The sequence below is a fragment of the Staphylococcus sp. GDB9P120P genome (assembly GCF_017893435.1).
Lineage (GTDB): Bacteria > Bacillota > Bacilli > Staphylococcales > Staphylococcaceae > Staphylococcus > Staphylococcus cohnii.
Genome location: NZ_JAESNB010000010.1, coordinates 115,343 through 173,013, shown reverse-complemented (window position 1 = coordinate 173,013; position 57,671 = coordinate 115,343). Strand labels below are relative to the sequence as shown.

Genomic DNA, 57,671 nt, shown 5'->3' with positions numbered 1-57,671 from the left:
ATAAGCATAGTTTTTTTATTACCCGATTTTTCTGATTTAATAACCTTTTTAATAAATTTTTTATTTCTTAGTAAATAAACAAATTGTCCATTATCTATTGCAGTACGTGGTATTTCTATCAGAGTAGTTGGTTTTTCGGTTTTCACATGTTCACCAAAAATGTGATTAGAGTTTGGTGAAATTTCAAGCAAATATTTAGATGGTTTAGATAAATTTTTTTGATTGATTGGAAGTTTAGATATATGCGTAATCTTACCAAAACTATTATTTGTAATATCACTACTTATCTTTACTTTGTCCTTGATATGTAAGTCGTTTTTTTCTTTCTCAGATATCTCTGCTCTTATGACAGGCTTAGGATCATAGATTTGGATTAAGGGTAGGTTTTGTGAAAGCATATGCGAGGGGTTTATGATGACGGTACCGGAAATGGGTGAGAAAATTGTAGTACGTAGTTTAGATTGTAAGTGGGAAATTTCAGTTTTTAAGTTAATAAGTTCAGCTGAAGTAGATTTATTAGTTTTAATAAGTTGAGCTAATAACTTTTGTTTTTGAGCGATGCGTTGTTCAATGTGAGGATTATAATACTCAAAAAGTGGTTGGTTTTGTGTTACTTTTGTTTCGGTTTGTACGAACCAGTCGTGGATGGCACCCTGAGAAGTATCATAATTGATCGATACTAACTGAGAAGGCTCTTGTCTTCCTATAAAGAATGGTGATTTTTTATAAGAAATTTTAACTGTTTCGATGTGCTCTTCAAAGTTATTACTATGTGTTTTTAAATAAAACCATAAGGATAGGGCTATTGTACTAAAAAGGGTTAGTAACGTGGTTAATATGATAAAGATACGTTTCAAAATTTGTCACCTCTAGATGTATTATTGTACTGATTATACTTCTTTTATAACTACTGCGCCACAGAAAAAAAGAAGCTAAGACATATTAATTGTCTTAGCTTCTTATCATTAAAACAAACCCCAGGACTGTTATTATTAGTGAGGTAGGAGGACATAATTTTTTTGAATAAATTAAAATTGTATTTTACATTCTAGTCTATCATTACTTAAAACAATCTTAAAAGTACGATGCCAATCATCATAGCGACGATACCAACGATTTTTCGCTTCGTAATTTTATTAACATAAGTACCTAATAATCCAAAGTGATCAATAATTATGCCCATTAACATTTGACCTAACATCACAATAATTGTAGTTAAAGCAGCACCTAGGTGTGGCATCAATATAATATTTGTAGTGACAAAAATCACTCCAAGTATGCCACCAATGAAATAAATTGGTTTTAATTTGCCTTTTTGCTGGTCATAAGCCTTCATCTTAAGTGTTCTATTGAAGATTAAAGTTAGAATGAATAATGCTATGGTACCAATCGTAAATGAAATTAAAGACGCTAAAATTGATGAATGTAACTGTTGTCCTAATGCGCTATTAATCGCAGTTTGTATTGGTGGACAAAAGCCGAATACAAAACCGATGATCAACCAAATATATACCTGAGCATTCATGTTTTTATCTTTGGGGTTGCTACGTACATAATTCATAAGTATAATGCCAAGCATTAAAAAGAGAATACCCAATACTTTAAACATAGTAAAAGGCTCTACATCCGCGCCAAACCAACCAAAAGTATCAATTGTAACGCCCATAATAATTTGGCCAGCAACTGTCATTACGACGGTTAAAGATGCACCTAATCTCGGCAGTAATAATAAATTCCCCGTAAGAAAAATAACACCTAATATACCGCCGACAAACCATAGGTAACTCAATGATTGATTACTATAGAAATCAGTAGTAAAAACATGTGGATTGGTAATTAAATTGATTAAGATTAAAAAGGTAGTTCCAGTAGCAAAAGAAATTGTAGATGCATAGAATGAAGACTTCGTATAAAGACTTAATCTTGAATTTATCGAAGTTTGAAAAGGAACAACCATCCCAGCAACAATTCCTACTAAATATAAAAAAATCATTAAATCACGCTTTCTTCTGAGATAATTATATTATATAGGAAAGGAGTGGATTTTCCTATGCTCGTTTCTATCTTATAAAAGAGGAAAGTATAAAATAATGTACACAACTAATGAAATATAATAAAATACTTATGTTGATGTTATAATTAAAGGAAAATTATTAGATTTAAATTGAAAATCAAGACCTATAAAAATTAGTAAGATGAATTTTTGGTGGTTTAAAAATATATAGAAGTGGTGACAATTTACATTGAAACAACTTTCAATCGTACGCTTATTAGATGAAGAAACTTTTTTTATAGGTGCAGGAAGTAATGAAGGAATTCAAAAAGAACAATTTATTGAAGTATTAAATCCTAGGAAATTATATAAAAATCTTGCTCAAGTGACAGAAGTTTTTGGACAATATGCAATGTGTAAAAAATTAGGAAAAAGCAAGATTTTTTTCGGTGATACAGTTAGATTAAGACCGATTAGAAACAAAAAATATCATAAATAATATCGTATATGTGATAAAAAGCGAATGCAATTTGATTCGTTGTTTTGTCACTTTTTTTATTTAAAACAAGGTAGCAGCCTAATGCTTAAGTGCATCAGGCTGCTACGATTGTTTATATAATTTGTTTACTTCAGCTTTCAGTGACTATACAAATACACTAGAAAAATGATACATGTGTTTAAAATTTTATTGATTTAACTTTCAAAAATTAATTTTGTAGATTTATCTATGATTTGTGCTGCACGCACTGTAGTAGGAATCCCCGCCTTAGGACGTAAGATATCTAGAGCAACTAATTTGTTCATTCCGTCTTTTACTGTACTTTCATTGATGAAGTGCTCTATTTTGGGTAATTGTAATTTAATGTCTTTGTTAACAGCATCATTGAATATAAGTTCTAAAGTTTGACTCATAATATTTAACCTCCTTAATTAACTGTTTCAGTTTTAATGATTTCCACTGTTTCAAATTTTTCTCCAGTGATTTGTTCGATGATAGATTTGAAACTTTTAATTTGATCAGTTGTTGCTTGGGTATTCAGATTTGCAAAGTGACGTTTAAATTGTGTAGCTTTTCCATCTTTGTCATATGTTATTCGTGACATAGTGACGGCTAAGTGACTGATTTGGTTCATTTGCCTAACCTCCTTTCACTATATATATCGTTATTAAATTTCAAATGGGTCAAAAAAATTTGAAAAAATTAGACAAAATACTTTCATGTAACAAAAACATGATATATCATTAAATATGCAACATTAATTAATTCAGAGGTGAATTTATGAATCAAGTAGACCCTATTAGGAATACTAATGAGATAAAAGCGATGTATGAGGTTTTAAAAGCCAAATCCATGCGTGATTATCTGTTGTTTAAGTTTGCTATACATACTGGTGTGAAACTTTCCTCATTATTAAATTTAAATGTAAGTGATGTGAAAATAGAGGGCGATGATATAAAACACTATTGGATAGAGACGCATGCACCTAAAATTCAGATTAGATTACCAGAAACTTTGAGAAATGAATTAATGACATATATATCAGAACAACAATTGAAGAATGATGAGTTGTTATTTCAGTCTAATAGGACATTAAAAGGTCTATCGCGACAGCAAGCTTATCGCATTATTCATCTTGCTGCAGAAGATTTAGGAATGTTACATATTGGTTTGACGACGTTGCGTAAAACATTTGCCTATCATGCTTATCAATCAGGTATTTCAATATCGATTATTCAAAAGTACTTAGGACATCAAACAACCTTTGAAACAATGAAGTTTATAGGTATTTCTACAAAATCTAGCAAAACAACGATAGCTTTAAATTTGTAAATTATAGTTAAAGGGGGTATAGGATGAGTTTAGTTTATATACTGAGTGCGATTATTTTAATTATGATGGTACTTTTGCTCACAATGACGAAACGAAAATTTCATAAATTTGCTGGGCCAATCGCTTTAATCGCTCCAATCATTTCTTCTGTTTACTTTCTATGGCAATTGCCACAAGTAATGAAGGGGCAATTTGTATCAATTAAAATCCCTTGGCTCACATTATTGGATATAAATATAGATTTTAGACTAGATGGATTAAGTTTATTTTTTAGTTTGTTAATATCGCTCATTGGACTAGCAGTGTTTTATTATGCTACACAATACTTATCAAAAGAACATGATCATTTACCGCGTTTTTATATATACTTATTGTTATTTATGTTCAGTATGCTTGGTATTGTTACAGCAAATAATACAATTTTGATGTATGTATTCTGGGAATTGACGAGTGTATCATCTTTCTTACTTATTGCTTACTGGTACAGTAAAGGTGCAAGTCAATTTGGTGCTATCCAATCGTTTATGATCACAGTTTTTGGTGGTCTTGCACTATTAACAGGTTTTATCATGATTTATATTGTTACGGGTACAAATTCTATTACATCGATCATTGCGCAAAGTGACAAAATAGCTGATAGTCAGTTGTTTATACCAATTATTATCTTGTTGCTTTTAGGTGCATTTACTAAATCAGCGCAATTTCCTTTCCATATTTGGTTACCAAAAGCCATGGAAGCACCGACACCCGTGAGTGCTTATTTACACTCTGCCACAATGGTAAAAGCAGGTATATTTTTACTATTTAGATTTACGCCTGTTTTAGGGCTAAGTGATTTTTATATTTATTGTGTCACTTTTGTTGGATTGATAACAATGATTTTTGGGGCGGTTAATGCCACTCGACAATATGATTTAAAAGGTATTTTAGCTTATTCTACAATCAGTCAACTAGGTATGATTGTTTCTATGGTCGGTCTCGGTGGAGGCTTTGCACAACATACCACTGGTGAACTATCTAAAGTTTACAGCCTTATTCTCTTCGCAGGTCTTTTCCATTTGATGAATCATGCGTTATTTAAAGGTGCTTTGTTTATGGGCGTTGGTATCATTGATCATGAAACAGGTACGAGGGATATACGTAAATTGTCTGGATTAAGAAAAGTACTGCCAATTACACATGTAGTTATGTTACTTTCAGCTTTATCTATGGCTGGTATCCCATTTCTTAATGGTTTCTTAAGTAAAGAAATGTTTTTTGATGGTTTGGTAAGTTCATACCAATTACCTCAATTTAATATCATTTTAACAATCATTATTGCAGTGATAGGTGTTGTTGCTAGTATTTTCACGCTTATTTATGCAGTTTACATGATTAAGGAAGTTTTCTGGGGAGACTTTAAACATAATGATTCACCAGTACAAAGTCCTCATGAACCATTTTTATTTACACTACCTTCTGCAATTATGATGATTTTGTTGCCTATTGTGTTTTTTGTGCCAAATATATTTGGACATCATATTATTTTACCGGCATTACGAAGTATCACAATTGGAGAAAAAGTAGATAATATTGCACCGCATATATCACAATGGCATGGATTTAATTTACCGCTGTTGTTAAGTTTCATTGTGATTGTTGTAGGTTTTATAGCAGCGCTTAAAATTGATTGGAAAAAACAATCCGAAAAAATTAGAGTCAAATCTATAACAGATGTTTATTTAGACTCATATAAACAGTTTGAAAATTATTCAGGTTATAGTATTCGTACATTGATGAATAACCGTTTGAATCATTATATTATATTAACGTTAGCGGTTTTCATCATAGTAGTTGTTTATGGGATCATCCAAGCTGGATTTCCCGACGTTAAACAGATACATGTCAGTGAATTTGGCCCATTAGAAATCATCACGTTAATTGTTGTATTTATTCTAGGTATTGCTTTAACGTTTATTCGTCAACGTTTAACGATGGTAATATTAAACGGTATTATTGGTTATTGTGTAACGATATTCTTCATTTTAATGAAAGCACCAGACTTAGCGCTGACGCAATTAGTGGTAGAAACAATAACTACAATATTGTTTATTGTAAGTTTTTCACGCTTACCAAACGTACCACGTTCAAAAGTTCATAAGAAACGAGAAGCTGTTAAGATTATTGTTTCATTAATGATGGCGATTACTGTAGTTACACTTGTTTTCATTGCTCAGCAGGGTCAAACTATGCCAACGATTTCAACTTTTTATCACGATGCATATAAACTTGCAGGCGGTAAAAATATTGTAAATGCTATTCTTGGTGATTTTCGTGCTATGGATACCTTATTTGAAGGTATGGTATTAATCATCGCTGGTTTGGGTATCTATACATTACTTAACTTTAAAGAACGGAGGGGTCAAGATGAAAGAGAATGATGTAGTCTTACGAACAATTACTAAAATTGTTGTATTTATATTGTTAACATTCGGGTTCTACTTATTTTTAGCAGGACATAATAATCCTGGCGGTGGATTTATCGGTGGACTTGTATTCAGTTCTGCATTTTTACTTATGTTCTTGGCCTTCGACGTTAAACAAGTATTAGTCGCTTTACCACTTGATTTTAGAATATTAATGATCACCGGGTCTTTAGTATCATTTGCTACTGCTGTCATACCAATGTTCTTTGGTAAACCGTTCCTTTACCAAACAGATGCATACGTTCAATTACCGATATTAGGTGAAGTACATTTAACAACTGTTACGCTTTTTGAAGCTGGCATTGTTTTAGCGGTCGTAGGCGTTGTAGTAACAGTTATGCTATCCATAAGTGGTGGTCGCTCATGAATTTGATATTGTTAATGGTGATTGGCTTCTTAATATTTATAGGAACGTATATGATATTATCAGTCAATTTAATCCGTATCGTCATAGGTATTTCAATTTATACACACGCAGGAAATTTAATTATCATGAGCATGGGTCGCTATGGTAAGAATATGGTAGAACCACTTATTGGTGAAGGTAGTAAAAATTTCGTAGATCCATTGTTGCAAGCTATTGTATTGACTGCTATTGTGATAGGTTTTGCCATGACCGCGTTTTTACTTGTGCTCGTATATAGAACATATCGAGTTACTAAAGAAGATGAAATTGATGTGTTAAGAGGTGATGACGATAATGATGAGTAATTTGTTGATTCTGCCATTACTTCTGCCAGCAATTTGTGCGCTTGTACTGGTATTTATCCGTACACATAGCAGATTATCAAGAATTTTTTCAATTGGCACAATGTCTATTACGACAATCATATCTTTATTGTTATTGATTTATGTTATGCAACATAAGCCAATCGCTTTAGATTTTGGTGGCTGGAAAGCACCTTATGGAATTCAATTTGTTGGTGATTCATTGAGTTTACTCATGGTCACGACATCGAGTTTTGTCGTTACGTTAATTATGGCATATGGTTTTGGTAGCAGAGAAAAAAGAGCAATTCGTTATTACTTACCGAGTTTTATTCTGTTTTTAACAGTAGGCGTTATTGGTTCGTTTTTAACTGCAGATTTATTTAATATATATGTCATGTTTGAGGTAATGTTGCTTGCGTCATTTGTGTTAATTACGTTAGGACAATCAGTTGAACAGTTACGTGCAGCTATTATTTACGTTGTACTTAATATTTTAGGTTCTTGGTTGTTATTATTAGGCATCGGTTTATTATACAAACTTACTGGCACCTTAAACTTTGCTTTAGTAGCGCAAAGACTAACTGAGATGCAAGGAGAAAGTTCAGTAGTAATTATTTCAATGGTGTTTTTAATTGCATTTGGTGCCAAAGCTGCGCTTGTATTATTTATGTGGCTTCCGAAAGCATATGCTGTTTTAAACACTGAGTTAGCAGCATTATTTGCAGCATTAATGACAAAAGTAGGCGCTTATGCCTTGATTCGTTTCTTCACACTGTTATTTGATAATTATAGTGGTATTACACATCCACTATTGGTTGTCTTATCTTGTATAACAATGTTAATTGGTGCATTTGGCGTCTTAGCTTATCGAGATATTAAAAAAATAGCAGCATATCAAGTTATTCTTTCTATTGGTTTTATAATTTTAGGTCTAGGATCAAATACAATTTCAGGTGTCAATGGTGCTATTTTTTATCTGACAAATGATATTGTTGTAAAAACATTGCTATTCTTTATCATTGGTAGCTTAGTATATATTACTGGTTATCGACAATATAAAAATTTATATGGTTTAGCTAAAAGAGAACCATTCTTTGGTGTAGCATTTGTGGTAATGATTTTAGCAATTGGTGGTGTGCCACCATTTAGTGGTTTCCCTGGAAAAGTGTTTATTTTTAAAGGTGCTGTTGAAAATGGTAATTATATTGGTTTAACTTTGATGATTTTAACTAGTCTAATTGGTATGTTTAGCTTGTTTAGAATTTTCTTCACAATGTATTTAGGTAATTCTGATAAAGGTGAACATATAGACTTCAAACCAATTCCTAGATATCGTAAAGGCTTAATCGGCATTCTTGTAGCAGCAATTATCGGTATGGGACTAGCGGCACCATTGATTTTCAAAGTAACTGATAATGCTACCCATTTAAATATGGATGATGGATTATATGAAAAAATGGTCAATCCTCATTTAGTGAAGGAGGAGAAATAATGAGACAAGTCTTACTTAATATGGTCATTGCATTTTTATGGGTGCTATTTCAAGATGAAGAATCATTTAAAGCTTCTACCTTCTTCTCAGGTTATCTAATTGGTTTAGTAGTTATTTATATACTACATCGTTTTTTTGGCCAACAATTTTATTTAAAAAAAGTTTGGGTAGCATTTAAATTTTTAACGGTATACTTATATCAGTTAATTACATCAAGTATGACCACAATCAACTACATTTTATTTAAAACGAAAGACTTAAATCCTGGTTTAGTTAGATATGAAACGACTTTAGAAACAGATTGGGAAGTTTCATTTTTAACGATTCTAATTATAATTACACCTGGTTCCACAGTTATTAGAATTTCAAAGGAAAGAAAAAAGATTTTTATACATGCAATTGATATCTCTGAAAAAGAAAAACAGAAACTGCTTAAAAGTATTAGACAATATGAAGGTCTCATATTGGAGGTGGCAGAATGATCGAATCACTGATAAATTTCTTTATAACAAGTTCAATTATTTTGTTTGGTATCGCACTTATTTTAACGTTGTTTAGGTTAGTAAAAGGACCAACGACGGCTGATAGGGTGGTTGCATTTGATACTGCTAGTGCCATATTAATGTCAACGGTTGGTGTGTTAAGTATTGTTTTTGGTACTTTTTCTTTCTTAGATTCTATCTTGTTGATTGCGATCATTTCCTTTGTAAGCACCGTTTCTATTTCAAGATTTATAGAGGGGGGGCATGTCTTTAATGCAAATAACAAGCGAAATCGTTAATTTAATTGCAGCGTTTATGATGTTCTTGGGCAGTATTATAGCTTTGATTAGTGCAATTGGTCTTATTAAGTTCCAAGACGTATTTTTAAGAAGTCATGCCTCTACGAAAAGTTCTACATTATCGGTATTGTTAACGCTGGTAGGTGTTGTCATTTATTTCATTTCTTCACAAGGTTATTTAAGTGTTAGGATGATTTTAGCATTGGTATTTATCAATTTGACTTCTCCAGTAGGTGGACACTTAATATCTAGAGCAGCATACCGAACAGGCGCTTATATGTATAGGAAAAGTGATGCACCTAAACAAACAAGTATCTTATTAAGCGCTTCGGAAAATGACACATTTGAACAATTGAAAAAACGTGCTCAAATACGTGAAGAGCGTAGACATAAAATTAATGAAAAAGAACAAGATAAGTATTAATTTAAATACAACCTACTTGTAGGTTATTTACTAGACTAGGCGGGTTAGAAATCAAAATTAAGTTTGATCTCTAATCCGCTATTTATATATAACGTTATAAATGTTTTGTTAGTATTGACGTTTGTGAAATAACAAAATTTTATCATGGTTGAAGTGCAATACATTTTAGTGACTACTAAAAAAATGATAAAATTATATATATTTGTAATTGTGTTAATGTAAAAAAATACATATCTGGTAAACATCATTGTTCATATAAACAAGGATATGTAAGAGTTTGAGACACAATATGTTCATAAATAAACGATTGTATTTTTGTTTCAACCTCAACAATTATGAAAGTTTAAATGTTGAAAAGAGGTGAAACCATGCAAATATTCGAAACGATACTTATATTTTTAGCGGTAGTAATCGCAAGTTCTTTAGTGCATATACTATTACCTAAAATTCCTTTAGCTTTTATTCAAATTATCCTCGGTATGTTACTGTATATTACACCAGTTCCTGTCGAGTTCCATTTTGATTCGGAATTATTTATGGTTGCCTTGATAGCACCGCTATTATTTGTTGAAGGTGTAAAAGTCTCTCGTGTGCATTTAAGGCGTTATATCAAACCGGTTTTAATGATGGCATTAGGTCTTGTAGTAACTACTGTAATCGTAGTTGGCTTATTTGTACATTGGATTTGGCCTGAGCTTCCATTAGCTGCCGCGTTTGCGCTAGCTGCAATCTTATGTCCAACTGATGCTGTTGCTGTTCAAGCAATTACGAATGGTAAAGTACTACCCAAAGGCTCTATGACAATTTTAGAAGGTGAATCATTATTAAATGATGCTGCTGGTATCATATCTTTTAAAATTGCTGTAGCTGCATTGATTACGGGTGGCTTTTCAATGGTGAATGCAGTTGAACAATTTTTAGTATCCTCAATTGGTGGATTTATTGTCGGTTTAATTATTGGCGTAGCACTCGTTAGGTTTAGAGTATCACTTTCCAGAAGAGGTATAGAAAATATAAATATGTTTACATTTATACAGCTTGTGACGCCTTTTATTACATATCTCGTTGCTGAAATGTTTCATTCTTCAGGTATTATTGCAGCTGTAGTAGCAGGTTTGGTACATGGTTTTGAACGCGACCGAATTGCACAAGCACGTACTAGATTACAAATGAGTTATAACCATACCTGGAATATATTGGGCTATGCATTAAATGGTTTTGTTTTTTCTATTTTAGGATTTTTAGTTCCAGAACTTGTTGGTCGAATTATAGAAAATGAACCCCATAATTTTATTTTTCTAATTGTAGTTACAGTTTTAATTGCTTTAGCAATATATTTATTTAGATTTTTATGGGTTTTTGTTTTATATCCTTATTTTTATTTACCAATCAGTCCATTCCAAAAAATACTTACGAATTATGAAGACAATACGAAAGTCACTGAGAAACCACCGAAACGTGGTATGTATGCTTTTATTATGACGTTGTGTGGTGTACATGGGACAATTTCTTTAGCGATAGCCTTAACATTACCTTATATGTTGGCAGATCATCATTCGTTTGTATTTAGAGATGACTTATTATTTATCGCATCCGGTATGGTCATTATAAGTTTAATTATTGCACAATTTGTGCTACCTATTGTGACACCTAATGCGGTTCAACCAAAACAACACGGTATGAGCTTTAAAAAAGCAAGGGTATATATTTTAGAAAATGTTATAGAACACTTAAATAAATTATCTTCTGAAGAATCTAGTTATCTATATGGTAATGTTATTAAAGAATATCATGATAAATTAGCATTTCTTAAAACCGTTGAGAACGAAGATGAAAATACCAAAGAGTTAGAACGGTTACAAAAAATCGCTTTTGATGTTGAAAATAATACGTTGAATAGTTTGGTATCTAATGGTGATATAACAACAAATATCTTAGATAACTATATGCGCTATGCGGAACGTACTCAGGTTTATAAACAATCTTCTCTAATTCAACGTATTAAAGTGGAATTAAAAACATTTATTTTAAAAAGTAGAATTAAAACTAAAGTGAGAACGAATGCAGCATCCTCGTTATCAGTGATTGAAAACTTGAGAGAAATTTCTAATGTTATGAGGACCGTGCATTATCGCGTAGTTAGTCGTTTAGGTAAAGAAACGACTGAAGAAAATAAATTAGAAGTAGGCATGATTTGTGATAGTTATTTAATGAGAATTGAAAACTTAACACCTTCTAACTTCTTTAATCCAAAAAGTGAAACTTCTATCACTAAAATTAAATTGGGTGCACTTAGAGAACAGCGTCGTGTTCTGAATCAACTTACTGAAGACGAAGAAATTAGTGAAGTTACTGCGCTAAAATTACGTGAAGCGATTAATTATGATGAGATGATTATCGTTGATAGTTTAACAGATTAAAGTAAATGGTTGGCAACTTTACTTCATGCTCAGATGAAAGAAGTTGTGAGATGCAACTTCTTTTAAAAAATTAGGACTAATCCATTTTGGTGGATTAGTCTTTTTTTATTATGATTTTAGTTGTACATCAATCCTACTAATTCAGCAGAGCTGAAAAGTATAAAGGGAGAACGCCTGAGCAAAGCTCATGCATAAGTCTTACTAATTCAGCAAAGCTGAAAAGTAAGACTAAAAAAATCTCCATCAATGGGGGGAGGAGCCAACCATTGATGGAGTTAAGGGAGATAGATGATTTAAGGCTTGAATACCACCATACCGTACGTCATTAGGAGGGAAACGTACGGTATGGGGCTACTCACCTACAATGTAGGTTAAATAGCCTTATTTTATTCCATACTTCCGTGAACAGTATTGATATTTTCTTGCATCATATTAAAATATGAATCTCCTTTAGAACCTTTCTTACCTATAGAATCGGTATAAACCTCTCCATAAATATCTAAGTTTGTTTCTTCACTTAGACTTTGCATACTTTTCTTATCCACACTCGTTTCTACAAGTAAATGTTTAAGGTTATTGTCTTGTACAAATTTTACAGCTTGTTTCATTTGTTCAGGTGTACCTTGTTTCTCAGTATTGATTTCCCAAATGTAACCAGGTTTAATATCAAACTGTTTTGAGAAATATTTAAAAGCACCTTCACTTGTTATCATCGCACGTTGTTCTTTCGGTATATCATTAAATTTATCGTGACTTTCTTTTTTCAAATCTTCTAATTTAGCTATGTAATCTTTGGTATTGCTTTGGATATCATCTTTATATTTGTCATTCTTCTTAATCAAGGCTTTGCTTATTTCTTCTACATACTTAATACCATTATCTAAACTTAACCAAGCATGAGGATCTTGTTTTGATTCATCGCCTTCTTTAGCCCCGTTTAAGTATAAAGGTTTAACATTTTTTGAAACTTTAACAACAGAGCCATCTTCATATGATTTATTAGCTTGTGATAATGCGTTTTCAAACCAACCGTTACCTGTTTCTAAGTTTAGACCGTTATAGAATACAACGTCAGCATCAGTTAATGCCTTAATATCTTTTGGTTTTACTTCATATTCATGTGGATCTTGACCGATTGGAACGATGCTATGAATTTCTACGTTATCGCCACCAACGTTTTTGACCATGTCATAAAGGATTGAGTTTGTTGTTACTACCTTTATTTTTTCATTGGATTGCGAAGTAGAATCGTTGTTTCCTTTGCCACATGCACTTAAAAATAATATAAGAATCATTGTAATTGTTAATAATTTTTTCATTAAATTGCTCCTTTTTTTGAGAAAAATTGCATTTTATTACAAGTGAAAATAATGATATAAATGATAAACGCACATAAGACGATAGTTGCACCACTTGGAATATTATAAATGTAACTAAAGTACATTCCGACGATTGAACTTATAACACTAATAAGACTGGAAATGATCATCATCGTATGTAGTTTTTTAGCGATTAAAAATGCAGCTGAAGCAGGCGTAATCAATAATGCAACAACTAATATAATACCTACTGTTTGTATGCTTGCTACTGTAACGAGTGAGAGCAATAACATAACAAAATAGTGTAAGAATGTAGTGTTTAAACCACTCATTCTACTGAAAATTGGATCGAATGTAGAAATCATTAATGGTCTATAGAAAGTTATGATTAAAACCATAACAATCAAACCAACTATGACAGTGGACCAAAAAGTAGCGTGTGTAACTGCTAATAGATTTCCAAAAAGAATATGATATAGGTCGGTGGTACTATTAATTAAACTAATTAAAATGACCCCGGTAGCTAAAAATGCTGTAAAACTAATACCTATAGCTGCATCAGGCTTGGTCTTGCTACTTTTAGTAATGAATCCGATAAAGATACTTGCAATCATACCTGTCACTAACGCTCCAATAAACATAGGAACGCCGAATAAAAACGATAACGCAACACCAGGTAAAACTGCATGACTCATTGCATCTCCCATAAGGGAAAGACCTCTTAGTACAATGAGGCAACCTACTGTACCACAAACGATTCCTACAATAATTGAAATAATCAATGCATTGCTTAAAAATTTGTATTCAAATAGGTGTTGAAAAAATTCCATATCGTGTTACTTCCTTTCTATTTATGCCGATTCTGACTTTTCTTGATCTTCTTGTGTGGGATTTAAGAAAGTTTCGTTTAAATGCTCTGGTTGCATAGCAACATGACTTTCTCCAAAGAAACGAATTGTTTTGTTTAAAAGAATAACACGATTAAAATACTTTTCTGCTTTAGATAAATCATGATGAACAATTAAAAGTAATTTCCCGGCTTTTTTAAGCTCGTTTAATTGAGACATTATGATTTGTTCACTGTGGAAATCGATACCTACAAAGGGTTCGTCTAAAAGATAGAGCGTACTTTCTGTCATGAGTGCTCTCGCTACTAAAACCCTTTGTAATTGACCACCACTGAGTGCAGAAATTTGTCGATTTCTTAAATCTTGCAATTCTAATGTTGTTAGCAGCTGATTAAGTCTAGCTCGCGTTTTAGGGGTAACAAACCTAAACCAACCAATATCTTTGTAAGCACCCGAAAGTACAACATCTTCTACCTTAATTGGGAAGTCTAAGTCAATATGCGCTTTTTGTGGGATATATGTAACATTTTTAAGTGTTTGTTGTATAGCAATGTTATGTAAGTTAGCAATGCCTGTTGACTTGAATTCACCAATAATTGATTTGAGTAAGGAAGATTTACCAGCTCCATTGGGTCCCATAATACCTATAATTTCACCTTTTATGGGAATTTCTAAATTGATATTATCTAAGACATGTTTATTTCCCAAAGTGAGATTTAAGTTATTAATTTCTAAAATTTTTCTACCTCCTTAAATTAAATTTTAGGCTAACCTAATTTAATTTATAATATAACATTAACTTTTAGCGTGTCAAGTAGATTCGTGATACAATAAAGTGAATGACTTGAGAGGTGAAACCATGCTAACTGAAGAAAAAGAAGATTATTTAAAGGCAATTTTAACCCATAATGGCGATCATTCTTTCGTTTCAAACAAGACATTATCCCAGTATTTAAATATCAAACCACCATCTGTAAGTGAAATGGTGAATCGTTTAGAGAAATCAGGATTTGTAGAAACGAAGCCATATAAAGGTGTGCAGCTATCAGAAGAAGGATTGACATATACCTTAGATATCATAAAAAGACATCGATTATTAGAGTTATTTTTAATTAAGATATTAGAATATAATTGGGAAGAGGTACATCAGGAAGCTGAGGTACTAGAACATAAAGTTTCACACTTATTTGTTGAACGGTTAGATAAATTATTAGATTATCCAGTAACCTGTCCACACGGTGGTGTTATCCCTAGAGACAATAAATACAAAGAGATATATACTACAGATTTATTGTCGTTTGAAGCGGGTGATCTAGTGACGATAAAACGTGTGCGAGATAGAACGGAATTATTAGTTTATTTAACGAGTAAATCCATATTGATTGGTGAACAAATAAAAATATTAGATAAAGATGATACGAATAAAGTGATGATGGTGCAGAAAGAAGAAAAAGTGACTGTACTGAGTTATGACAATGCTAAACATATTTATGCGGAAAAATAATAAATTGAATACTAGCATTTTTAAGTTGATATTTAGACTGATCTAGTAAAATTATTTGTTTAAAGTATGTGAAAAAGCGTGGCATTGCAATCATATTTAAAAGTTAACAGTTTAGTTGAAACGAAAAAGCGAAATCTAAATAAAAATTAGATTTCGCTTTTTTTGAAGCGGTCTAAGGAATAAAATACACTCGGAATAATTGATAAACTGTAAATAAATTGATGGCTATCCAAATAAAGCTATAGATAAAAGTTGGAATATGAGTCAATGTTTTTAAAGTACTACCATCCCAAGTGATTTCATCTGTCGAGATAGTTAATTTGAATATTGTCCAAGAAGATTGAAGTACTTCTCCTAGTAAAACACCTAATATAAAATGTTGTGTGATAGTTACAACATAAAGTATCGTCAATTGGTTTTCACTTTTAAATAAGCAATATAATAAAAAAACCAAAAGTATTACGATGAACATTGGTAACAACTTTCTAGAAGTTAAGCATACAAAATATATAAATATTAATAGGTAGGCAGTGATAAATAAACTTGGATATTGATATTGCGTTGATAGAAAACCTATATATAACATAAGTGGGGGCATAACGTAGCCACCAAATGTGGTGATGGACTGCCCGAGGCCATTTTTTGATTGTGTTATGGCGAAGCCTTGTTGAGATGTTGCTAGACGTTCTGATGGTCTTGCGACAATCACTAAGTCTCTTGCTTTGCCTCCGCTTAATTTATTAAATAATATATGGCCGAATTCATGTGTTAATACAGGAATATAATTAAAATAAATATCTAAAAGTTGGTTTATGGATTTATTTCGATAAGTATGTATAATGATATAGATTATGGCAACCAAAATAATCCAATAAAGATGTAATTGAATAGACGAGCTGAAAAATGCATGTAGTTTAGACATGAAATACCTCATTTGTATAATACGATTATTTGATGTTTTACGAGATACGGTATTGGTAAAACAGCATCTCACATATAACAGTATAAAGTAAGAACACCCATAAAGCATTTGGACTTTTGTCGTATATTATCGCTCAACACTGTTTGACCTAGGTTTTATGGATATTGTAATATATGCGAGAGTGACTGTATTCATATTACAAGAAAATATTATAGCGTATCGAGAAAAAGAGTTGAGTTAGGAGATAACCAATCATGACAAGAGCTAATCAATTAGAAAAGGTAAACGTATTATCTGTTTTATTTGATAATGTAACACTGACAGAAATGCGTGACCGCGTAAAACTTTTTTTTGAATCAGAAACTGACAAAAATTTATTTATTGTAACTGCTAATCCTGAAATTGTTGATTTTGCTACCGAAAATGCAATTTATCGTAAGTTGATCAACAGTGCAAACTATGTAATTCCAGATGGTACAGGTGTAGTTATGGCTTCAAAATTGCTAAAAAAACCATTGAAAGAGCGTGTACCAGGTATAGAATTAATGGAAGCGTGTTTAAAGATTGCTAATGCTAATTATCAAAAAGTTTTTTTATTAGGTGCAAAAGACGAGGTTGTAGTGAAAGCTGTAAGTCAATTAAGTGAAAAATACCCCAATATTAATTTTGATTATCATCATGGCTATTTTAACTTAGAAGATGAAACAGTATTGAAACACGTTAGTTCATTTAATCCAGATTATGTTTTCGTTGGTATGGGTTATCCAAAGCAAGAACAATGGATTGAACGTCATGATAATCATTTTAAACAGACGTTACTGATGGGTGTCGGCGGATCTATTGAAGTTTTTAGTGGAACGAAAAAAAGAGCACCAAAAATATTTCGCAAATTAAATATAGAATGGGTTTATCGTTTTATCATTGATTGGAAGCGGTTTGGCAGAATGAAAGCAATACCGAAATTTGTATTTAAAGTGATTAAGCAAAAAACCAAGCAATAATAAAAACCGGTTATAGCATCGTTTGAGCTATAGCCGGTTTTTTTACTAAAATGAGCTTGATATGTTTTACAATTACTAGTTTAACGAGATGATTATCAGTCCATTAAAATTGCTATGCAATTGGACAGTCGTTATCTATTACATTTAATACGTAATAACATTATTTAACTTCAAATCTTGAATTATCTAATTTATTTCTAAATGCTTTTTGTTCCTCTTTGGAATATTTTTTAAAACCATTCAGAAATTTTTCATATTCAGGTAGGACTTCGTCTAATTCTCCAAATTCTTTTAATTTCCCAGCTTCTATCCATGCGATTTTAGTGCAAAATTCACGCACTTGTTTCATATTATGACTAACGAAGAAGATGGTTTTACCTTGCTTTTTATACTCATAAATTTTATCTAAACATTTTTGAGCAAAAGTTTGGTCTCCAACAGATAATGCTTCATCTATGACAAGAATGTCTGGATTTGTCGTGATATTAATTGAGAAACCTAACTTGGCACGCATACCACTAGAATATTTTTTAACAGGTTGATAAATGAATTCTCCTAATTCACTGAATTCAATAATATCAGGTGTTAATTCTTTAATTTGTTTTCTTGTGAATCCCATGCATAACATTTTGAATTCTATGTTTTCAATACCTGTTAACTGTCCATTTAAACCAGCATTAATTGCAATTACGCTAACTTCACCGTGGCGATCAACATCTCCAGCAGTAGGAGATAGGGATCCACCAATAATATTACTAAGCGTAGATTTGCCTGACCCATTGATGCCTACGAGACCTATAACATCACCTTCGTATGCAGTTAGTGATAAATCATTCAGCGCATAAAAGGTTTTATTTTTATTAAAAGGGACTAAAGCATCCTTTAAACGCTCTTTATTATTGCGATAGATACGGTATTCTTTAGTTACATGTTCAATGTTAACCGATACATTCATAATTTTACCTTCCTTATTTGCAGATAGTATATAGTATATTATATTATATATTAGTTGTTAAATTTATTAACCTATTGTAAAGTAAGTGAGTACAAATTTTAAGATAACGTTCTTATACAATTGTTAAAGTTTACTGAATTTAAGTTATAAAATCAACTAAAATGAAGTCATTTTAGCATAGTTGTTTTTCTATTATACAACAATCATATGTGTAAGCACATCCGCTTTCACCACATAAAATATTTAATTTACTTAATTAAATATAGGTTGTTAAGATTAATAACAAAGCGTATATTAGATTTGAATGAAGTCTTTTTTATAGCATAATTATGATTAGCAAATTGATTGAAAGTGTGGTTTATTTAAATGAGTGCAGTGTGGGTAGTCTTAAAAGAGCATTTTAAAAATTTCTATCTAATTCAAAGGTTAGCACAGTTCCAAGTTAAAATTACTAACACCAATAATTACCTTGGTATGGCTTGGGAATTAATTAATCCAGCAATGCAAATTATGGTTTATTGGTTTGTATTCGGTCTTGGAATTAGAACTAATAATCCAATCGAGGGTGTGCCATTTATTTATTGGTTACTCGTTGGTATTAGTATGTGGTTCTTTGTGAACCAAGGTATTTTAGAAGGTACGAAATCCATCGCAAGTAAATATAATCATGTCGCTAAGATGAATTTCCCATTATCAATTATACCATCATATATAGTGATGAGTAGGTTCTATGGGCATATCGCACTATTAGTTGCTGTTATTTTATTATGTATGCTAGGCGGATATTATCCATCAATCTATACATTACAATTATTTTTATATGTGCCGTTTGCACTAATTTTCACTACAACAGTAGCGCTGTTTACTTCTACGTTAGGTGTACTAGTAAAAGATACACAACCAGCAATACAAGCATTAATGAGAATGGTATTCTTTGCTTCATCTATTTTAATTGTACCGCCAGAAGGTATCGTTAAAGATGTTATGCAACTAAATCCAATATATTATCTTGCTGAGGCGTATCGTGCATCTGTTCTATACAATGAATGGTATTTTATTACACATTGGGAATTAACATTCTATAACTTCTTTATCATCGTATTTTTATTTGTTATAGGATCAATTTTGCATATGCGTTATAGAGATCATTTTGCAGACTTTATGTAATGGAATTTAGACAAAAACGTGTTATATTAAATCCTTTGATGGCTTAAATGTCGTTAAAGGATTTTTCTATAATTTTAAATATAAAATAGCTATAATAAAAGAGAATAAATAATAACCGGCGGTGGAAATTTGAGACAGTTAATAAAAAAGCTTTATATGACAATCATTAGCTTTTTAAATTTGATATATGTAAAGAAAAAAATAGATCCACAGCATATTGTGGTCATGATGACATTTGTTGAAGATGTAATTCCAATTATTGAAGCATTAAATCGAAAATCTTATAAAGTGACAGTGATTGCTAAGGAAATAAATAGAAAACATGTTGAACGATTAGACAATGTGACATTTATACCTGCAGGCAATAAACAAGTCTTCAAACATATAAAGGCGATGAGTACGGCAAAAATCATAGTGATAGATACATATTATTTATTATTTGGTGGTTTCAAAAAGAAATCACAACAGACAATGATTCAAACCTGGCACGCTGTTGGCGCTTTGAAAAATTTTGGACTTACTGACCACCAAGTAGATTTAAATAATAAAAAAATGGTGAAGCAATATAAAAAAGTTTATCAGGCTACTGATAAATATTTAGTGGGGGGCGAGCCAATGGCGGATTGCTTTAAAGTCTCATTTGGCGCACGCGATAATCAGTTTTTAAGAACTGGATTGCCACGGCTTGTTCCATATACGAATTTAGACATCAAACAAAAGCAACAAGCATTAAAATCACAATATGGTATCAAGGATAAATTAGCACTTTATGTACCAACGTACCGCGAACATCATCAAGCCAATCAAGTTATTGATAAAGTGCGTTTTGAAACAGCGTTGCCTTCATATACATTGATTAGTAAATTGCATCCGTCTTTACCTCAAGATAAGCAAAATCATATAAATCTACAATCACTAATGATTATGGCGGACGTTATTATCACAGATTACAGTTCATTAGCAATAGAGGCAAGTTTATTAAATAAGCCAACGCTATTTTATGTCTACGATGAAGCTAATTATGAAAAAGTACGGGGGCTAAATTCATATTATTATGAAATTCCAGAACTTTATAAAGCATATAGTGAAGAAGGCATCGTTCATATACTTCAAGCACACGCAAGTGAATTAAAGCCCTTATTTAAAAATTGGCATGACTATAATGATCAAAATAGTTTGAATCAGGTTATAAATCATATAGAGAAAATGGTGAAAACATGAAAATATCAATTATCATACCCGTTTATAATGCAGCAAACACAATTCAAAGAGCGATAAGTTCTGTAGATACAAAGCAAGATTATGAAATTATTTGTATCAATGATGGTTCAACAGATGAGAGTAAACAAGTTTTAGAAAGATTACAAAAAGCATACAAAAACATTCGGATTATTAATCAGGAAAATCAAGGTGCAGCGATGAGTAGAAATAATGCATTGGCCTACGTCACAGGTGATGCTTTTATGTTTTTAGATGCAGACGATGTGTTTTTGCCTAATAGTATAGATGCTATGGCCGATTACTTTCAACAGGATGAACATGTAGATATTGTATTAGGACAAATTGGTAGGTTAAATAATGGCACATGGCAAAGTTTTTATACGCATCAGCCAATACAAAAATTTGATAAAGTAAATTTAGCACAATGTCCTGAAATGATGCAGTCTATCGGACCTGGAGGTAAGTTATTCAGTGCCACATTCAAAGACTTACGATTTGATGAAGATGTAGTGTTTTGCGAAGAACATACATTTATGATAAAAGCGTATAAGAAAGTGCGGGATGTACAATTATTACCATTCATTGTGTATGGTTATCATGAAGAAAAAGGGTCAGTCACAGCTCAAAGAGCAGATCGATTTGTAAATTACATGAGTGATGCGATTAAAGTAAGACATAGAGTGATGGATACATTGTTGTTAAGAGAAGAAAGGATTTATTATAGTTATCGTATGGATGAGCTCATTGTCAGTTATTTGCTTCAAGCATATCTCACAAATAATAAAAAACTAACAGACTCATTTTTAGATGTTGTAACGACTTATATGCATAATATGCAGGAAGCAAATTATGCAGGAGAGGCAATGTTTAGAATAATTAAGGTTGTTGAACAATGTGGTAAGAACTGGAATAAATCATTATATAAAAAATGGCAAGAAGCATTACTTAATGTTGGCATTGGTAGACCGAACTATTACCGTTTTCAAATTGAAGTGTTACCGAAACGTGTAAAATTCAGGGGCAAGTTGAAATTAAAACAAATACTAAAAAAATGAATTTTGGGTATAGTTCGTAAACTTTAAATCAGTGTGCTATACTTTTAAAAAATGTAAATTTTAATTAAATTTTGTTAAGGAGTATGAGCGTATGAAACGTGTTATTACTTATGGAACGTATGATTTATTACATTATGGTCACATTGAATTATTAAGAAGAGCTAGAGAAATGGGCGATTATTTAGTAGTTGCATTATCTACAGATGAATTTAATCGCATTAAAAATAAAAAGTCTTATTACAATTATGAACAACGAAAAATGATGTTAGAGTCTATTCGTTATGTTGATCTTGTAATCCCTGAAAGTGGATGGGGACAAAAAGAGATAGACGTTGATCGTTATGAAATCGATACTTTTGTAATGGGGCATGACTGGGAAGGTGAATTTGACTTCTTGAAAGATAAATGTGAAGTGATTTACCTTAACCGTACAGAAGGCATTTCCACTACTAAAATCAAAAAAGAACTTTATGGTGATGCAGAAAAATAAATTGACAATGATTTGTCGATAATGAATTGTAATTTTAATAAATCATATGTTTAGTAAATATATTAAGCGAGGCTGGGACTTCATAATGTCCCAGCCTCAATTTGTTTAGTCATCGAATTATCAACAGAGTAAAAGCCCCGAGAAGATTGCTAAATTAAAGCATCTTTTCGGGACTGAATTTTGGTACTGATATTCGGGTACTTTATTTATGATTTTTTCTATTTTTGAAAGTTTCGATAATAAGATAAATAATAATTGCGATTGCAGCTATGATTAAAATCGTTCCTAATAAAGTGAGAATTGGATGTTCATCCCACGTCGTTTTCACAACTGTAGTAGTTTGATGTAGGATTGGTTTACTTACATTAACTGTTGGAGGACCGTATTTTTCAGAAATGAATTTACGGTCATACTCAATATGTAATTTACCATCCTCGATTACATATTTATAATCATTTTTATCAAAATCTTTTGGAAGCACATCGTATAAGTCTTTTTCTACATAATATGTTTTCCCATTAATTTCGTGATTGCCTTTAGAAATAATTTTTTGGTATTTAAATTGATCAAAAGACATGTTCATTAAGGCATTTCCCATCATATTACGTTGTTTTTCGCCGCCTAAGTTGTCATAGTTACCGGCACCCATAATTGTCTGATTAATTCTAAAGTTACCTCTTTTTGTAGTGATAGTATGATTGTAATCTGCAATATCACTAGAACCAGTTTTCAAACCATCAGTACCTTCTAAGCTCATATCCGCACCTTCTAAAGAATGATTGAATGTATAATATGTAACACCGTGTTGGGTTGGAGCTAATTGTTTAGTGAAATAAATAATTTTCGGTGTATCTTGAATGGTACGTTGAGCTAAAATTGTAAAATCTTTAGCTGTTGATGTATTATTTTCTTCATTTTTATATTTTTTAGGTGCGAAGTCTTTTAATTGTTTGTTTTCCGCGCCTGTTGGATTAACAAAATGTGTATCTTTCATACCTATTGATTTTGCTTTTTTGTTCATTGCATCTGTAAAATCTGACAGGTTTCCGGATACTTCTTGTCCAAGTATAAGTGCTGCGGCATTGCTTGAATTTGAAACTGTGATTTGGAGTAACTCTTTAATCGTGTATGTTTCTCCAGGATAAAGCTTGGTATTACTTAATTCAGGTAAAGTAGACATTCTGTAGTGTTTGTCTGTGATTTTAACTTTATCATCTAAAGATAAATCCCCGTTATTAACTGCTTCGAGTGTTAAATACATGGTCATTAATTTACTCATCGAAGCAGGATACCACTCTTTATCAGCATTATATTGATAAAGAATTTGACCAGTTTGAGCGATATTTACTGCACCTTCAGGTTGATAATTATCAGTAACGTTATAACCATATTGATTTGCCGCCTGTGTAGGTGTTACTGTTTCAGCTTTGGCAAAAGGTGTTATAATTGAACCGACGAAGAGTACAGTTACAATTGCCAGAATTAACTTTCTCATAATTACATTCCCTCTTAACATGTTCTGTTTTATTGCAATAGAAGTATTTTAGCATATTGTATGTAGTTTATAAAATGTTACACAGAAGAATATTTTTAATAACTAATTAATTGAAAATTATTGTGTAAAACATGATAAAATAAGTTGAAATTAATTTAACTTATTACTTCGAAATTCATCTGCTCATAATTAATATAAGTAAGAGGTAATTTAAAATATTTTTAGAAGAGGTAAATTAGACATGAATCAAGAGAATCCATTATTCTACTTATTTAAAAAATTATCATGGCCTGTTGGTCTGATTATCATAGCTGTTTTAATTTCTTCATTAGGTAGTATTACAGGACTAGTAGTTCCGTTTTTTACAGGTAAACTTGTAGATAAATTTTCTTTTGAAAATATTAATTGGATGTTTATCACTGCATTTATTTCAATATTTATTATCAATGCTTTACTTAGTGGTATAGGACTGTATTTATTGAGTAAAATCGGTGAGAAAATCATATACGCGATTCGATCTGTTTTATGGAAACACATAATTCACTTAAAAATGCCTTTTTTTGATAAAAATGAAAGTGGACAATTAATGAGTCGTTTAACAGACGATACAAAAGTAATCAATGAATTTATTTCACAAAAATTGCCAAACTTATTACCTTCTGTGTTGACTATTATTGGTTCTTTAATAATGTTATTTGTGATGGATTGGCAAATGACTTTGCTAACTTTTATCACGATACCTATATTTGTATTAATTATGATTCCATTAGGTAAAATTATGCAAAATATTTCTAAAAAAACTCAGACCGAGATTGCGAATTTCAGTGGTTTACTAGGCCGTGTATTAACAGAAATGCGCCTAGTAAAAGTTTCACGTACAGAAAAAACAGAGTTAAACAATGCGCATAAAAATTTACAAGAAATATACTTTTTAGGACTAAAGCAAGCTAAGATTACAGCTATCATACAACCTATATCAGGTGTGATTATGTTATTAACAATTGCAGTTATCTTAGGATTTGGTGCAATTCGAATTTCTACTGGGGCAATTACAGCTGGAACCTTAATTGCAATGATTTTTTATGTTATACAACTCACACAACCTATCATCAATTTATCAACTTTGGTTACAGATTATAAAAAGGCTGTGGGGGCAAGTAGTCGTATATATGAAATAATGGAAGAACCTACTGAAGTATTTGAATTAGAAGAAGCTAAACCAATCATCGATGGTAACTTATCATTTGAAAATGTACATTTTAAATACGGTAATAAACCAATTCTTACAAATGTGAATTTTGATATACCTTCTGGTAGCATTACTGCTTTTGTGGGGCCTTCAGGTTCAGGTAAGAGTACAATTTTTAATATTATAGAGAGAATGTATGACATAGAACAAGGTGATATCACTTATGGTAGCCAATCGATTTATAATATAGATCTAGGTGATTGGCGTGAAAAAATTGGTTATGTTATGCAATCTAATTCAATGATGAATGGTACAATCAGAGACAACATTTTATATGGAATTAATCGTGAAGTTTCAAATGAGGAATTAATTTACTATGCAAAATTAGCAAATTGTCATGAATTTATTATAGCGTTTGAAGATGGTTATGACACAATCGTTGGTGAGCGAGGCTTAAAATTGTCAGGGGGCCAACGTCAACGAATAGATATTGCGAGAAGTTTTGTTAAAAACCCAGACATCTTATTATTGGATGAGGCAACTGCTAATTTAGATAGCGAAAGTGAACGAAAGATTCAAGATGCTTTAGAAGAATTGATGGAAAACAGAACAACAATCGTGATTGCCCATAGACTATCTACAATTAAAAAAGCAGAACAAATTATTTTTATTGATAATGGTAGTGTTACAGGTGTAGGTACTCATCAGGATTTGATTGCTAGCCATGAAAAATATCAACAATTTGTTCATACACAAAATTTAACAAAGTAATATTAAAAACACGTATAATTTGTTGTTAGATAAATTTGTTTTTTGACTATAAACGAACCATAAAATTTTTACTTTATATAATGTACATACATGATATAATTATTGTGAATTCATAAGTAACAATCATTTGGGGAATGATAGATTTTTATCAAGAATGAAATTAAATAAATGGGTAACAAAATTCAAGATGAGTATATTTACCACTGTGTAATTAATCTTTACAACTTTTTTAATGAGCGAGAGAAAATGTACTCATCTTAATAATTCTTATACATAATCGAGTGTTGCTTTTAAATATTCAATTAATTATTTATTTAATAGGAAATGGTGGGTGTATGATGTTTTTACTAATTAATATTATTGGGTTAATTGTGTTTTTAGGTATTGCTGTCCTTTTTTCTAGAAAGAAATCAGCTATACAATGGAAATCAATTGGTATTTTAGTCGTGATTAACTTGTTCTTAGCGTGGTTCTTTATGTATTTCCCTTGGGGGAAAGCTGGCGTTCAATTATTAGCAAATGGTATTTCATGGGTCATTGATTCAGCACATGTAGGTACAGGGTTTGCATTTGCCAGTTGGACAAATACTGAAATGATGGATATGGCTGTGAGTGCACTATTTCCAATACTATTAGTAGTGCCATTATTTGATATCTTGATGTATTTTAATGTATTACCCAAAGTTATAGGTGGTATTGGTTGGGTTTTAGCTAAAATTACACGTCAGCCAAAATTCGAGTCTTTCTTTGGTATTGAAATGATGTTTTTAGGAAATACAGAAGCATTAGCAGTTTCAAATGAACAATTGAAACGCATGAAAGAAACACGTGTGTTAACGGTAGCGATGATGTCGATGAGTTCGATTTCTGGTGCAATTGTTGGCGCATATGTATCAATGATACCTGGTGATTTAGTGTTAACAGCTATTCCATTAAATATCATTAATGCAATTATTGTTTCTTCTATTTTAAATCCTGTTACTGTAGAAGAAAAAGAAGATATTATTTATAGTATTCGCAATGAAGAAATTGAGAAACAACCATTTTTCTCATTTTTAGGTGATTCAGTATTAAATGCGGGTAAATTGATTTTAATCATCATTGCTTTTGTAATTAGTTTTGTAGCACTTTCTGATTTAATTGATCGTTTTATTAATTTAATCACAGGTATCGTCGGCAGTTGGGCTGGTATTAAAGGAAGCTTTGGTCTAGATCAAATACTTGGTACATTTATGTATCCATTTGCTTTATTGTTAGGTTTACCGTTTGACGAGGCGTGGATAGTTGCGCAACAAATGGCTAAGAAAATTGTAACGAACGAATTTGTGGTCATGGGCCAAATTAAAGATGTCATTGATTCATACTCACCACACAGACGTGCAGTTATTGCAACATTTTTAGTATCATTTGCTAACTTCTCAACAATAGGAATGATTATTGGAACATTAAAAGGAATTGTAGATAAGAAAACATCTGATTTTGTTTCGCAATATGTGCCAATGATGTTACTTGCGGGTATTTTAGTATCGCTAATGACTGCTGGATTTGTTGGTTTGTTTGCTTGGTAAAGCATTTTTTAATGAGTGGATCATTATAAAATGATAGATGCTGAAACAGCCTCAGGGTATGTCAATCGAGTGAAAAGTTGTAATAAGGTATTTATTCATATTAATAAACATGTAAAAGGAGCGTGTGAGATCAATTAATGATTGATATCAATAGCGCTCCTTTTTTGCACTAGTAGTTGTGAGTTAGGTAACATGATGTTTTGAAAATAAAAATAAAGCCAAGTAATTGAAGTGAGGAGACACATTCAATATTACTTGGCTTTTACGGGAAATGAATTAATTGTATATTAATAGTAAGGACTAGGTACTAAAAATATACTCGAGCAAAAATTGTTTTGTATGTTACTATAAACAACACAAAGGAGATGGCTTCTTATTGGCAATCAATAAGAAGATAGATTTTATTATAGCAAAGGAAAGTGTATAAGTAAACCGAAAATTCAGAATTTTTGAACTTTTAAAATAATATTAAAAACAAACCTTATAAAATCAAGCTTTTGTAAGTATGTGGTTCAGAATTTTTTTCGAATGATGTTGTGGTAAGTTCTATAGTTTGCTAATATTCAATTGATTGAAGTTAATTTGAGGGGGTCATGTGGGTGAATAAAACAGTACGAGATTTGTTATTTGTTGTAATTGGGTCATTTATATTTTCAGCAGGCGTTAATACTTTTATCATATCTGCTGATTTAGGCGAAGGAGGCGTGACCGGTATAGCTATCGTACTCTATTATGCCTTTCACATTTCTCCTGGTGTAACAAACTTTGTATTCAATGCAGTACTTATTGCTATCGGTTACAAGTTTTTAAGTAAGAGAAGTATGTATTTAACGATAGTGGCGACAATATTGATCTCACTATTTTTGGAATTAACAGTGAGTTGGAAAATTGAGACAGGTAACATATTAGTTAATGCAGTTTTTGGTGGTATGTCTGTAGGTCTAGGTATTGGTGTTATCGTTCTTGCAGGAGGGACAACTGCTGGAACAACGATATTAGCTAGAATAGCTAATAAATATTTAGATGTTAGTACACCATATGCGCTGTTGTTCTTTGATTTAATTGTTGTTGCAATATCATTAACAGTAATTCCTGTTCCGAGTGCGTTAGTCACAGTGATTTCACTTTATATCGGTACAAAAGTAATGGATTATGTTATAGAAGGTTTAAATACGAAAAAAGCAATGACGATTATTTCTAGTAAACCAGATGAAATAGCGAAAGTGATTGATGAACAGGTTGGACGTGGTTTAACAATATTAAATGGTAGAGGTTATTTCTCTAAACAAGAAAAAGACATATTGTATGTTGTTATTACTAAAACACAAGTTAGTAAAGCGAAACGTTTAATCAAACGCATCGATAATGAGGCATTTTTAGTTATACATGATGTTCGTGATGTTTACGGTAATGGTTTCTTAATTGATGAACATTAATAATGAAAAAAATCCAAATTAAAACCTTGATGCATCAAGGTTTTAATTTAGGTACAGTTACAATAATTCGACAAATAAGAAATTAATCATACGGTTTAAAATGCAATATGGCAAACCTAAACATATTTATAGAGCATACATATTGCATATTATCATAGAACATTTATTAGTCATCATATCTAAAAAATGATATAATATCATCTGTGATAATGATTATCATTTAAATAACAAATTAGATTAAAGTGATATAGATATAGATTGTTTTTTGGTACATTTTGTATTAGGAAGAAGGGAAATTATGACTCGATTAGAAGGAGAACAAGTTACGATAGGTTACGGGGATAATGTTATCGTAGATAATTTGGATGTTCATATTCCGACTGGTAAAATTACATCCATTATAGGACCAAATGGTTGTGGAAAGTCTACATTACTAAAAGCATTGTCACGTCTTTTACCAATTAAAGATGGTGAAATCAAATTAGATGGTGAAAACCTGCATACACAATCAACAAAAGAAGTCGCAAAAAAAATTGCTATTTTACCACAATCGCCAGAGGTCGCTGATGGACTTACGGTTGGAGAGCTTGTTTCTTATGGTCGCTTTCCACATCAAAAAGGATTTGGAAGACTTTCTGCTGAAGATAAAAAAGAGATTGACTGGGCAATGAATGTAACAGGGACTTATGAATTCCGACTACGTTCTATCAATGATTTAAGTGGTGGTCAACGTCAAAGAGTATGGATTGCTATGGCATTAGCACAACGAACAGATATTATTTTCTTAGACGAGCCTACAACATATTTAGATATTTCACACCAATTAGAAATCTTAGAATTAATTACTCAATTAAACCAGGAACAAGGTTGCACTATTATTATGGTGTTACATGATATTAATCAAGCAGTCCGTTTCTCAGATCATCTAATTACGATGAAACATGGAGACATTGTTGCTTCTGGTGATACGGAAGATGTTTTAACTAAAGAAAACTTAGAAAAAGTATTCAATATAGATGTAGAAATTAGTACAGATCCTAGAACAGGGAAACCAATGCTAGTTACCTATGATTTATGTAGAAAAAGCTATTCAGAAATTTAGGTGTAAACATGGCTACGCAAAAAAAAGGAAAATTAAGCTTCACAACAACATTTATAATTAGTTTGATTCTGTTAGTCATTGCTTTGACGGTATCAATATTGATTGGAGATGCTAAAATTCATATTTCAACAATATTTGATGCTATATTCAATTATGATAATAAGAATCAGCAACATAATATCATTAGCGAAATACGCATACCAAGAGATATAGGAGCAATGCTCGTAGGTGTAGCATTGGCGACTTCAGGTGCAGTCATTCAAGGCGTTACTAAAAATGGTTTAGCAGACCCGAGTTTAATCGGATTAAATTCAGGTGCTTCATTTATGTTAGCGCTAACTTTTGCATTTTATCCGACAGCACCATTTATAGTGCTGATGATTGCAGGATTTATCGGTGCTATCATGGGCGGATTTATTGTACTGATGATTGGCAGATCAAGAAGTGATGGTTTTAATCCAATGAGGATTATATTGGCTGGGGCAGCCGTAAGTGCTTTGCTAACAGCTTTAAGTCAAGGTGTAGCGTTATTGTTTAGATTAAATCAAAGTTTAACGTTTTGGAGCGCCGGCGGTGTTTCTGGTACGACTTGGGGACAGCTCGTTTGGGCAGCGCCATTTATCATTATTGCATTGGTTATCATCATTGCGATGAGTAAACATTTAACAATTTTAAATTTAGGTGAAACTTTAGCGATTGGATTGGGACAAAATGTTGCATTAACGCGAGCGATTGCTTTAATTATATCCATGGTTATGGCGGGTATTGCTGTAGCGATGGTTGGTCAAATAGCCTTTGTAGGACTAATGGTCCCGCATATTGTACGTTATTTAGTAGGTACAGACTATGCTCGTGTTCTGCCATTAACTGCTATTGTTGGTGGCTTATTGCTACTCGTTGCAGATACGTTAGCACGCATGTTAGGTGAAGCTCCAGTAGGTGCAATTATTTCATTTATTGGCGTACCTTACTTCTTGTATTTGGTTAAACGAGGAGGACGCTTTTCATGATAGACCCAAAATTAAGATATAAACAGTTCATTACCATGATTATTCTTATAATATTGATAATATTCGCATGTGCTTGGAGCATGACTTCAGGTGAATATAAGATGTCGATAGGTACTTTTTTTAAAACACTTATAGGTCAAGGTGAATATACTGATACACTGATACTTATGGAATTTCGATTTCCAAGGATGGTTATAACTATTTTAGCCGGAGCTGCATTAGCGATGAGTGGGGCTATTATACAAAGTGTGACTAAAAACCCATTAGCTGAACCTGGCATTTTAGGTATAAATGCGGGAAGTGGGTTTGCCATTGCATTATTTATAGTAGTCGGTCAAGTTAATGCGGATAATTTTGTGTATGTATTACCATTTATAAGTATGATTGGTGGTATACTAACTGCGCTAATTATTTTTTCGTTTAGTTATAATAAAGGTGAAGGTATCACTCCAGCAAGTATGGTGTTAGTAGGTGTAGGTATGGCTACAGCTTTAAGTGGCGGTTCGCTAACACTAATGTCAACGTTTGACGAAGATCAATCAGAGTTTATTGCTTCATGGCTTGCAGGTAACATTTGGGGTGATGAATGGGCATTTGTAATTGCCTTTCTACCTTGGGTCATTGTACTTATACCATTTTTATTGTTAAAAGCGAATGTATTAAATTTATTAAATACACATCAACATATTGCTCAAGGTGTTGGGGTGAAAATTGGTAGAGAACGCATTGTATTATTATTAATAGCAGTAATTCTGTCATCGGCTGCAGTATCTGTTGCGGGAGCTATTGGATTTATAGGATTGTTAGGTCCACATATTGCTAAATCAATTGTTGGCCCGAGACATCAACTATTTTTACCAATTTCTATATTAATAGGTGCATTTTTACTTGTATTAGCAGACACAGTCGGACAAGTGATATTACAACCTTCTGGCATGCCAGCTGGAATTGTTGTATCTATTATTGGTGCGCCTTACTTCTTATATTTAATGTATAAAACAAAATCAGTTTAAGTGCATCAATAAGGTTATCAAATTTTTGTACGTGTTAAATAAGTATGAAAAGAGATGAGCATATCGTTAAAGATGGTTGCAAGTAAAGAATAAATTTCATATATGAGCGGGTTTTAAAATCAATTTTGAAAATGATTGATTGTAGACCCGCTTTTTTTATAAAGAAAAAACCTTTGAGTTGTTAGCGTTTACATTTATGTGTAGGGTATACTATAAGTGAATAGTGAAAATAGGAGGTCCTCATTATGAAAAAGCTCATTAAAGATAAAACACAATTTTTACCAGATATGTTAGATGGTCTTTCGATTTCAAATAAAAATGTCGAAGTAATTGCTGACACAGTAGTAGTGCGTAAACAGCAAAAAGAAAAAGGCGTAGCAATTGTTTCTGGCGGTGGGAGTGGTCATGAACCTGCACATGCAGGGTATGTAGCACAAGGCATGCTAGATGCTGCAGTATGTGGTGAGGTATTTACATCTCCAACACCTGATAAAATTTTAAGTGCAATTAAAGCCGTGGACAACGGAGAAGGTGTACTGCTTGTTGTAAAAAACTATGCAGGTGATGTTATGAATTTCGAAATGGCTCAAGAAATGGCGGAAATGGAAGATATTCAAGTAGAGACAGTAGTGGTCAAGGATGATGTTGCTGTTAGTGATGAAGCGCAACGTAGAGGTGTCGCTGGTACAGTGTTTGTGCATAAAATAGCTGGATATTTAGCTGAAAAGGGAACATCGCTGTCATTAATTAAAGAAAAATTAAATGAATTATTACCAACTATCAAATCAATAGGTATGGCTTTAACACCACCGTTAGTTCCGACGACAGGACAGTATGGTTTCGATATAGATGATGAATCAATGGAGATCGGTATTGGTATACACGGCGAAAAGGGTCTAGCTCGTGAAAAAGTTGAAAGCGTAGATATAGTTGTAGAACGATTGATTGCCGAATTATTGAAAGAGGTAGAAGATGAACAACTTATCGTGATGATAAACGGTATGGGAGCTACACCTTTATCTGAGCTAAATATTGCAACAAAATACGTGGCACAACAATTAGAAGATAAACAAAAAGATGTTAAATTATGGTTTGTTGGAGACTATATGACTTCATTAGACATGGAAGGTTTATCAATAACCTTTTTACCATTTACAGAAACAGTTTATGAGGCATTGACTGCACCGACAAGTAGTCCATATTTTAATGCGTAAATAACGAATATATAAGACAGGAAGTGAAGAAGAATGAATGTGTCAGAGTTAAAAGAAAAATTGCTTGATTTAGTTGATGTCTTTGAAGAAAAAGAATCATTATTAACAGAATTAGATAGAGCAATTGGTGACGGTGATCATGGCGTGAATATGTTAAGAGGATTTAAAGCCTTACCCGAAAAGCTAGATGATAGCTCTATGTCTGCATTATTAAAATCTACTGGTATGACATTAATGTCTAATATTGGTGGTGCTTCTGGTCCACTTTATGGATTCAGTTTTGTGAAAATGTCTCAAGTTGTAGGCGATGAAATTGACAAAGAAAATTTAAAAACAATGCTTAATACATTTTCCGAGGCAATTGCACAACGTGGTAAAGTTGAACTAAATGAAAAAACGATGTATGACGTTATTGAACGCACTAATGAAGCGATTAATAACGGAGAAACTTTATCATTTGAAGATTTACAATCATTTGCAGAATCCACTAAGGAAATAGTAGCTACTAAAGGTAGAGCTGCCTATTTTAAAGAAGCTTCAAAAGGACATGTTGACCCGGGAGCACAGAGTAGTGTATATATTTTAAACGCATTGATAGGAGCTGATTAGTATGACGCAAATTATCATTGTAAGCCATAGTAAAGAGATCGCTGACGGGACTAAAGCGCTGGTAAGTCAAATGGTAGGAGAGGATATCACAATCACGGCACAAGGTGGTGTGAACGGTAAAATCGGAACATCATATGACGATATTCAAGAAATGGTGAATCAAATAGATGATGACACATTATGTTTTTATGACATTGGTTCTGCTGAAATGAATTTAGATTTAGCGATTGAGATGTATGATGGCAAGCATCGTGTAGAAAAAATAGATGCACCGATTGTTGAAGGTACTTTTACTGCAGCTGTAAATATTTCTGTAGGAAATACCGTAGACGAAGTGATAAATGAACTAAATACGAAATTTGGCTAAATGAAAAAATATGGAGTAATGACGCTATTCAAGAAGTTATAATTATATATATGAGTAGCGTATGTAATTATAACTTTTTCAAGTAACTTGACAAAAATATTCTTTTTTATATGAATATATAATTAAGATATGGTAAAATGAGACTTAACTATTAAAGAAATCTGGATATCTAGGAGGACATTGCAATGAAAGAATTGATACAAAAGCATGTCTTAAACGGCGAATTTGAATCAGTATACCGTCTTATGTCCCAGACAGATTTTATGGAATTTGAAGAAGCTTATATCTCAAGCGCTCATGAAGTGGAAAGTATCATGTTTTATACATGTATTTTAGATATGATGAAAACTGAAGAAACTGCAGAAATGCATGACTTAGCTTTTCTACTACTCGTTTATCCATTAAGTGAACTACAAGGTGCTTTAGATTCTGCGTATTATCATGCAGATTCATCCATAAAACTTACTGACGGCAAAGAAGTAAAAAGCTTATTACAGATGTTGTTATTACATGCAGTTCCTGAACCAGTCATTTCTGATAAAAAAGCATTAGAGATTTCTCGCCAAATACTTAAACTAGATCCAACGAATAGCGTTGCGCGTAATGTACTTAAAGAAACAGCGAAACGTTTGGATAATGTTGTCGTTGATTTCAATGAACTAAATCGTTTTAAAAATGCACATTAACTTGAGTGATAATTAAATTTTAGTATAGTGTTTAATTCTGATGTAAAAACAAATGTATATGAAAATGACTTTTGAGGCTGAGACAAATGAATTGTCTCAGCCTTTTATGCATGATCAAAAGGTCAAGTGAAACTAAGCGTTATTTTCTTAAAACATTGGGATGGCTCGTTAGGGTGGTACCATGAAAGCATTTTAAATCAATGAGATTTCTGTTCCGCTCATTTTTATTTTGTTATTATCATATGAGTGAAAATAACACTGTAATTTACTTTTTATATTTATTAATTACAGTAAGAGATGAAGAAATGAAAATTTTTTCAAAAAAATTTTCATTTTATTTTTAGAATTATCATAAAACTAGAAAATGTATAAAGTTGCAAAATCTTATTATGAATTGTTCATTTTTATAGTGTATCTAGGAATGGATGATTTATTTTTAAAAGATAAAATGAATGATTAAAAAGAAATATATTGTTTGACTATTATGTTTAATTTTAATGAATTGTGCAAATCTTAATTTTCTCATGTTGCAAATTACAGTCAGTACGTTATAATTACAAAATGTGTTAACTATGAGGAGGTTATTTATCACATGGGGTTGAATAAAGAAGCTATAAAAATTGGTTTCGCTTATGTCGGTATCGTCGTAGGTGCTGGCTTTTCAACAGGACAGGAAGTTATGCAATTCTTCTCACCATATGGCTTATGGTCATATATTGGTGTTTTACTTTCTGGGCTAATTTTAGGATTTATTGGAAGACAAGTTGCAAAAATTGGGACTGCGTTTGACGCACTAAACCATGAATCAACTTTAGACTATTTATTTGGAAATGCATTCAGTAAAATTGTAGACTACTTACTTATCTTTTTCCTATTTGGTATTTCAGTTACTATGATTGCTGGAGCAGGATCAACATTTCAAGAAAGCTTCGGTGTACCGACGTGGTTAGGTGCATTGATAATGGTAATCGCAATATATATCACACTATTGATGGACTTTAATAAAATTGTACGTGCTTTAGGTATTGTTACGCCATTCTTAATTATATTAGTAGTTATTATTGCTGCGTACTATCTTTTCAATGGTAGTATTTCATTTGGAAAAGTTAACGAAACTGTACCACATGACAGCTTATGGCTAGGTATACTTAAAGGTATTAACTACGGTGGTCTTGCATTTGCTGTAGGATTCAGTACTATTGTCGCTATAGGTGGCGATGCTTCAAGACGTCGCGTTTCAGGCGCTGGCGCGCTATTTGGAGGTATTATTTATACCATATTATTAGCGTTAATTAACTTTGCATTACAGTCTGAATTCCCAAAAATCAAAGATGCAGATATTCCGATGTTAACGTTAGCGAATGCAATTAATCCTTGGATAGCACTTGTGCTATCGGTAATTATGTTAGCAGTAATGTATAATACAATTTTAGGTTTAATGTATTCATTTGCAGCGAGATTTACAGAACCATACAGTAAAAAATATCATATCTTTATCATAGTTATGGTAATTGTGGCTTATGGTTTAAGCTTTGTAGGTTTCGCAGGATTAATTAACTACTTATATCCAATAATGGGATATGTTGGTTTAATTGTTGTTATTGGAGTACTTATTAAGTATTACAGTAGAAAACGACAAAACAAGAAATTTATTGCTTAATCTTTAACAGTGAAAACATAATTTATATATGATATAGCTCAGCTTGCCAACTTATGCAAGCTGAGTTTTCTAATTCATTATCCCTGTAATACTATTGTGAACTTATTTATTATGGTACAATGCTTCCGAAAGGAAAGGTAATCTATGAAGAAAAAACATAAATGGACCCTTATCACAGCTTTTATCATTGTCACTGTTGTAGTAGTTATGGCAGTACTTTTAAAACTACAGTATGATAGACAAAACACGGGTAAAGTACACGAAAAAGTTCAAATTAATAATAAAAATGTGAATGCTTTTACAAATATCACTTATGGTAAAGGATTGCCAAATAGTCGACTTGATATATTAACTCCGAATGAATTAGATCAAGATAATAAACTTCCAGTAATTTTTTGGATGCATGGTGGAGGATTTATTGCAGGAGATAAACAATATAAAAACCCATTATTATCTAAGATTGCTGAACAGGGTTATATTGTGGTAAATATTAATTATGCACTTGCACCAGATTTTAAATATCCTATGCAATTACAACAGATTGATCAAGCGGTGAGTTTTATTAAGAGAAATAAACATGAATTGCCTATTGATTTCAATCAAGTTATCTTTGGTGGAGATTCCGCAGGTGCACAATTATCAAGTCAATTCACAGCGATACAAACGAATGAATCTTTAAGAGAAGACATGAACTTTAAGCAACAATTCGAACCAGATCAACTTAAAGCGGCCATCTTTTTTGGTGGATTTTATGACATGAAAACAGTTAAAGCAACAGAATTCCCAAGAATTCAACTCTTTATGGAAAGCTATACTGGGAAGCGAGATTGGGAACAACAATTTAAGTATATAAGTGAGATGTCTACTATCAATCAAGTTACAGAGGATTATCCTCCAACATTTTTATCAGTGGGTGATGCTGACCCATTTTATAGTCAGAATATTGAATTCTATAAAAAATTAAAGTCAACAGACGTACCAGTTGATACATTATTTTATGACGGTTCACATAAATTGAGACATCAGTATCAATTTCATATGGAATTACCAGAATCGCAGCAAAATATGAAAGACGTCTTAAGGTTTTTAAGTAGAAATACTACTTCCTCAGGTGTTGAAACGGAATATCAATCTGAAGATGCAAATCCAAATGGTGTTGAATTAAACCCGTACTAGCTTATCAATGGCTAAACATGTTTGAATCAAATAACCTCAACTTTATAAAGATTTTGAAATAAAAAACACTTTCGTTGAATGCAAATGAGATGTATTCATACGGAAGTGTTTTTATTAATATTGAATAGATTCATATTTATTTGTTAGTTTGTTTTAACTATACGTTTGAGAATGAAATAGAAGTATTGGGGGTGACAATCAAAAGATGTTGCGCGCTAAGTTTGTCTTGGTATCATATATAATTCTATAATGATTTTATTGCTAAAATTTTCAAACAGAATGTGTTGTTATTTGGATAATTATCAAAAAACGATTAAACTGCAATTAAGGAAATGTTTACTAACTTATTACATTTAATCTATTAAATTAGTAATTTAGCCATGATATATTTATTATAATATCGATGATCAATAAACAGTTTATCTTTAAGTTCTCCTTCGACTTGATAGTTTGCACTTTTAAATAAATCAACAGCGGTCGTATTTTCGGGAACGACTTCAACTTCAATACGGTGAATGTCATGGTTTAAACACCATGCTTCTATGGAATTAATTAATGATTGTCCTAATCCTTTTTCGCGATAATGCTTTATAACTCCCATAGAAAAATGTGCTTCATGCCGTGTACGTTCGAAATTTTCGGTAGTGACAATTGCAAATCCTACAAGTTCACCGTTGTTTTCTGCAATATAAATTGCATTAGAAGGAGAAGTTATATAATGTTCTAAGGTTGCGATAGCATCCGTATTAGAGGGCGCGTACTCGCCAGGATTGTATATCAAATAATCAGATTCATCATAGATTGTACTTAATAGTTTTATAAAAGGTTCTATATCGTTGATACCAATTTCTCGAATTTGATGAACCATATATGTCCACTCCTCATTTCCAATTTTTAAAACTCAGTTATAGTATAACTTAACATCATTAACATGAATTTACTAGGGAATAATTAAAATAAGAAAAATATATGATAAAGGGTGTCGTATAATGAAACCGAATATATTGCTTGCGGGCGTCACAGGATATATAGGAAAGAATCTAATTGAATCCATTAAAGATGAAGGGGTCTTATACACATTGTCTAAGTATCCTAAAGAAAAAGAATATAAAGAAATTATTTGGCTTGAAAAGGACATTTATAATTATAATGATGTTTTAACTGCTATGGAAGGTATAGACATTGCAATATATTATTTAGACCCAACCAAACATTCTGCTAAATTAACGCATGCAACTGCTAGGGATATCAATTTGATAGCCGCAGATAATTTTGGTAGAGCTACAGCAAAACAAGGTGTGAGTAAGATTATATATATTAGCGGTAGTCGTTTCGATGTTGAAACGAAAAGACGTTTATCGGCATATGGCACTGAAGTAGAAGAGACGACAGCACAAGTGGCACGCCCACACGTAGCAGTTGAGTTACAAACATCGAAATACGATGATGTAAGAAGTGCGCTAAGTATACAATTACCGATGAATTGGACATTAAATCAAATGGTAACATATTATTTTAAATGGTTAGATGAAACGAAAGGAACATTATTACATACAGCAGAACAAGGAGATAATTTTATCGTTTATATGAAAAATAAACGTAATCCTATACTAATACTACGTAAGGTGAAGACTGAAAAAGATATCATAACGTTGTATCTTGTAAGTGGTAGTATTGTAAAACCTAATTTAAAAAAGCAGGGGAAATTAGAGTTTCGCAAATTAAAAGGTAGTCAACAAGTCATCGTACACCTGTTTGATTATATCCCGAAATTAACTTGGCCAGTATATTATTTATTACAATCACCTTTCCAAGATTTAATGATGAGAGGATTTGAAATTGATTGCCGCATTAAGCATTACCAAGGTCGAATTAATTCTGGAGAAAATATAAAATATACAAAATAGTTGAGGTGAGTTTATGGAAATTTTATTAGTGGAAGATGATATGACTTTATTTAAAGAACTTAGTGAAGAGCTGGAACAGTGGGATTTTAATGTTAATGGTATCGATGATTTTAATCTTGTAATAGAAAAGTTTCAAGAGGTGGATCCAGCAATTGTCATTATGGATGTTAAACTACCAAAATACGATGGATTTTACTGGACGAGAAAGATTCGAGAAATATCAAATACACCAATTTTATTTTTATCCTCAAGAGATAACCCAATGGATCAGGTAATGAGCATGGAATTAGGTGCAGATGACTATGTTCAAAAACCATTTAATACGAATATTTTAATTGCTAAGCTACAAGCGATATATAGACGCGTTTATCAATTTAGTATAGATGAGAAAAGGGTCATAACTTGGCAAGAAGCGACACTCGATCTTACAAAAGATAGTATTAATAAAGGTGATCAAGTCATATACTTATCTAAAACAGAAATGATTATTTTAGAGATGTTAGTAAAAAAACAGGATACAATTGTAACCAGAGACACATTGATAACTGCACTTTGGGACGATGAGGCGTTTGTCAGTGATAATACCTTAACTGTAAATGTGAATCGTTTAAGAAAGAAGCTTGCAGATATAAATATGAAAGATGCAATTGAAACTAAAATCGGTAAGGGTTACATGGCTCATGGATAGTATTAAATGGGTTTGGTTATTTCTCCGTTCACGGAAAAATTGGATATTTTGGTTACTCATTTTACAATTCATCTTTTTAGGTATTGCTTTTTTAGATTATGATTTAAATGTAAACAGTGTTTTATATATTATTATTTTAAATATAGGATTAAGTTGTATTTTTTTATTATTTACATACTTAAAAGAAGTTAAGTTTTATAAACACTTAGATGATAATATAGAACCCGAAGCGTTAAAGCATAAATCACTGGCAGATACGCCATTTCAACAAGAGATGTTAGAGTATTTATATGATCAAATTACGACACAAAAAAAATTAGTGACTGAACAAAAACAACAAATTAAATCTACTGAAGCTGCGTTAACAGATTTCGTGCATGATATTAAGACACCAGTCACTGCATTGAAATTATTGATTGAAAAAGAAAATGATGATAATAGAAGACGTGCACTACTATTTGAATGGACACGTATCAACGATATGTTAGATAAACATTTGTTTTTGACTCGATTAGAGTCACAAAATAAAGATATGTATTATGAATACGTGTATTTAAAGCGCTTAGTCATAGATGAAATACAGATTACTAGATATATTAGCCAAGCGAAAGGCATTGGTTTTGATCTTGAATTTGACGACGATTATAAAGTATATACAGATACTAAATGGTGTCGAATGATGATAAGACAAATTCTTTCTAATGCGATTAAATATAGTGAAAATAGCACAATTTATATAAGTGGAAGGCTGATTGAAAACCATGTGACGTTGGAAATTAAGGATGAAGGTAGGGGAATAAGTAAAAAAGACTTACCAAGAATTTTTGATAAAGGTTTCACCTCAACGAAAAATCGTAATGAAACGACGTCTTCTGGTATAGGGCTATATCTGGTGAAAAATGTAAAAGAAAAATTAGCTATAACTGTTCATATCAATTCTGAAATCAATAAAGGAACGAAAGTACAGTTTGTTTTTCCAAACCAAAACGAAATTGTTGAAAGGTTATCTGATTATTAAATCTGTTCATATGCAATATATGAAAATGCGATGACAAATAAGATGTCTAAATATTGTATTTATCGACTATGGCGAATCAAAATTTACACAAAGTGTAAAAATGCGGAGCTTGAGACATGAATTACGAAAGTGGCAATCCCTAATTTTGCTAAAGGGATTGCCATTTTTGTTATTACTCATATTTAGTGTAATTAAAATAAAAAATATATTCGCGTTTGACGTTATTGCGTATTAAGTAAACCTTTGACCAAAATATTTGTTTTCATAAATTTAAAGATAAGCACTACCTTGAAATGATTTTGTGTATGTTAATTTTGAGAAATATAGAAAAATAATTGTTGATTATAAATTGTAATTATGCAATTATTGCTATTGTGCGTTTTGATGTATGAATTTATAAATTTCTAAATCATTTTTGAAAAAATATAAATACGACAGAACGATATACACACAATTATTAATTTAACGAAAATGTAATGTTAAGAATTTGTAAATTTAATTGTAGGATTGTTAAATTTGTGCTATTTTCAAATAAGGACAAATCAACATTTGTGAGATTTTTTAAACCTAGTAAGCAAATACTCATTTACATAATATTAATAAATCAAAAAAAGTAATGGGTGTATTGTAAATCTTGCCAATTTTAATTTGTCTAGAAAAGAATGTAATTTTTTAAATTTATTGAAGGTGATTGTATTGGTCACTGTAAATGGAGGATTTTTTGAATGTTTAACAAGAAAAAAGATAAGTTCATGGTGAAACTTGAAGAAATGGTTTTCAACTTAGACCGTGCAGCAATTGAATTTGGTAAAATGGATTTTAATACACACTTAGACCTTAAAGCATATTCAGATAATATTAAAACATACGAATCGCATGGTGATGAGCTTATGCATCAAGTGATTTCGGATTTGAACCAAACATTCATTACACCTATTGAACGTGAGGACATCCTCTCTTTATGTAACGCTATTGATGATGTTTTAGATGCAATTGAAGAAACATCAGCAATGTTTGAAATGTACTCTATAGAATATACAGATGAATATATGGCTGAATTTGTTGATAATATCCAAAAAGCTATTGCTGAAATGAAATTAGCAGTAGGCTTACTTGTCGATAAAAAATTATCTCACATGCGCATTCATTCTATTAATATTAAAGAATTTGAAACTAACTGTGATGGTATATTACGTCAGTCAATTAAACATATTTTTAACAGTGAAACAGATCCTATCACACTTATTAAAATCAAAGAGATTTATGAAAGTCTAGAAGAAATTGCCGATAAATGTCAAGCTGTAGCGAATAACTTTGAAACAATAATAATGAAAAATAGCTAAGGAGTCCTAACTTATGGAATATATTTTGATTATCACAGTAGCTATCGTTATTTTTTCTTTGATATTTGACTTTATCAATGGTTTCCATGATACAGCCAATGCCGTCGCTACTGCTGTTTCAACACGTGCATTAACTCCTAGAACTGCGATTATTTTGGCGTCAGTTATGAACTTTATTGGTGCATTAACATTTACTGGAGTTGCAAGTACGATAACAAAAGATATTGTAGATCCATTTAAATTAGAAAATGGTCTAGTTGTGGTTTTAGCTGCTATTTTGGCAGCAATTATTTGGAATTTAGTAACTTGGTTTTTTGGAATACCTAGTTCATCTTCACATGCATTAATTGGCTCAATCGCTGGTGCAGCAATTGCTTCACAAGGTACATTTGCTGTATTACACTATCAAGGCTTTACAAAAATAATAATTGTATTACTTTTATCACCAGTTATTGCGTTTTGTGTTGGTTTTATTATGTATTCAATTGTTAAAGTAGTTTTCAAAAATGCAAATCTTACGAAAGCAAATCGTAATTTTAGATTTTTCCAAATTTTCACTGCTTCATTACAATCATTTTCACATGGTACAAATGATGCACAAAAATCAATGGGTATTATTACTTTAGCGCTTATAGTTGCGAATATCCAAACAGGTACAAGCACCGAGCCTCAACTATGGGTTAAGGTTGCCTGTGCTACTGCGATGGGGTTAGGTACAGCTGTTGGTGGTTGGAAAATCATCAAAACAGTTGGTGGAAACATAATGAAAATACGTCCAGCTAATGGTGCAGCAGCTGATTTATCTTCTGCTTTAACTATTTTTGTTGCGTCATCATTGCATTTTCCACTTTCAACGACGCATGTCGTGTCTTCATCTATATTAGGTGTAGGTTCTTCTAACCGTATTAAAGGTGTGAAATGGAATACTGCACAACGTATGATTATTACTTGGGTAATCACATTACCTATTTCTGCGTTATTAGCCGCTTTAATATATTTTGTAATCAATCTTGTTTTATAAGTATTAACAATGGTTAATAATAAATAACTAAATAAATTTAAGAATGAGTTTAAGACCTACATCTTATTCTTAAGATAAAGGACTAATCTAAATACAATAGGGTTGATCCTTTCAGTCTGCCGACAAAGTCTCTGATTTTGTCGGCAGTTTTTTTGTGCGTGCTTTTCCTTGGGTATTGTCTTACAGCAGTATTCAGCATGTGCACTTCCACAGAAGTCGACTCAAATCACTGGCGAAATTATAATATAAAATAAGCAGTGGTGTTATTTGTTATGTTGAATCAATCAATTGATAAAGGCGATTAATGAAATAATTAAACAAAGGGGTAGAGGAGAGAAAAGGAAAGAAGATAAAAATATGTATCAATTTAAATGAAATAGTAGTACAGATTTAACTCATAAATATATTGATCTAATATGATCACAATTTAGATGAAGGCAGTGAATACTTATCTAATCAAAAAAATGAGTCAAGAGATGAAAATTGAGAAAAAGAAAACGTCAATTTCTATATGTTTTCCATAGAAATTGACGTAATATTTGTTTGATAAAGAGGTTTAAGTCCTTCCTCTTTTTTAATCATTCATTTTGGTTATCTTAATGAATATAATTATAGCTAGAAGCAGTAGATGCTGGAATTGTACGATAATCTACTGTACCTGGAGGTGTATTATAATTCATTTCTGATATTAAAATACTGCCATCAGGATTTACTTGCTCAACATATGCTACGTGACCAATTGGACCTTCATAATTTTGCATGATAGAACCAGCAGTTGGCGTGTTGTTTACTGTATAGCCATCTGCTGCAGCATTGTTAGCCCAGTGATCAGCGTTCCACCAATATGTACTAATTGGTTGTCCAGTTTCTGCTCTACGATTAAATACATGCCATGTACATTGACCCCAATCATATAAATTAGCGTCACTAGCAGAAGTATTACCTGTAGAAGGTGTTTGTGTAGCAGTGTTACCAGAACCACCTGAACCGCCAACACTTGATCCATTTGGAATCGTAAGTGATTGACCTGGATGGATTAAATAACCATTTAGATTATTTTCTGACATTAGTGCATCTACTGAAACACCATAATTGTTAGCAATGATGTTTAATGATTCACCAGATTTAACTGTATGTGAAGAACCACCTGATGTTTGTGAAGAAGTGTTTGAACTTGAGCTTTGACCACTTCCACCAACTTCGATAACTTGTCCCGGAAATACCATATTGTTATCGAGGTTATTGTTTTGTTTAATCTCATCTACTGAAACACCATATTGTTCTGAGATTGTCCATAGTGACTCACCTGATTGTACTGTATGTTGTGTTGATGCTTCAGCTTCATGGTTAGCAATAAACGCTGCTGCACCTGAAGCAGCAGTTACTGCAAATGCGAACTTTTTCAAAAGAACTCCTCCTCACACCTATATAAATAACTCATTTCAAATTATATATATCTGTATTGATTTTCTTTAATTGAATTCATGTTACATACTAACAAAAAATAGGCGACTTGTGTTTATTGTTATAGAGATGTAACATTATTAACATTTTAGTGCGTTGGTATGTAAACATAATAAATACTTTTGTTATGGACTTTAAACGGGGTTTGAGTTTTAGAATTCATTTTAAAATTTATTACTTTGTAACATTTGAAAATGTGTAAATTTCAATTAACTTAAATATCTTTTTAGAATTGATAATAAAATGTTTGATTTAACTTGGAATAGTGAAAATGAAAGTAATACATTTAATCAAAAACAAAACTATAACGACGTTTAAGCACCTTGATTATACAAATCAGCAAATAAATTTCAATTAATGTGTAAAACGTTATAACATCTAAGGAGTGAATTGGTTGGCTGAATCAACACAACAAATTAATCAAAAGCAATCTAAATCTAAAAAGGACAAATCCAAATCCCATGCGTATGGTAAAGTATGGTTATTCTTTGTTTATTATTGGATTATTTTTGGTATTGGCTGTTATTTTGGACAGTTTTTACCTATGGAATGGAGAAAGCCACTATCTATCGTCTTACTCGTATTAGTATTATTTACAGTTTTAACTAATCGTGCACGTAAGTATGGATTGGTTATTTCACATATATATGCCATAGTTGTCGGATTATTGTCCTATGCTACATTTACAGCTTATTTGCAAAATTTAGGGCCAGAAGTGTTTTATAAAAATGTGCTATTAGCAATAGGTGCTTTTATCGCATTTGGTATAATTGGCTATTTCATTGTCGATAACGCTGCAGGTATGGGTAAATACTTATTTGTTACGTTAGTCGCACTGATTGTTGCTGGAATCATCGGTATGTTTGTGCATAATCCAATATTCCATACAATCATTACAGTAGTAGGTTTATTGTTATTCTTATTATATACTATATATGATTTTAATCGTATGAAACGTGGTCAGTTTTCTCCACGAGAAATGGGATTCAATTTATTCATCAATTTATTACACATTATCAAATATGTATTAAGACTAGCGAACAAATTTAAAAAGTAATATATAAGATAAAAATTTACAAACCGAAAGTTATAAATTCTAATAAAAGAAAACCGTAACTGAATTTCTATAAAATTCAGTTACGGTTTTTTTAGTTTATTGCCTTTATCTTAACTTTTATTATCATTATTACTTCAGCAAGACCATTGAATAATATTCAGTTTAGATAAGATCGTCGTGTCACGAGAGGTTTAATTTATGTTCATATAATAATGTGATATAACAACTTATTTTATCATTAATAAAATATAAAAAGTTTAGAATTAAGGACGATGAATGAAAAATTATGTTGACAAATTAAATTATTATATTCAAAATTATGTAATGATAAAACATGTACTTTGAAACTAAAAAAGTGAATGTTCTATTTTCAAAAGATGAAAATATTAAAGAAATATTCATTTTTATAAAAATGATTTTATGTGTATGGTGTGTAACTGAATATGAGAGAGGTTGGAATATGGAAGTACAGTGCTTAAATATTATTTCTAAAAAATTTTATCCTACTAAACGTGTAACAGATGGACTACTACTATTACTGCCAATAAAGGGAGTATTAGAGATTCAACAATTTACCGCTAATGTAAAAATTGATACAGAAGTATTAATCGTAAACCATACAGAAATCTTTAGCATTAAACGAAATGAAACAACCATTTTATTATATATTGCGAGTGATTGGTTTTTAGAACGAGGTTATTCATTTTTTGATTATCAATATAACTCCAAGTTGATTCAATCTACAGCACAATTAACAAAATCTTTAATAGAGTTAACGAAACACTACTTAAACCATACATTAAGTTGTGATATTTATGAAAATTACATGGTCAAAATTGTTGAAATTATTGCTAATGAAGCTAAAGTAGATTCGAACTATTTACCCCAGCAAACAGACAACTCATATTTTGGTATTACTGGAGAAATACTAGATTATGTGAGTCGTAATTTGAAACAACCATTAACGTTAAAATCAATTGCCAATCATATTTTTATTTCACAATCAAATATATCTAGTCAATTTTATAGTAAGTTGGATATGAATTTTAAAACTTATGTGGATACATTAAAATTGGCAACATCTATGAAAGAGTTATTGAATGGTCAATATACCATTGGAGAAATATCTGACTTATATGGTTTTAGTAGCGCAGCACTTTACAGTAAAAAATTCAAACAATATTACGGTTATACACCCAATCAATATCGTAAGCTTACGAAATACAATAAAAATTTATATTATCCTTATGAAACACTGGATGACACATTTAAAGATCAAGTAAAATCTCAACTTACTACAAAATTAGCAAATAGTTATGTGCAAAACAATGAAATTACTATTTGCTCTGATTATTTTTCGGATAATCGCAATTCGTCTATAATCATTCAAATTTATACAATCACAGAGTTATACCAATTGTATACTGATCCTAAAATGAGTTATTTGATTGAAAATGACAATCAGGTTTATATTTATTGCAATATAAACGTAAAAGTTTTTCAAAAATACATTTCTGAACAACAAACATATAAAGAGATTGACTTTATCATAAAAAACAATGCACATTTGGTGCTTCAAGTTTATGAAAGTCAAGACATTGAAATATATTTAAATCAGATTTGTAGACCTTATGCGACTTATTTACAAACTAGCACAAACTTCAATCAGGATTTGCTTAATAAGATAACTTATTGTTTTGACTTAAGTACAATGCCGATAAAAGAAATTTATCGTAATATTATCAAAATCAGACAGTTTAGAGAAAATGTGAAATTTGGTATTGATATTACCCAATTATTTAATGAACCTGATACTTTTAAAATGTTGGAAGTACAGTTAAAGAGAATTGGTTTTGATTACTATTGTGTAGATAATCAAAAGCTTTCAACACCAAATTTAAATGATACTCATGAAATGTTGTTGACGAAAGAAATCTTTAAATTTAATTATATAAGAAAAATAATGTCAGAAATGTGTTTAGAGGAAAGGCATTATTTTTTATTAAATGTAAGAAATAATTTTTTAGTGCATGATGAGTCAATGAATATTATTGAAAGTCCACCATTGTTAGTCGGTGTTTTTAAAAGAATATTAAAACATTTTTCAGGTATCGGTGTAGATCTGATACAGCAAATGAATGGCAATGAATCTTTATACTTATATGATAAAAGTGGTTTCCGCACATTGGTCGGAAGTATGTTTCATCGTTTGATAGAAAAAACGCGCTATAAAGTATATGAACATGATTTTTATACTATTATTGACCAAGTAGATAAAATTAGCGTTTATATAAGCGATTGGCAAATTATGGAAAATGAAGTATCGAATCGTCATGCGACAAAAATGTCAGTTAATATAAATTTTAAAGATTTAAAGTTAAGAAAAAAGCATTTAATTTTTAAAGAGACTTATAACAATGTGCATGGAAATATCAATTGTGTAATACCAGGCAATTTACGTGAGAAATACCAGTGGTCTGATTTATTTATAGAAAAAATAGAAGCGTATAATAAGCCGCTAATTAATGTATTTGAACATCCATTTAATGACAAATCTTTAAGTGTAGCTATCGATTATAACACTGTACACATTATTGATATTTATAAATAAGCATTTGAGCCCGAAATATATAATAAAATTAACATGTTTTACAAAATTTAATTTACTGGTGTTCGTAATAATGACAAAGCTATAAAAATAAATGATAAAGACAGAGTTACTTTTTTTAGAGATAATGAAATTGTATTGCTTACTAGCGTTTGGAGGTGTAGCAACAATGACTGATGAAAAGAAGGCGCAGTTATTAAAAATTTATAAAAAATATAATAGAGTAATGTCATATATAGAAAATAAATATAAATTAACAATGAATGATATTGCTATTTTGGAAATAATACAACAAAATTGTAGACAGCAAAACATGCTGATGCAACCATTTTTAAAAATTGCGACGACTGAACTCGATTTGAGCCGGACAAAAGTGTTAGCATCAATTCGACGATTAATTAACCAAGATCGTGTAAGCAAATTACGTTCAACAAAAGATGAGAGAAAAGTGTTTTTATCGATGACGGAAGAGAATAATACGAAGTATCAAACTTTGTTAGATGAAATCGAAGCACAGGTAGACTAAAATATTTAAAAAAGCATAATTACATAAAGATAACGCTTATTCAGTTACAAATATTAAAGATTATAACGGTATTGCGTGAACGAATATGAGGTATTAATCTCATACTCGATATAAAGGACTTATCCATATTTTGTGGATTAGTCCTTTTTACAATTAAAATGATATAATTTTGATCGCGCTTATTTGTCCGGTTATAGTTTGAGGTTGTAATAATTCATCGACGTGCAAGCACATTTCAAACTCGCTTTAAATAAATGACAAAATAGTTAAGCTTACTTGAGAGAATCAATAAAAATATAAGCAAAGTAGCATGTTAATCTATGTGATATAATGAAAATATTGTATAATATGATGTATTGATTTACGCATTTAATTAGAAAGTGAGATGAAATTATGGGACGTAAGTGGAATAATATTAAAGAGAAAAAGGCCCAAAAAGATAAGAATACGAGTAGAATTTATGCTAAATTTGGTAAAGAAATCTATGTAGCAGCTAAATCTGGGGAACCCGATCCAGTTTCAAACCAAGCTTTAAGATTAACATTAGAAAGAGCAAAAACATACTCTGTGCCTAACCACATTATAGATAGAGCTATTGAAAAAGCTAAAGGTGGCGGCGAAGAAAATTACGATGAGTTGCGATATGAAGGGTTCGGTCCGAATGGCTCAATGATAATTGTAGACGCGCTTACTGATAATGTTAATAGAACTGCATCTGATGTTCGTGCTGCATTTGGTAAAAATGGTGGCAATATGGGTGTTTCTGGTTCTGTTGCTTATATGTTTGAACATACTGCCGTATTTGGTGTTGAAGATAAGTCAGCGGATGATGTCTTAGAAAGTTTAATGGAACAAGAGATAGATGTTAGAGATGTCATTGACGAAGATGGTTTAACCATTGTATATGCTGAGCCTGATCAATTTGCGCAAGTACAAGATGCATTACGTGCATCAGGTGTTGAAACATTTAAAGTAGCGGAGTTTGAAATGTTACCACAGTCAGATATTGAATTATCAGCAGAAGATCAAGAAACATTCGAACAATTAATTGATGCATTAGAAGATTTAGAAGATGTACAAAATGTATTCCATAATGTGGATTTGAAATAACATGGATAAAAATCAAGAAGTACAAAAATGGATTGAACAATTACAATTACATCCGCATCCAGAAGGTGGGTATTATAAAGAGACTATAAAAGCGATACCTGATAACTCAAATCAAAGGTCGGCCTATTCGAGTATATATTTTCTTTTAACGCATGATAATATATCACATTTTCATCGAATAGATGCCGATGAAATCTGGTATTACCATTCAGGAGATTCCTTAACTGTTCACATGATACACCCAGACGGCAACTATCAAAAAGTAACAGTAGGTCCTCATATCGAAAATGGTGATGTATTGCAACATGTAGTACCAAAAGGTACGATTTTTGCATCGTCTATTGAAGATTGTGCTGGCTATGCACTTGTGGGTTGCATGTGCCATCCAGCATTTGAATTTAAACATTTTGAGTTATTGAGTAAAGAATGGTTAAACGAAACTTACCCTGAGTTAAAACAAATTAACGATCGTTATGCTTTATCATCATTGGACATTAATAGTTAAATATAAAAGCAAACTCGTGTTACTTTCTCATTAAAACAGTTGTGAAAGTAACACGAGTTTTTTAATTAATATTATTTTGAAGTACCAAAAACTTCGTTAGCGATTTCAACAATATAAGCTAACTTTTTCCATTGTTCTTCTTCTGTCAATTTATTGCCTTCTTCTGTAGAAGCAAAACCACATTGCGGACTTAGACAAATTTGTTCTAAATCTATATAATTTTGTGCTTCTTTTACACGTTTTAAAATAGTATCTTTATCTTCTAATTCACCGTTTTTTGAAGTGAATAATCCCAATACTGCAAATGAACGGTCTTTTGGGAAAAATCTTAAGGGTTCGAAATCACCTGAACGTTTATCGTCATATTCTAAGAAGAAACCATCTAATTGTTCTTTGAATAGATACGGTGCGATTGGTTCGTAACCACCAGAAATGGCCCAAGTAGATTGATAATTTCCGCGACAAATATGTGTTGTGATTAATAAATCTTTTGGTAAATCACTGATTGCTTCATTAATCACTTTATAAGCAAGTTGACGCGCAACTTCTTTTTCTGATTCACTTCTATCACGCCCACGTGTGTTTTGTGTTCCAGAAGTCAAGTTTGCCCAATACACATCATCTAGTTGAATATAACGTGCACCAAGCTCATAGAATTTAAGTAAACTATCATGATAAGCCTTTGCTACATCATGTGCAAAATCATTGATGTCAGGATATATCTCTTCGTTTAAAATGTTAGGATGGAATAATTGATTTGGACTTGGAATAGAAACTTTTGCTGTTGCACGACCGTTCACCTTATCATATAAAAATTTAAAGTGTTCAAAATGGGGATGATTTGGATTGAATGCAACTTTATCAACCACTTTGACGTTGTGATTTCTAGTTTCCACACCTTCAAATGTTAAACCTCGCTCAGATGTGTAACCTTCAACACCATCCAAGTTTTCTAAGAAATCAAAATGCCACCAACTTCTGCGGAATTCACCATCAGTAATACTATGTAAACCAATTTCTAGTTGTTTATCTATGATGCGTTCAATTTCTTCATCTTCTATATTTTTTAAAGTTTGTGCATCTATTTCATTGTTTTGATAATCTTTACGTGCATCTTTTAAGCGTTTTGGACGTAGTAAACTCCCTACGTGATCCGCTCTAAATGGTCTTTGTGTCGTTGACATATGGCTATCTCCCTTTTTTAAAGAATTTTCTGAAAAATATATTAAAAATTTAACAAAATTCTCAACAATTGTCAATTTCGCTTTTGCGCTATGAAATATAGTACAATAAAAATAATTATCTACTCGCTATTAACTAAAAAGTTAAATGTAACAAACATAAGATGACATGTAAGGTTCAGTTTTATATAATAATGACAAGGAGTTGGTGGCAGTGAAAGTAAAATATATTGATAAACGTCACTGGCGTCGCATCATTGACAGAGAGTATACGGAAGTCAAAGTGAATAATAACAAATTTAAAGGTATTATTGGGTTAGTAACGATGAAAAAAGTACGTGAACCACTAGAAGTATCGGTGGTAGGACAAAATATTGTTGTTGCTGATGATAACTATCAGTGGTTACAAATATTACCTGAAAAAAAGCGTTATAGTATCACAGTGATGTTAGACGACAAGGGCAATCCGTTAGAATATTACTTTGACATAAATATAAAAAATGTTACGCAAAAAGGAAATGCGCGTACGATTGATTTATGCTTGGACGTATTAGCATTACCTAGTGGAGCATACGAGCTTGTAGATGAAGACGACTTGTTACGCGCTTTAAATCAAGGACAAATAACGAAGAAACAATATCACGAAGCATACATTATCGCACATCAGTTAATGATTAAAATTGATACAGATTTTACAACGATGCAAGACAAAATTATGTATTGTTTTCATAAAATAAAACAAAAAGCGAATTCTCAAAAGCAATCTTCTTTTAATAAACAAAAATTTAAAGGAAAAAAGCATAAAGACAAAGACTCTGTATACAATGAGACTAAACATAAGCCGATAAAAAAATACAATAAGCATCATAATCATTCTAATCAAAACAAAAATAAATCACATCATAGTAAGATTAAAGATTCAAATGCATCTCAAAAATCTTAAAATTGTGGTAAACAAAATTCCCTATATTAGTCATGCATTAACCATGTTATAGTAAACACTGCGAGAATTGAAGATTACTGAATAAAAGTAATTAACGCAAAGTAGATAAAAGTAAGGCCACCATAAATAAAGATATTTAAGTATTTGTAAAAATAGGGGGATAATTATGAAGATTGACGATTATCGCTTGTTAACTACATTAGATGAGACAAAAACGCTCAGGAAAGCAGCAGAAATTTTATATATCTCTCAACCAGCAGTAACTCAACGATTAAAAGCGATAGAAAATGCATTTGGTGTCGACATATTCATACGTACAAAAAAGCAATTAATAACTACGACTGAGGGTATGATGATTATTGAACACGCGCGCGATATGTTAAATAGAGAGCGTCTATTTTTAGATAAGATGCAAGCACATATCGGCGAAGTAAATGGTACCATCTCCATCGGTTGTTCGTCTTTAATAGGTCAAACGTTGTTGCCAGTTGTATTAAATTTATATACACGACAATTTCCAAATGTAGAAATTCAAGTTCAAGTAGGATCAAGTGAACAAATTAAAGCTAACCATAGAGATTATCATGTGATGATTATTCGTGGTAATAAAATGATGAATTTAAGCAACACACATTTATTTAATGACGAACATTATTTTATCCATCCAAAAAATCGTAATGATGAAGTAGAAAAGATGCCGTTTATCGAATTTCAGGCTGATCCTATATATATTAATCAAATTAAAGAATGGTATGGTAGTCAAATCGGTCAAGATTATCACGCGATGATTACGGTTGATCAAGTGGCGACATGTAAAGAAATGTTATTAAATGGTGTTGGCGTGACCATATTGCCAGAAATAATGATGAAACACTTAGATAAGGAACAATTTGCGTTTCAACGCGTAGATATAGACGATAAACCGCTGATTCGTTCTACTTATTTAAGCTATGATCCAAGCATGTTACAGTTGCCACAAGTTGATTCATTTATTAATTTAATATTGGAATACGTGGAATAATAATTATTCACAATTGAATATTTTGATTCAGTTATAAAAGTAACTTTGCGAAGAGTTATATTGAATTTAATAGGAATAGAGGACGCTAAATGTTTAGTGAATTGTTACATATAAAAAATTATAAATTATTTGTTGTTAATATGATGATGTTAGGTATGGGAATTGCGATCACTGTACCGTATTTGGTATTATTTGCCACAAATGATTTAGGTATGACTTCTACCCAATATGGGTTGTTATTAGCATTAGCTGCAATTAGCCAATTTACTATGAATACAATTGTAGCGCGTTTTTCTGATACACATAGTATCAATAGAAAAACGATTATTATTACTGCACTTTTTATGGGCGCAGTCAGTTTTTCAATTTATTTTTATGTTCATGAGATATGGGTTTTTATAGTAATGTATGCCATTTTTCAAGGTTGTTTTGCCCCGGCTATGCCTCAAATGTATGCGTCAGCGAGAGAATCGATCAATACTTCTACATCAAAGGATAGAGCGAAATTCGCTAACGCTGTATTACGTTCGATGTTTTCATTTGGTTTCTTGTTCGGTCCACTTATAGGTGCGTTGTTACTTAGTTTTAAAGGATATGCAGGTTTATTTGGCGGAACGATAACAATCATATTATTCACACTTTTATTACAAGTTTTTTTCTTTAAAGATATTCAAACAAAGCGTCCGGTAGCAGATAGTACACATGTCGAAGCGGCTGCACCTAATATGCTGCGAGATAAAGTTTTATTTGTACCATTTATGGCTTTTATTTTATTACATATAGGACAATGGATGTATACGTTGAATATGCCATTGTATGTGACGAACTTTTTAAATGAGCCAGAAAGTCGAGTGGGCGTGCTAGCTAGTATTTGTGCAGGACTAGAAGTACCATTTATGGTCATATTAGGTATTTTATCGGCCAAGTTGACTACACGTACGTTACTGATACTTGGAGGTTTGTTTGGAGGATTATTCTATTTTAGTATTGGCGTATTTAACAGTCTTATCATGATGATTGTAGGCCAAGTTTTTCTAGCAATCTTCCTAGCGATTCTACTTGGATTAGGTATAAGTTATTTCCAAGATATTTTACCTGATTTTCCTGGTTATGCATCTACATTATTTGCTAATGCGATGGTGATAGGACAATTATGTGGTAATCTGCTCGGTGGTATAATGAGTCACTGGGTAGGATTAGGTAACGTGTTCTTTGTTTCAGCAGGATCAATATTTTTAGGTATGATTTTAATATATTTTACGAAAGAACAAAAATTTACAGAAGAAAGTATGGAGTAGATTGTAATGACATTGATTTTATGGTTATTTATTATAGCAGCATTTGTTTTAGCGTTTATCGGCTTAATTAAACCAATTATACCATCAGTACTTATATTGTGGATTGGTTTTTTAATTTATCAATTCGGCTTTGATAATCATCATTTGTCTTGGATATTTTATGTATCGATGGCATTGTTCACAATATTTATTATTATTGCAGATTTCATTATGAATAAATATTTTGTCAGTAAATTCGGTGGATCAAAATTAAGCGAGTATGCAGCATTGATTGGTGTTATTGTTGGTTGTTTTGTCTTTCCACCATTTGGAATAATCATTATCCCATTTATAGCGGTGCTAGTAGTTGAATTTATACAGGAGCCACACTTTTCTAAAGCTTTAAAGGCAAGTTTTGGTTCAGTTGTAGCATTTTTAGCAAGTTCTATCGCTCAAGCGATAATAATGATTATTATGGTTATTTGGTTTTTCATTGATGCATTATTAATCAATTAATTTACGTAATGAAAGATGTTACAAGAGGCATACAATCTTGGCGAGCGTTACTATAGCATAAATGAATTGGAATATAAGCAATCTTCTTGTTTTCGTTATGACTACTTTAGTATAATCACTCACATGTGTTAAAAAACGGGAATAGGAAGGGAGTCTTAAATGAAATATCCAATTGCTATATGGATGCTCGCAATCGGTGCGTTTGCAATCGGAATGACAGAGTTTGTAATTATGGGTTTATTGCCCAACATCGCTAGAGATTTTGATGTTAGTGTGAGTCAAGCTGGTCAACTGATTACAGGTTACGCCTTAGGTGTTGCGATCGGTGGTCCTATCATTGTAATGTTGACAATTAAATGGAATAGAAAATATTTATTGTTGGCATTAATGGCGATATTTATTATAGGAAACTTTGCAGCATCATTTAGTCCAAATTATGGATTCATGATGACGAGTCGAATTATTACTTCATTAGCGCACGGTTCATTTTTTGGTATAGGTTCAATATTAGCAGCAAGTATGGTTAAACCAGAAAAGCGTGCTAGTGCAATGGCATTAATGTTTATGGGGTTAAGCATGAGTAATATATTAGGCGTGCCATTTGGAACGTTAATTGGCCAAAGCTTTGGTTGGCCAATGACATTTATTATTATATCAATCATCGGAGCATTAGCATTAATAGGTATTATTATATTTGTACCAATGAAAAAAGAAACAGTTAAATCATCTGTATTAAATGAACTAAAAATCTTAAAAGAAAAACGTTTATGGTTAACATTAGCTGTTACATTATTTGGGTTTAGCAGTGTGTTTGCTTACTTTACTTATATATCAACAGTACTTATTGATGTGTCACATGTACAAGAAAATTTAATTTCATATTTATTAATTATATTTGGTATTGGTGTCACATTAGGTAATGTTGTAGGCGGAAAACTTGCAGATTGGAATTTAAATAAAGCATTAAAAATGATATTTAGTGCATTTATTTTATATTTCATCTTATTATATTTTGTGCAAATGAATGGACTATTAATGGTAGCAGGTATTTTCTTTTTCGGTCTGATCGGATTCAGTATGAGTCCATCACTACAATATAAAAGTACATTAATTTCACAAGATGCACCAACACTTGCGAGTACACTTAACCAATCAGCATTTAATTTAGGGAATGCTTTAGGTGCGTTTATCGGCGGTGTCGTGGTAACAAATCTACCAGTTGCATCCTTAAGTTTAATTGCGCCAATATTAACATTAATTGGCCTTATATTCTTATTTATCAATATTGCAGTAGAAAAGAAAGAAAGTATAACAACATAAGTGAAACATAAACTAAAAACACGTCAGCCACTTCTTAAATTTTAGAAGTATGTGCTAACGTGTTTTTAAATTATCTTTATAAAGAAGCATTTGTATTTTTATTAGTAAAGTGATGATCAATATATAATGCTGTTGGAATGAAGATAAAAGAAATAATAATAAAAGTCCAGTTGCTAATTAATATATATGGTCCTACTGTTAAAAATGTCTGTGGAATGAAAAAAACATAAAATATTCCACATACGGATAAAAGTAAAACGAGATATGTTAA

The 57,671-nt window shown here is 31.6% G+C and carries 57 protein-coding genes (2 of these 57 running past the window's edge); 43 read left to right on the top strand and 14 right to left on the bottom strand.

What is annotated here, in order from left to right:
* Positions 1–857: the 5' portion of an efflux RND transporter periplasmic adaptor subunit gene (locus KA856_RS11655; protein WP_210138712.1), read on the bottom strand. 67 nt of this gene lie to the left of the window's left edge; only the first 857 of its 924 coding nucleotides appear in the window; it begins with the start codon at positions 855–857; the stop codon falls past the left edge of the window.
* A gap of 206 nt (positions 858–1,063) precedes the next feature.
* Positions 1,064–1,993 carry a DMT family transporter gene (locus KA856_RS11650; protein WP_107384661.1) on the bottom strand — a complete coding sequence of 310 codons (930 nt, stop codon included), beginning with the start codon at positions 1,991–1,993 and terminating at the stop codon, positions 1,064–1,066.
* A 250-nt stretch (positions 1,994–2,243) separates the two neighbouring features.
* Here KA856_RS11650 and KA856_RS11645 point away from each other — a divergent pair, with 250 nt between their 5' ends.
* Complete coding sequence (locus KA856_RS11645) at positions 2,244–2,492, top strand: hypothetical protein (protein ID WP_210138711.1); 249 nt, start codon at positions 2,244–2,246, stop codon at positions 2,490–2,492.
* A 194-nt stretch (positions 2,493–2,686) separates the two neighbouring features.
* On the opposite strand, the gene KA856_RS11640 is transcribed toward KA856_RS11645, so the two are convergent.
* Both KA856_RS11640 and sroA read right to left on the bottom strand, forming a co-directional pair.
* Positions 2,687–2,905: a DUF2922 domain-containing protein gene (locus tag KA856_RS11640; protein ID WP_019468416.1), complete on the bottom strand. Its 219-nt coding sequence runs from the start codon at positions 2,903–2,905 to the stop codon at positions 2,687–2,689.
* Positions 2,906–2,919: 14 nt separating this feature from the next.
* Positions 2,920–3,126: a sigS mRNA-stabilizing protein SroA gene (sroA, locus tag KA856_RS11635; protein ID WP_019468415.1), complete on the bottom strand. Its 207-nt coding sequence runs from the start codon at positions 3,124–3,126 to the stop codon at positions 2,920–2,922.
* A gap of 146 nt (positions 3,127–3,272) precedes the next feature.
* Between sroA and KA856_RS11630 the strand changes: the two genes are divergently transcribed.
* The 9 genes from KA856_RS11630 to KA856_RS11590 all read left to right on the top strand — a co-directional run bounded on the left by KA856_RS11630 (position 3,273) and on the right by KA856_RS11590 (position 12,117).
* Positions 3,273–3,824: a tyrosine-type recombinase/integrase gene (locus KA856_RS11630; protein ID WP_210138710.1), complete on the top strand. Its 552-nt coding sequence runs from the start codon at positions 3,273–3,275 to the stop codon at positions 3,822–3,824.
* Between the two features lie 23 nt (positions 3,825–3,847).
* The gene (locus tag KA856_RS11625; protein WP_210138709.1) at positions 3,848–6,244 is read left to right on the top strand and encodes a DUF4040 family protein; all 2,397 of its coding nucleotides are present in this window, start codon (positions 3,848–3,850) and stop codon (positions 6,242–6,244) included.
* Positions 6,231–6,656: a Na+/H+ antiporter Mnh2 subunit B gene (gene mnhB2, locus KA856_RS11620; protein WP_107384665.1), complete on the top strand. Its 426-nt coding sequence runs from the start codon at positions 6,231–6,233 to the stop codon at positions 6,654–6,656. Before KA856_RS11625 ends, mnhB2 begins: the two co-directional genes overlap by 14 nt.
* The gene (gene mnhC2 / locus KA856_RS11615; RefSeq protein ID WP_019468411.1) at positions 6,653–7,000 is read left to right on the top strand and encodes a Na+/H+ antiporter Mnh2 subunit C; all 348 of its coding nucleotides are present in this window, start codon (positions 6,653–6,655) and stop codon (positions 6,998–7,000) included. Before mnhB2 ends, mnhC2 begins: the two co-directional genes overlap by 4 nt.
* Positions 6,990–8,492 (top strand): Na+/H+ antiporter Mnh2 subunit D, encoded by a 1,503-nt coding sequence (gene mnhD2 / locus KA856_RS11610; RefSeq protein ID WP_107386494.1) that lies wholly within the window; start codon positions 6,990–6,992, stop codon positions 8,490–8,492. Before mnhC2 ends, mnhD2 begins: the two co-directional genes overlap by 11 nt.
* Positions 8,492–8,974 (top strand): Na+/H+ antiporter Mnh2 subunit E, encoded by a 483-nt coding sequence (gene mnhE2 / locus KA856_RS11605; protein ID WP_040029960.1) that lies wholly within the window; start codon positions 8,492–8,494, stop codon positions 8,972–8,974. The genes mnhD2 and mnhE2 overlap by 1 nt, the downstream gene beginning before the upstream one ends.
* A complete protein-coding gene (mnhF2, locus tag KA856_RS11600; RefSeq protein ID WP_019468408.1) occupies positions 8,971–9,273 on the top strand; it encodes a Na+/H+ antiporter Mnh2 subunit F in 303 nt (100 codons plus the stop codon). Before mnhE2 ends, mnhF2 begins: the two co-directional genes overlap by 4 nt.
* Positions 9,248–9,697 (top strand): Na+/H+ antiporter subunit G, encoded by a 450-nt coding sequence (locus KA856_RS11595; RefSeq protein WP_019468407.1) that lies wholly within the window; start codon positions 9,248–9,250, stop codon positions 9,695–9,697. Before mnhF2 ends, KA856_RS11595 begins: the two co-directional genes overlap by 26 nt.
* Before the next feature lie 368 nt (positions 9,698–10,065).
* On the top strand, positions 10,066–12,117 hold the full coding sequence (locus tag KA856_RS11590) for a cation:proton antiporter (protein ID WP_107384667.1): 2,052 nt from the start codon (positions 10,066–10,068) through the stop codon (positions 12,115–12,117).
* 386 nt (positions 12,118–12,503) lie between these two features.
* On the opposite strand, the gene mntC is transcribed toward KA856_RS11590, so the two are convergent.
* The 3 genes from mntC to KA856_RS11575 are packed head-to-tail and all read right to left on the bottom strand — an operon-like array spanning position 12,504 to position 15,022.
* Complete coding sequence (mntC, locus tag KA856_RS11585) at positions 12,504–13,436, bottom strand: manganese ABC transporter substrate-binding lipoprotein MntC (protein WP_107385982.1); 933 nt, start codon at positions 13,434–13,436, stop codon at positions 12,504–12,506.
* Entirely contained in the window at positions 13,436–14,266 is an 831-nt protein-coding gene (locus KA856_RS11580; RefSeq protein WP_107385981.1) for a metal ABC transporter permease, read from the bottom strand. Before KA856_RS11580 ends, mntC begins: the two co-directional genes overlap by 1 nt.
* A 21-nt stretch (positions 14,267–14,287) precedes the next feature.
* Positions 14,288–15,022 (bottom strand): metal ABC transporter ATP-binding protein, encoded by a 735-nt coding sequence (locus KA856_RS11575; protein ID WP_107384670.1) that lies wholly within the window; start codon positions 15,020–15,022, stop codon positions 14,288–14,290.
* 121 nt (positions 15,023–15,143) lie between these two features.
* Here KA856_RS11575 and KA856_RS11570 point away from each other — a divergent pair, with 121 nt between their 5' ends.
* Positions 15,144–15,788, top strand: coding sequence for a metal-dependent transcriptional regulator (locus tag KA856_RS11570; RefSeq protein WP_107504939.1), 645 nt, complete (start codon positions 15,144–15,146; stop codon positions 15,786–15,788).
* Positions 15,789–15,960: 172 nt separating this feature from the next.
* Here the strand turns inward: KA856_RS11570 and KA856_RS11565 are convergent, their stop codons facing one another.
* The gene (locus KA856_RS11565; RefSeq protein ID WP_181187674.1) at positions 15,961–16,710 is read right to left on the bottom strand and encodes a M50 family metallopeptidase; all 750 of its coding nucleotides are present in this window, start codon (positions 16,708–16,710) and stop codon (positions 15,961–15,963) included.
* A 254-nt stretch (positions 16,711–16,964) separates the two neighbouring features.
* Between KA856_RS11565 and tarA the strand changes: the two genes are divergently transcribed.
* Positions 16,965–17,711 carry an N-acetylglucosaminyldiphosphoundecaprenol N-acetyl-beta-D-mannosaminyltransferase TarA gene (tarA, locus tag KA856_RS11560; RefSeq protein ID WP_107384673.1) on the top strand — a complete coding sequence of 249 codons (747 nt, stop codon included), beginning with the start codon at positions 16,965–16,967 and terminating at the stop codon, positions 17,709–17,711.
* Positions 17,712–17,871: 160 nt separating this feature from the next.
* Here tarA and tagH read toward each other — a convergent pair whose 3' ends face one another.
* The gene (gene tagH, locus KA856_RS11555) at positions 17,872–18,666 is read right to left on the bottom strand and encodes a teichoic acids export ABC transporter ATP-binding subunit TagH (protein WP_107384674.1); all 795 of its coding nucleotides are present in this window, start codon (positions 18,664–18,666) and stop codon (positions 17,872–17,874) included.
* Positions 18,667–19,032: 366 nt separating this feature from the next.
* Between tagH and KA856_RS11550 the strand changes: the two genes are divergently transcribed.
* The 4 genes from KA856_RS11550 to tagD all read left to right on the top strand — a co-directional run bounded on the left by KA856_RS11550 (position 19,033) and on the right by tagD (position 22,599).
* Positions 19,033–19,833 (top strand): ABC transporter permease, encoded by an 801-nt coding sequence (locus tag KA856_RS11550; RefSeq protein ID WP_107385249.1) that lies wholly within the window; start codon positions 19,033–19,035, stop codon positions 19,831–19,833.
* Between the two features lie 129 nt (positions 19,834–19,962).
* Positions 19,963–21,054, top strand: coding sequence for a teichoic acid glycerol-phosphate primase TarB (gene tarB / locus KA856_RS11545; protein WP_107385250.1), 1,092 nt, complete (start codon positions 19,963–19,965; stop codon positions 21,052–21,054).
* Positions 21,051–22,109 carry a glycosyltransferase family 2 protein gene (locus KA856_RS11540; protein ID WP_210138708.1) on the top strand — a complete coding sequence of 353 codons (1,059 nt, stop codon included), beginning with the start codon at positions 21,051–21,053 and terminating at the stop codon, positions 22,107–22,109. The genes tarB and KA856_RS11540 overlap by 4 nt, the downstream gene beginning before the upstream one ends.
* Before the next feature lie 91 nt (positions 22,110–22,200).
* The gene (gene tagD / locus KA856_RS11535) at positions 22,201–22,599 is read left to right on the top strand and encodes a glycerol-3-phosphate cytidylyltransferase (protein WP_019468395.1); all 399 of its coding nucleotides are present in this window, start codon (positions 22,201–22,203) and stop codon (positions 22,597–22,599) included.
* 202 nt (positions 22,600–22,801) lie between these two features.
* Here tagD and pbp4 read toward each other — a convergent pair whose 3' ends face one another.
* On the bottom strand, positions 22,802–24,094 hold the full coding sequence (gene pbp4 / locus KA856_RS11530; RefSeq protein WP_107385252.1) for a penicillin-binding protein PBP4: 1,293 nt from the start codon (positions 24,092–24,094) through the stop codon (positions 22,802–22,804).
* A 241-nt stretch (positions 24,095–24,335) separates the two neighbouring features.
* Between pbp4 and KA856_RS11525 the strand changes: the two genes are divergently transcribed.
* The 12 genes from KA856_RS11525 to KA856_RS11470 all read left to right on the top strand — a co-directional run bounded on the left by KA856_RS11525 (position 24,336) and on the right by KA856_RS11470 (position 37,895).
* Positions 24,336–26,054, top strand: a complete 1,719-nt coding sequence (locus tag KA856_RS11525) for an ABC transporter ATP-binding protein (RefSeq protein WP_210138707.1) — start codon at positions 24,336–24,338, stop codon at positions 26,052–26,054.
* A 338-nt stretch (positions 26,055–26,392) separates the two neighbouring features.
* A complete protein-coding gene (locus KA856_RS11520) occupies positions 26,393–27,622 on the top strand; it encodes a NupC/NupG family nucleoside CNT transporter (RefSeq protein WP_107384948.1) in 1,230 nt (409 codons plus the stop codon).
* 599 nt (positions 27,623–28,221) lie between these two features.
* Positions 28,222–29,058, top strand: a complete 837-nt coding sequence (locus KA856_RS11515; protein WP_107384949.1) for a YitT family protein — start codon at positions 28,222–28,224, stop codon at positions 29,056–29,058.
* A gap of 298 nt (positions 29,059–29,356) precedes the next feature.
* On the top strand, positions 29,357–30,160 hold the full coding sequence (locus KA856_RS11510; RefSeq protein ID WP_107384950.1) for an ABC transporter ATP-binding protein: 804 nt from the start codon (positions 29,357–29,359) through the stop codon (positions 30,158–30,160).
* An 8-nt stretch (positions 30,161–30,168) separates the two neighbouring features.
* Entirely contained in the window at positions 30,169–31,170 is a 1,002-nt protein-coding gene (locus KA856_RS11505) for a FecCD family ABC transporter permease (protein WP_210138706.1), read from the top strand.
* The gene (locus KA856_RS11500) at positions 31,167–32,183 is read left to right on the top strand and encodes a FecCD family ABC transporter permease (RefSeq protein ID WP_107384952.1); all 1,017 of its coding nucleotides are present in this window, start codon (positions 31,167–31,169) and stop codon (positions 32,181–32,183) included. Before KA856_RS11505 ends, KA856_RS11500 begins: the two co-directional genes overlap by 4 nt.
* Before the next feature lie 245 nt (positions 32,184–32,428).
* Positions 32,429–33,397 carry a dihydroxyacetone kinase subunit DhaK gene (gene dhaK / locus KA856_RS11495; RefSeq protein ID WP_210138705.1) on the top strand — a complete coding sequence of 323 codons (969 nt, stop codon included), beginning with the start codon at positions 32,429–32,431 and terminating at the stop codon, positions 33,395–33,397.
* A gap of 33 nt (positions 33,398–33,430) precedes the next feature.
* Positions 33,431–34,006, top strand: a complete 576-nt coding sequence (gene dhaL / locus KA856_RS11490) for a dihydroxyacetone kinase subunit DhaL (RefSeq protein WP_107504978.1) — start codon at positions 33,431–33,433, stop codon at positions 34,004–34,006.
* A 1-nt stretch (position 34,007) separates the two neighbouring features.
* On the top strand, positions 34,008–34,373 hold the full coding sequence (gene dhaM, locus KA856_RS11485; protein WP_019468162.1) for a dihydroxyacetone kinase phosphoryl donor subunit DhaM: 366 nt from the start codon (positions 34,008–34,010) through the stop codon (positions 34,371–34,373).
* 185 nt (positions 34,374–34,558) lie between these two features.
* On the top strand, positions 34,559–35,059 hold the full coding sequence (locus tag KA856_RS11480) for a hypothetical protein (RefSeq protein ID WP_019468163.1): 501 nt from the start codon (positions 34,559–34,561) through the stop codon (positions 35,057–35,059).
* A 592-nt stretch (positions 35,060–35,651) separates the two neighbouring features.
* Positions 35,652–36,719: a YkvI family membrane protein gene (locus KA856_RS11475; protein WP_210138704.1), complete on the top strand. Its 1,068-nt coding sequence runs from the start codon at positions 35,652–35,654 to the stop codon at positions 36,717–36,719.
* A 144-nt stretch (positions 36,720–36,863) separates the two neighbouring features.
* Positions 36,864–37,895 (top strand): alpha/beta hydrolase, encoded by a 1,032-nt coding sequence (locus KA856_RS11470; RefSeq protein WP_107385968.1) that lies wholly within the window; start codon positions 36,864–36,866, stop codon positions 37,893–37,895.
* Between the two features lie 361 nt (positions 37,896–38,256).
* Here KA856_RS11470 and KA856_RS11465 read toward each other — a convergent pair whose 3' ends face one another.
* Complete coding sequence (locus tag KA856_RS11465; protein ID WP_210138703.1) at positions 38,257–38,763, bottom strand: GNAT family N-acetyltransferase; 507 nt, start codon at positions 38,761–38,763, stop codon at positions 38,257–38,259.
* 121 nt (positions 38,764–38,884) lie between these two features.
* Between KA856_RS11465 and KA856_RS11460 the strand changes: the two genes are divergently transcribed.
* The 5 genes from KA856_RS11460 (at position 38,885) to KA856_RS11440 (ending at position 43,872) form a co-directional block, all read left to right on the top strand.
* A complete protein-coding gene (locus KA856_RS11460) occupies positions 38,885–39,802 on the top strand; it encodes an NAD-dependent epimerase/dehydratase family protein (protein ID WP_210138702.1) in 918 nt (305 codons plus the stop codon).
* Positions 39,803–39,815: 13 nt separating this feature from the next.
* Complete coding sequence (locus tag KA856_RS11455) at positions 39,816–40,490, top strand: response regulator transcription factor (RefSeq protein WP_181187681.1); 675 nt, start codon at positions 39,816–39,818, stop codon at positions 40,488–40,490.
* Positions 40,483–41,508, top strand: a complete 1,026-nt coding sequence (locus tag KA856_RS11450; RefSeq protein WP_107385318.1) for a sensor histidine kinase — start codon at positions 40,483–40,485, stop codon at positions 41,506–41,508. The genes KA856_RS11455 and KA856_RS11450 overlap by 8 nt, the downstream gene beginning before the upstream one ends.
* Positions 41,509–42,233: 725 nt before the next feature.
* Positions 42,234–42,851 (top strand): DUF47 domain-containing protein, encoded by a 618-nt coding sequence (locus KA856_RS11445; protein WP_019468170.1) that lies wholly within the window; start codon positions 42,234–42,236, stop codon positions 42,849–42,851.
* A gap of 13 nt (positions 42,852–42,864) precedes the next feature.
* Positions 42,865–43,872: an inorganic phosphate transporter gene (locus KA856_RS11440; protein WP_107385966.1), complete on the top strand. Its 1,008-nt coding sequence runs from the start codon at positions 42,865–42,867 to the stop codon at positions 43,870–43,872.
* A 596-nt stretch (positions 43,873–44,468) separates the two neighbouring features.
* Here the strand turns inward: KA856_RS11440 and KA856_RS11435 are convergent.
* Positions 44,469–45,278, bottom strand: coding sequence for a LysM peptidoglycan-binding domain-containing protein (locus KA856_RS11435; RefSeq protein WP_107385293.1), 810 nt, complete (start codon positions 45,276–45,278; stop codon positions 44,469–44,471).
* Positions 45,279–45,730: 452 nt separating this feature from the next.
* Here KA856_RS11435 and KA856_RS11430 point away from each other — a divergent pair, with 452 nt between their 5' ends.
* The 5 genes from KA856_RS11430 (at position 45,731) to KA856_RS11410 (ending at position 51,142) form a co-directional block, all read left to right on the top strand.
* Positions 45,731–46,393 carry a Bax inhibitor-1/YccA family protein gene (locus KA856_RS11430; RefSeq protein ID WP_107385965.1) on the top strand — a complete coding sequence of 221 codons (663 nt, stop codon included), beginning with the start codon at positions 45,731–45,733 and terminating at the stop codon, positions 46,391–46,393.
* A gap of 460 nt (positions 46,394–46,853) precedes the next feature.
* Entirely contained in the window at positions 46,854–49,004 is a 2,151-nt protein-coding gene (locus tag KA856_RS11425) for a helix-turn-helix transcriptional regulator (protein ID WP_210138701.1), read from the top strand.
* A 166-nt stretch (positions 49,005–49,170) separates the two neighbouring features.
* Positions 49,171–49,527, top strand: coding sequence for a transcriptional regulator, SarA/Rot family (locus KA856_RS11420; RefSeq protein ID WP_107386436.1), 357 nt, complete (start codon positions 49,171–49,173; stop codon positions 49,525–49,527).
* Between the two features lie 393 nt (positions 49,528–49,920).
* Positions 49,921–50,637, top strand: a complete 717-nt coding sequence (locus KA856_RS11415; RefSeq protein ID WP_107384426.1) for a YebC/PmpR family DNA-binding transcriptional regulator — start codon at positions 49,921–49,923, stop codon at positions 50,635–50,637.
* A 1-nt stretch (position 50,638) separates the two neighbouring features.
* On the top strand, positions 50,639–51,142 hold the full coding sequence (locus KA856_RS11410) for a cupin domain-containing protein (protein WP_181187683.1): 504 nt from the start codon (positions 50,639–50,641) through the stop codon (positions 51,140–51,142).
* Positions 51,143–51,213: 71 nt separating this feature from the next.
* Here the strand turns inward: KA856_RS11410 and KA856_RS11405 are convergent, their stop codons facing one another.
* Positions 51,214–52,326, bottom strand: a complete 1,113-nt coding sequence (locus KA856_RS11405; RefSeq protein WP_107384428.1) for a 5-methyltetrahydropteroyltriglutamate--homocysteine S-methyltransferase — start codon at positions 52,324–52,326, stop codon at positions 51,214–51,216.
* A 211-nt stretch (positions 52,327–52,537) separates the two neighbouring features.
* On the opposite strand from KA856_RS11405, the gene KA856_RS11400 reads away from it, so the two are divergent.
* The 5 genes from KA856_RS11400 to KA856_RS11380 all read left to right on the top strand — a co-directional run bounded on the left by KA856_RS11400 (position 52,538) and on the right by KA856_RS11380 (position 57,400).
* The gene (locus tag KA856_RS11400; protein ID WP_107384429.1) at positions 52,538–53,266 is read left to right on the top strand and encodes a ribonuclease FAU-1 family protein; all 729 of its coding nucleotides are present in this window, start codon (positions 52,538–52,540) and stop codon (positions 53,264–53,266) included.
* Positions 53,267–53,432: 166 nt separating this feature from the next.
* Positions 53,433–54,287, top strand: coding sequence for a LysR family transcriptional regulator (locus KA856_RS11395; RefSeq protein WP_107384430.1), 855 nt, complete (start codon positions 53,433–53,435; stop codon positions 54,285–54,287).
* Between the two features lie 89 nt (positions 54,288–54,376).
* Positions 54,377–55,585, top strand: coding sequence for a sugar efflux transporter (locus KA856_RS11390; RefSeq protein ID WP_107384431.1), 1,209 nt, complete (start codon positions 54,377–54,379; stop codon positions 55,583–55,585).
* A 6-nt stretch (positions 55,586–55,591) separates the two neighbouring features.
* A complete protein-coding gene (locus tag KA856_RS11385; RefSeq protein ID WP_019468182.1) occupies positions 55,592–56,080 on the top strand; it encodes a DUF456 domain-containing protein in 489 nt (162 codons plus the stop codon).
* Between the two features lie 159 nt (positions 56,081–56,239).
* Positions 56,240–57,400, top strand: coding sequence for an MFS transporter (locus KA856_RS11380; RefSeq protein ID WP_107384433.1), 1,161 nt, complete (start codon positions 56,240–56,242; stop codon positions 57,398–57,400).
* A 76-nt stretch (positions 57,401–57,476) separates the two neighbouring features.
* On the opposite strand, the gene KA856_RS11375 is transcribed toward KA856_RS11380, so the two are convergent.
* Positions 57,477–57,671 carry the 3' portion of a DUF1129 family protein gene (locus KA856_RS11375; RefSeq protein WP_210138746.1) on the bottom strand. Its footprint extends 489 nt past the window's final position, so 195 of the gene's 684 nt are visible here — the last part of the coding sequence; the start codon falls outside the window, past its right edge; the stop codon is at positions 57,477–57,479.

Bases quoted from the DNA above. Each gene is read 5' to 3' on its own strand.
- KA856_RS11650 (WP_107384661.1), bottom strand. From the start codon at position 1,993: ATGATTTTTTTATATTTAGTAGGAATTGTTGCTGGGATGGTTGTTCCT.
- KA856_RS11640 (WP_019468416.1), bottom strand. From the start codon at position 2,905: ATGAGTCAAACTTTAGAACTTATATTCAATGATGCTGTTAACAAAGAC.
- sroA (WP_019468415.1), bottom strand. From the start codon at position 3,126: ATGAACCAAATCAGTCACTTAGCCGTCACTATGTCACGAATAACATAT.
- KA856_RS11630 (WP_210138710.1), top strand. From the start codon at position 3,273: ATGAATCAAGTAGACCCTATTAGGAATACTAATGAGATAAAAGCGATG.
- KA856_RS11625 (WP_210138709.1), top strand. From the start codon at position 3,848: ATGAGTTTAGTTTATATACTGAGTGCGATTATTTTAATTATGATGGTA.
- mnhB2 (WP_107384665.1), top strand. From the start codon at position 6,231: ATGAAAGAGAATGATGTAGTCTTACGAACAATTACTAAAATTGTTGTA.
- mnhC2 (WP_019468411.1), top strand. From the start codon at position 6,653: ATGAATTTGATATTGTTAATGGTGATTGGCTTCTTAATATTTATAGGA.
- mnhD2 (WP_107386494.1), top strand. From the start codon at position 6,990: ATGATGAGTAATTTGTTGATTCTGCCATTACTTCTGCCAGCAATTTGT.
- mnhE2 (WP_040029960.1), top strand. From the start codon at position 8,492: ATGAGACAAGTCTTACTTAATATGGTCATTGCATTTTTATGGGTGCTA.
- mnhF2 (WP_019468408.1), top strand. From the start codon at position 8,971: ATGATCGAATCACTGATAAATTTCTTTATAACAAGTTCAATTATTTTG.
- KA856_RS11595 (WP_019468407.1), top strand. From the start codon at position 9,248: ATGCAAATAACAAGCGAAATCGTTAATTTAATTGCAGCGTTTATGATG.
- KA856_RS11590 (WP_107384667.1), top strand. From the start codon at position 10,066: ATGCAAATATTCGAAACGATACTTATATTTTTAGCGGTAGTAATCGCA.
- mntC (WP_107385982.1), bottom strand. From the start codon at position 13,436: ATGAAAAAATTATTAACAATTACAATGATTCTTATATTATTTTTAAGT.
- KA856_RS11580 (WP_107385981.1), bottom strand. From the start codon at position 14,266: ATGGAATTTTTTCAACACCTATTTGAATACAAATTTTTAAGCAATGCA.
- KA856_RS11570 (WP_107504939.1), top strand. From the start codon at position 15,144: ATGCTAACTGAAGAAAAAGAAGATTATTTAAAGGCAATTTTAACCCAT.
- KA856_RS11565 (WP_181187674.1), bottom strand. From the start codon at position 16,710: ATGTCTAAACTACATGCATTTTTCAGCTCGTCTATTCAATTACATCTT.
- tarA (WP_107384673.1), top strand. From the start codon at position 16,965: ATGACAAGAGCTAATCAATTAGAAAAGGTAAACGTATTATCTGTTTTA.
- tagH (WP_107384674.1), bottom strand. From the start codon at position 18,666: ATGAATGTATCGGTTAACATTGAACATGTAACTAAAGAATACCGTATC.
- KA856_RS11550 (WP_107385249.1), top strand. From the start codon at position 19,033: ATGAGTGCAGTGTGGGTAGTCTTAAAAGAGCATTTTAAAAATTTCTAT.
- KA856_RS11540 (WP_210138708.1), top strand. From the start codon at position 21,051: ATGAAAATATCAATTATCATACCCGTTTATAATGCAGCAAACACAATT.
- tagD (WP_019468395.1), top strand. From the start codon at position 22,201: ATGAAACGTGTTATTACTTATGGAACGTATGATTTATTACATTATGGT.
- pbp4 (WP_107385252.1), bottom strand. From the start codon at position 24,094: ATGAGAAAGTTAATTCTGGCAATTGTAACTGTACTCTTCGTCGGTTCA.
- KA856_RS11525 (WP_210138707.1), top strand. From the start codon at position 24,336: ATGAATCAAGAGAATCCATTATTCTACTTATTTAAAAAATTATCATGG.
- KA856_RS11520 (WP_107384948.1), top strand. From the start codon at position 26,393: ATGTTTTTACTAATTAATATTATTGGGTTAATTGTGTTTTTAGGTATT.
- KA856_RS11510 (WP_107384950.1), top strand. From the start codon at position 29,357: ATGACTCGATTAGAAGGAGAACAAGTTACGATAGGTTACGGGGATAAT.
- KA856_RS11505 (WP_210138706.1), top strand. From the start codon at position 30,169: ATGGCTACGCAAAAAAAAGGAAAATTAAGCTTCACAACAACATTTATA.
- KA856_RS11500 (WP_107384952.1), top strand. From the start codon at position 31,167: ATGATAGACCCAAAATTAAGATATAAACAGTTCATTACCATGATTATT.
- dhaK (WP_210138705.1), top strand. From the start codon at position 32,429: ATGAAAAAGCTCATTAAAGATAAAACACAATTTTTACCAGATATGTTA.
- dhaL (WP_107504978.1), top strand. From the start codon at position 33,431: ATGAATGTGTCAGAGTTAAAAGAAAAATTGCTTGATTTAGTTGATGTC.
- dhaM (WP_019468162.1), top strand. From the start codon at position 34,008: ATGACGCAAATTATCATTGTAAGCCATAGTAAAGAGATCGCTGACGGG.
- KA856_RS11480 (WP_019468163.1), top strand. From the start codon at position 34,559: ATGAAAGAATTGATACAAAAGCATGTCTTAAACGGCGAATTTGAATCA.
- KA856_RS11475 (WP_210138704.1), top strand. From the start codon at position 35,652: ATGGGGTTGAATAAAGAAGCTATAAAAATTGGTTTCGCTTATGTCGGT.
- KA856_RS11470 (WP_107385968.1), top strand. From the start codon at position 36,864: ATGAAGAAAAAACATAAATGGACCCTTATCACAGCTTTTATCATTGTC.
- KA856_RS11465 (WP_210138703.1), bottom strand. From the start codon at position 38,763: ATGGTTCATCAAATTCGAGAAATTGGTATCAACGATATAGAACCTTTT.
- KA856_RS11460 (WP_210138702.1), top strand. From the start codon at position 38,885: ATGAAACCGAATATATTGCTTGCGGGCGTCACAGGATATATAGGAAAG.
- KA856_RS11455 (WP_181187681.1), top strand. From the start codon at position 39,816: ATGGAAATTTTATTAGTGGAAGATGATATGACTTTATTTAAAGAACTT.
- KA856_RS11450 (WP_107385318.1), top strand. From the start codon at position 40,483: ATGGATAGTATTAAATGGGTTTGGTTATTTCTCCGTTCACGGAAAAAT.
- KA856_RS11445 (WP_019468170.1), top strand. From the start codon at position 42,234: ATGTTTAACAAGAAAAAAGATAAGTTCATGGTGAAACTTGAAGAAATG.
- KA856_RS11440 (WP_107385966.1), top strand. From the start codon at position 42,865: ATGGAATATATTTTGATTATCACAGTAGCTATCGTTATTTTTTCTTTG.
- KA856_RS11425 (WP_210138701.1), top strand. From the start codon at position 46,854: ATGGAAGTACAGTGCTTAAATATTATTTCTAAAAAATTTTATCCTACT.
- KA856_RS11420 (WP_107386436.1), top strand. From the start codon at position 49,171: ATGACTGATGAAAAGAAGGCGCAGTTATTAAAAATTTATAAAAAATAT.
- KA856_RS11415 (WP_107384426.1), top strand. From the start codon at position 49,921: ATGGGACGTAAGTGGAATAATATTAAAGAGAAAAAGGCCCAAAAAGAT.
- KA856_RS11410 (WP_181187683.1), top strand. From the start codon at position 50,639: ATGGATAAAAATCAAGAAGTACAAAAATGGATTGAACAATTACAATTA.
- KA856_RS11405 (WP_107384428.1), bottom strand. From the start codon at position 52,326: ATGTCAACGACACAAAGACCATTTAGAGCGGATCACGTAGGGAGTTTA.
- KA856_RS11395 (WP_107384430.1), top strand. From the start codon at position 53,433: ATGAAGATTGACGATTATCGCTTGTTAACTACATTAGATGAGACAAAA.
- KA856_RS11390 (WP_107384431.1), top strand. From the start codon at position 54,377: ATGTTTAGTGAATTGTTACATATAAAAAATTATAAATTATTTGTTGTT.
- KA856_RS11385 (WP_019468182.1), top strand. From the start codon at position 55,592: ATGACATTGATTTTATGGTTATTTATTATAGCAGCATTTGTTTTAGCG.
- KA856_RS11380 (WP_107384433.1), top strand. From the start codon at position 56,240: ATGAAATATCCAATTGCTATATGGATGCTCGCAATCGGTGCGTTTGCA.